This is a genomic window from Xanthobacter aminoxidans (assembly GCF_043193615.1).
GTDB lineage: Bacteria > Pseudomonadota > Alphaproteobacteria > Rhizobiales > Xanthobacteraceae > Xanthobacter > Xanthobacter aminoxidans.
The window spans coordinates 735948-790142 of sequence record NZ_JBAFUS010000001.1; the positions used below are offsets into that span (position 1 = coordinate 735948).

Below are 54195 nucleotides of genomic sequence, written 5' to 3' on the forward strand. Positions count from 1 at the left end.
TGGAAGGCGCGGGTGGGCAAACCTGGATCGGGCCGTAGGAGAGAGAGCCTGGGCGGCCCCTCCCCGCCTTGCCTTTCCTCCGAAACCTGCTATACGCGCCGCTTCCGTCGCACCCGGCCGGGGGCTGAACGGACGGTCTTCTTTTGCCGCGGCCCATCCCACGGGTTTGGCCAAGGCGTCGGAAGACAGGGCGAAAGTCCGTCGTCCCGTGTCCCCGCCTTCCGAGCTTCGCGCCTTTCCGAAAGGCAAGAAGGGCTTGGCGCCGGTGGACGGAAGAGTGAAACCGAAAGGCAGTGAACACATGCCGCTCTACGAGCACGTGTTCCTCGCGCGCCAGGACGTCACGGCGCAGCAGGTCGAGGAACTCACCACCCGGTTCAAGGGTGTCATCGAGGCGAATGGCGGCTCGGTCGGTAAGACCGAGTACTGGGGCGTGAAGTCCCTCACCTATCGCATCAACAAGAACCGCAAGGCCCACTTCACCCTCCTGAACATCGACGCCCCCGCGGCGGCGGTGCAGGAGCTGGAGCGCCAGCAGCGCATCGACGAGGACGTCCTGCGCATCCTCACCCTGCGCGTCGAGGAGCACGAGGAGGGTCCCTCCGCCATGCTCCAGAAGCGTGACCGGGACGACCGTGGCGAGCGCGGAGAGCGTGGCGACCGCGGTGATCGTGGCGACCGCTTCGGCGGCCGCGAGGATCGGCCGCGCCGTCCGCGTCCGACCGATGAAGTGCAGGCCGAGGAGGGCAACTGATGGCTTTCGCATCGTCCGGTGGTGCCGGCGCCGGCGGCGGTCAGCGCCGTCCCTTCTTCCGCCGTCGCAAGACCTGCCCCTTCTCCGGCCCGAACGCGCCGAAGATCGACTACAAGGATGTGCGTCTCCTGCAGCGCTACATCTCCGAGCGCGGCAAGATCGTGCCCTCGCGCATCACGGCGGTTTCCGCCAAGAAGCAGCGCGAGCTCTCCGCCGCCATCAAGCGCGCGCGGTTCCTGGGCCTGCTGCCCTTCGTGATCCGCTGATCGCCTGATCCGCTGATTTTGGGCGCCCCCTTCGGGAGGGCGCCCTTCCTTTAGCGACGCGCTTCGGGGAATGACCCCCGAAGCGTCTGCTGGGGCGGAAAATCCGCCTCTAACCGCACCCGCGGGACAGCTTGTCGAGATGGTGTACCTTCTTCTCACAGGCGTGGCTGCCGGCCTCGCATCCGCCCTTCTTGCCGCCGGAGCCGCGGCGGGATCGGCGCTGGCCGTGCCCCTGTTCTATCTCTCGCCCCTGCCGGTGATGATCGCCGGCCTCGCCTTCTCGCCGCTCTCGGCGCTGGTGGCGCTTGCCGTGGGCGCTGCGGGGCTCGGCCTCGGCTTCGGCGGAACCCTCCTCCTGACGTACATGGTCAGCCTCGGCGGACCGGCCTTCGCCTTGTCCTATGCGGCGATGCTGGCACGGCCGGATCCGGCCGGACGGGACGGGCTGGTGTGGTTCCCGGTGGGCGGGCTGGTGCTGCTCTCCGCCGCCGTCTCGACGCTGGCGGTCATCATCGCCCTGTTCACCGTCGCCGGCGATTACGAGAGCTACCGCAAGGCGGTGATCGCCGCGTTCGAGACGCTGCTCTCGGGCCAGGTGCTGCCGGGGGCGGAGCCGACCGATCCCGCCGCCGTGGGGGCCATCGTGGCGCGCCTGCTGCCGGGCATGGCGGCGGTGATGTCCATGGTCTCGCAGCTCGTCTGCCTCTATCTCGCGGCCCGCGCCGCGCGAATCTCCGGCCGCCTCAGGCGTCCGTGGCCGACCCTGTCGGCCGTCCGCCTGCCGCCCGTCACCTCGCTGGTGCTGGCGGTGGCGATCGCCTTGTCCATGGCCGGGGCGATGGTGGGGCTGTCCGCCTCCGCCGCGGCCGCGACCTTGGTGTGCGCCTATGCGCTGGCGGGCTTCGCCGTGGTCCATGCCGTGACCATCGGCCACTCGGCCCGCTTCCTCATCCTCGCCGGGCTGTGGCTCACCACGGCCGTGCTCGGCTGGCCGGTCATCGCCATGGCGATGCTCGGCTTCGTCGACGCCATGTTCGACTTCCGCTCGCGCATGGGCTCCGGGCAAAGCCCGCCCGCCGCGAACGACCGCTGAAAAATACCGTAAATCCAAAGATCAGAGACAGGAGAACCAAAATGGACGTCATTCTTCTCGAGCGCGTCGCCAAGCTCGGCCAGATGGGCGAAGTGGTGAAGGTGAAGGACGGCTTCGGCCGCAACTACCTGCTGCCGAACGGCAAGGCCCTGCGCGCCACCAAGGCGAACAAGGAGCGGTTCGAGACCATGAAGATCGAGCTCGAGGCCCGCAACCTGGAGCGCCGCAAGGACGCCGAGGCGGTGGCCGAGAAGCTCGCCGGCCAGGCCGTCATCATGATCCGTCAGGCGGGCGAGAGCGGCCAGCTCTACGGCTCGGTCTCCACCCGCGACATCGCCGAGGGCTTCACCGCCAACGGCTTCAGCCTCGACCGCGGCCAGATCGTGATGAACCACCCCATCAAGACCCTGGGCCTGCACGTGGTGCCGGTGAGCCTGCACCCCGAGGTCGAGGTGACCGTGCAGGTCAACGTCGCCCGCAACGCGGAAGAGGCCGAGCGCCAGGCCCGCGGCGAGGACGTGCGCACCGCCCGTGATGAGGACGCCGAGATCGAGGCAGAGCTCGCCATCGAGCGCGCCGCCGTGGCCGCCGAAATCGCCGCCGAGGAAGGCGAGGAAGCCTGATTTTGGCCTGAGGCCTGCGGCGCCTGCACCCCGGCGCCGGTTGCACGCTTTGAACACGGCGTCCCGGCCTCACCGCCGGGGCGCCGTTTTCGTTTGGGGGTTCCGCCCTCGCGTCCCGGACGCATGCAGCGCAGCTGAATGCGAGCCGGGACCCAGCGCATGAGACCGCCGAAGGCGCTTCCTTGCCCAACGCCCTCAGGTTTTGCCCGCTGCGCGGAACCCTTGCGCTGGCCCCCGGATCGGCGCTCCGGCTGCGCCGTCGCTTGTCCGGGGAACAAGGACGGGAGAGCGGCGGGGCGATAAAGCGCGCCGTCCTTGTAACCTGGTGCCGTCATCGCCCGGCGCGTCCGGGCGATCCACGGTTGGACCGGGACGGATGATCGCGCAGCGCACCAGCGGCGGGGTGGATCGCCCGGACGAGCCGGGCGATGACGATAGTGGGGGGGCGGGCCTTCCGTTTCAGCCGAAAAGCAACAGCAGACGCAAAGGCGACGGCGCTCCGGCTGCGCCGTCGCTTGGCCGGGGAACGGCGGATTCCGTCTGCCACAGGAATCCTCTAAACTCCCGCCGTTTCATCGCCGCCGGCCCGACCGGCCCCCATATTTCAATCCTTGGAGCTGCCCGCCATGGCGCGCGCCCGTACCGCCTATCTCAACCGGGCCGATGTGCCCGACCGTGCCGCGCTTCAGGCAGCGCTCGATGCCTTCAAGCTCAAGCTGGTGCTGGATGACGGCTATGTGCCGCTTTTAACCTCCGGCTACCTGCCCTGCACCCTCCAGGGCGAGGATGCCGGCTTCACCCTGCGCTTCCGCGCGGTGGGGGAGGATGGCGGCAAATATCCCGCCCTCGCCCCCGTGCTGGACGCGCGGGACGTGGCCGCCGACATCAAATGGACCGGCGACATCCGCGAGGAGGTGAGCGCCATGGCGGTGCTTGCCGCCCTCGCCGGCTCATTCGGCGCCGTGGTGCACGACCCGGAGAAGGACGCGCTCATCGCGGCGAAGACGCTCCTCGCCCGCGCCAAAGAGGGCGCCGAGGAGCTGTAGGCCTCAGCGGGCGAAGCTTCAGTGCGCGACGCTCTTGGACATCAGGTTGATGACGATGACGCCGGCGATGATGAGCCCGAGGCCGATCAGCGCCGGCAGGTCCAGCTTCTGGCCGTAATAGACCCAGGCGAATCCGGTGACGAGCACGATGCCGACGCCGGACCAGATGGCATAGGCGATGCCCACCGGCAGCGTGCGCAGGGTGAGCGACAGGCAGAAGAAGGCGATGCAATAGCCCACCACCACGATCACCGAGGGGCCGAACTTGGTGAAGCCTTCCGCCTGCTTCAGCGCCGAGGTGGCGATGACCTCGGCAACGATGGCGATGAGAAGATAGACGTAGCTCATGTGACCCTGCCCCCCGCCGCGGTCGCCCGCAGCCCCATGCGCAGAAGAGGCGCCGGCCCCGTCGCTGTCAACGCGGGGAAATTCCGCAGCGCCGGCCGGCCAGCCTTTCCGTTGGAGGTGCCGTCATCGCCCGGCTATCCTCCCTCCTCCTCCCACCCCAGCATGACGGCGCCCGTGACCGAGCCTTTCACCCCCCGCGATCCCGCCTATGAGACCAAGGTGCGCGACAGCTTCGCCCGCCAGCCCTTCATGACCCTCATCGGCGCCACCCTCGGCGCGGTGGCGCCGGGACGGGTGGAGATCGTGCTGCCCCATGCGGAGAAGGTGACGCAGCAGCATGGCTATTTCCACGGCGGCTCCATCGGCGCCATCGCCGACACCGCCGGCGGCTATGCCGCCTACAGCCTGTTCCCGCCGGAGTCGACCGTGCTGACGGTGGAGTACAAGATCAACATTATGGCCCCCGGCAAGGGCGAGCGGCTGGTGGCCGTGGGCGAGGTGACGCGGGCGGGACGCACCCTGACCGTGGCGAAGGTGGAGGTCTATGCCGAGGCCGGCGGCACCCGCACCCATTGCGCCACCGCCACCCAGACCCTCATGTGCCTCGCCGGCCGCAGCGACGATCGCGATGCGGCCCCGACCCGCGCCCCTTCCGGCGACGCGACGGCCTGATGCTGTTCGCCGCCCCCCTGCTGCCGGGCCGCCTCGTGCGGCGCTACAAGCGCTTCCTCGCCGACGTGGTGCTGGACGACGGCACAGAGACCACCGCCCATGTGGCCAATTCCGGTGCCATGCTGGGGCTCGATGCCCCCGGCAGCCGCGTGCTGCTTTCCCGCTCCCTCAACCCCGCCCGCAAGCTGGCCCTGAGCTGGGAGCTGGTGGAGGCGGATTTCGGCGCCGGGCCGGAATGGGTGGGGGTGAACACCATGCACCCCAACCTGCTGGTGGCCGAGGCCATCGCCGCCGGCCAGGTGCCCGCCCTCGCCGGCTACGCCCGGATGCGGCGGGAGGTGAAATACGGCAAGGCGAGCCGGGTCGACATCAAGCTGGAAGACGACGCCCGCCCCGACTGCTTCGTGGAGGTGAAGAACGTCCACCTCATGCGCGCGCCCGGAAAGGCCGAGTTCCCCGACTGCGTGACCGCCCGTGGCGCCAAGCACCTCGATGAACTGGCCGGCGAGGTGGCGGCCGGGCGGCGGGCGGTCATGGTCTATATCAGCCAGATCGGCTCGGCCGGTTCCATCGCCCTCGCCCGCGATCTCGACCCCGGCTATGGGCGCGCCTTCGACCGGGCGCGGGACGCCGGGGTGGAGGCGATCGGCCTCGCCTGCCGGATCACGGCGAACGGTATTAACGTGGAGCGAACCGTGCCCATGCTGGGATGAGGTGTCGATTCGAGAGCTGACACCATTGGACAGGCCCCGAACCCCGGGCGAAAACGTGGTGAAACCCGATTCGGAAACCTGGGGTGAATCGCCGATGGCCGTCCCGTTCAGCCTCTCCCGCCGCGGAACCCTGAAGCTCGCCGCGACCCTCGCCGGCGCCCTTGTGGCGGACTCCCTGCTGCCCGCCATCGCCGCCGACGATCCCGACCTTGCGGAAATTAAAGCCCTGAAACCAGGCACTTACGTCTGGTATCCCGAGCGCTCGCCCGACGGCTTCGTGGCCATCGTGGTGAATTTGTCCGACCAGCTCTGCTTCGTCTACCGAAACGGTGTCCGGATAGGGGCGTCCACGGTCTCGACTGGCAAGGACGGGCACGAAACCCCTACCGGGGTATTTACGATCCTGGGCAAGGACGTGGACCACCATTCCTCGCTTTATAACGACGCATCAATGCCTTACACGGAGCGCCTGACGTGGTCGGGCGTGGCGCTGCACGCGGGCGGCCTCCCCGGATACCCCTCCTCCCACGGCTGCGTGCACCTGCCGCTGGCCTTCTCCAAGCTGGTCTTCGGCATCACCCATCTGGGCACCCCGGTCATCATCGCCGACCGCCATTCGGCGCCAGAAGATGTTTTGCATCCGGGACTTATCATGAGCGAGGGTCTGGAGCAGCAGCTCGCGACCTCCGCCACCGGCGAGGGCGCCCCCCAGGATGCCACCGCCGCCCCGGAGCCCGTCTCCATGGTGGTGAGCCGGGCCGACAGCTCCATCACCGTCCTCAAGGGCGCACAGACCGCAGTGCAGGGTCCCGTGAGCATCCGCGATCCGCAGAACCCCTTGGGAAACCTCGTCTATGTGCTCATGAGCAAGGACGGAGCCGCGCCCCGCTGGAGCGCCGTCTCCTATGAGGGGAACGGCGTCGTGGCCGGCCTGGCGCAGGATGCGCTGGCCCGGATCAGCGTCGATCCCTCCATCAACAAGCAGGTGGCCGCTCTGGTGACGCCGGGCACGACCTTGTTCCTCACCGACCTGCCCGCCCACCCCGGCACCCGGAGCGACGGCGGATTCGTCGTGATGGCACAAAAGGTTACGAGCTGATGCGTCGGCTCGCCGCCGCGGCAATCCTCGCCCTCCTCGGCACCGCCGCGTACGCCCAGAACAACCCCGCAGCCCCGGTGCCGGCCAAGGAGCTGTTCGGCCGCGCCGCCCAGCCCGCCCCCATGGCCGCGCGCAGCATCGGTTTCTATTCCAAGGGCTGCCTCGCCGGCGCCCAGGCGTTGCCCGTCAACGGTCCGAACTGGCAGGTCATGCGCCTGTCCCGCAACCGCAACTGGGGCCATCCGGACCTCGTCGCCTTCCTGGAACGCTTCTCGGCGAAGGTGCCGCAAGTGTCTGGCTGGCAAGGCATTCTCGTCGGCGACATGGCCCAGCCGCGCGGCGGCCCCATGCTCACCGGCCATGCCTCCCACCAGATCGGCCTCGACGCCGACATCTGGCTGACGCCCAGCCCCGGCCGCGAACTCACCCGCGAGGAGCGCGAAAAGCTGTCCGCCTCCATGATGGTCCGCGCCGACCGCAAGGACATCGATCCCGCCAACTGGCGGCCGGACACCTGGAAGGTGATCCGCGCCGCCGCCGTCGAGCCGCGGGTGGAGCGCATTTTCGTCAATGCCGCCATCAAGAAGGCGCTGTGCCGGGAGGCGACGGGCGACCGGTCCTTCCTCGCCAAGGTGCGGCCCTATTGGGGGCACGACTACCACATGCACATCCGCCTCACCTGCCCGGCCTCCAGCCCCGACTGCCGGCCGCAGGAGGCCCCGCCGACGGGGGATGGCTGCGGATCGGAGCTGGATTGGTGGTTCACCGACGCCGTGCTGCACCCCAAGCCGGAGAAGGAACCCTCCAAGCCCAAGCCGCCCCTCACCCTCGCCGATCTGCCCGACGCCTGCGCCGCCGTGCTCGACGCGCGCTGACGGCCTCGCGCGAACGTGCTTGGCCGGGGAGCCGGCCTCCGGCTGGTGCCGCTCCGTTCCCCGGCGCATCATACCGGCGCAGGCCGAAACGGCCGCAGCATCATGGGAGGGCGCAATGCTGAAACGTCTTGGTGTTGGTGCAATCGTCCTGTTTGCGGGCCTGAGCCCGGCGGCGGCAGAGAAATGGGATCTTTCGACCATGACCTGCCAGCAGTTCCTGCAGGCGGACAAGGATACGATCACCATCATCCTTACGTGGCTCGATGCCTACTACAAGGACGACGACGCGCCGCCGGTGATCGACACGGACAAGTTCGTGAAGAATGCCGAAAAACTTGCCGGATTCTGCGCGTCCTCGCCGAGCCTCGGTCTCATCACTGCGGCCGACAAGGTGTTCGACTGATCCCGGAACCCGCCGCCTTAGTCCCGTCTTGAAGAGCTGTCCGCAATTCCGGCCGCCCCGGCCCACGGGACGGCGAGAGGGAGGTTCATGTGTCCGATCTGTCTGATCTGTTTCCCGGATTTGCCTCGCACTACGTGGATACGAAGGCCGGCCGCATCTTCCTGCGGCAGGGGGGAACGGGTGCTCCCCTGCTCCTGCTCCACGGTTTCCCCCAGAGCCACGTGATGTGGCATCGCGTGGCACCCAAGCTCGCCGAGCAGCACACCCTCATCATTCCCGATTTGCCCGGCTACGGCTGGAGCGCGGCGCCGGAGGGCGGAGCCGATCATTTTCCCTATTCCAAGCGCGCCATGGCAGCCGCCATGGTGGAGGTGATGGAAAGCCTCGGCTTCGCCCATTTCTCCGTCATGGGCCATGACCGCGGCGCGCGGGCCGCCTACCGGCTGGGGCTGGACCATCCGGGCCGTCTCGACCGGCTGGTGCTGCTCGACATCGTGCCCACCTACGTGATGTGGCATCGTATGGACCGGGCGCGGGCGCTGCAGGTCTATCACTGGGCGATGCTGGCCCAGCCGAAGCCCCTTCCCGAGAAGCTGGTGGGTGGCAATCCCGCATGGTTCCTCGACTGGACCATGGCGAGCTGGACGGCGCACAAGGACCTTTCGGCCTTCGATCCGCGCGCCATGGCGGCCTATCGCGCAGCGATTTCCTCGCCCGACCGGCTGCACGCCCTGTGCGAGGATTACCGGGCCGGGGCCACCATCGACCTCGCCCATGACGAGGCGGACATCGCCGCCGGCCGAACCCTCTCCTGCCCGACGCTCGCGCTGTGGGGCGCCGCCGGCATCCCGAGCCGGGGCGCCAGCCCGCTGGAGGCCTGGAAGGCGTTTGCCCCGCAGGTGGAAGGACAGGCCATCGAGGCCGGCCACTTCGTGGCGGAGGAAGCCCCGAAGGCGATGCTCGATGTGGCCATGCCGTTCCTGGCGCAGGGACGGCCGTAGACCGACTACCGGCGTTCCTGGAAGAACGCCCGCAGCACCTCGGCCGCCTGCCGCTCGGCGATGCCGCCATAGACTTCCGGCGCGTGGTGGCAGGTGGGCTGGGAGAAAAAGCGGGGGCCGTGCTCCACGGCGCCCCCCTTGGGGTCGGGTGCGCCGAAATAGAGCCGGCGGATGCGCGCGAAGGACAGCGCCGCCGCGCACATGGCGCAGGGTTCCAGCGTCACGTAGAGGTCGCAGTTCATCAGACGTTCGGTCTTGAGCTGCGCGCCCGCCGCGCGGACCACCAGCATTTCCGCATGGGCGGTGGGATCGTTCAGCTCGCGCGTGCGGTTGCCGTTGCGGGCGACAACCTCCGACCCGCGCACGAGAACCGCGCCGACCGGAACCTCGCCCCGCTCGGCTGCCGCGCGCGCTTCGTTGAGCGCCATCTGCATGAAGGTTCCCGACATGGTGCCTTTAACCGCCCCTGATCTCGCCCAGCCCATCGCCGCGCTCGCCGCGCAGCCTGCGCTGTGCTAACTCCCCCTCATGCCGCGCACATCACCGCCCCGCAAGGACAAGAACCGCGTTCCGCGCCAGAAGCGCGAACTCCCCGCCGCCCCTCAGAAGGAGGCAGAGCGCGTCGCCAAGGTCGTCGCCCGCGCCGGCCTCGGCTCGCGCCGCGAGATCGAGGAATGGATCGAGGCCGGCCGCGTGGCGGTCAACGGCGAGGTGCTCACCAGCCCTGCCGTCACCGTCACGCCCGCTGACGCCATCACCATCGACGGGGAGCCTCTCCCCGAGCGGGAGCGCACCCGCCTCTTCCTTTACCACAAGCCCAAGGGCGTCGTGACCACCAACCGCGACCCGGAAGGCCGCACGACGCTGTTCGAGATCCTGCCCAAGGGCCTGCCGCGCCTCGTCAGCGTGGGCCGGCTGGACCTCAATTCCGAGGGCCTGCTGCTGCTCACCAATGACGGCGGCCTCGCGCGCGTGCTGGAATTGCCCGAGACCGGATGGCTCCGCCGCTACCGCGTGCGCGCCAACGGCGAGATCGATCAGGCCAAGCTCGACACGCTCATCAAGGGCATCACCGTGGATGGCGTGGAGTACGGCCCCATCGAGGCTGAGCTCGACCGTGTGCAGGGCGCCAATGCCTGGATCACGGTCTCGCTCCGCGAGGGCAAGAACCGCGAGATCCGCAACGTGCTCGGCGCGCTCGGCCTCGCGGTGAACCGACTGATCCGCGTCTCCTACGGTCCGTTCCAGCTGGGCGAGATCCCCGAGGGCAGCGTCGAGGAAGTGCGCACCCGCGTGCTGCGCGACCAGATCGGAGCTGACCTTGCCACTGCCGCCGGCGCGGATTTCACCGGTCTGTTGGTGGAGCGGGAGATTGAAGAAATCCCCGTGCGTCCCGCCTACCGTCCCGCGGGACGCCGGCAGGCCGAGGCCGACAAGGCCGGCGGGCTGAAAGTGCCATCTCGCCGCGCCAGCCGCGAGCGGGAGGAGTTCGACGCGCCGGTTGAGGATGTCATCCGCCCCGCCGCGCCGCGCGTGCGCCGCCGCGCCAGCGAGGAGCACGGCACCGAGCGCGTGGGCACCGTCGCCGACCGCAAGGGCCGCTCCGTGAAGGTCGAGCGTGTCCGCGCGCCGAAGGACGAGGCGCCGCGCCGCGCCCGTCCGGCGGCAGGCGAAGGCGAGGGCCGCCCCTTCCGTCGCAGCCGGGACGAAGGAGCCGCCGAGCGGCCGCGCCGCGAGGGTCGCCCCTCCTTCCGCGATGACGCGCCGCGTGGACGCGGCCCGCGCGAGGAGAAGGAAGATTTCCGCCGCCGCCCCACCCGCTCCGGCGGCGGCGACGAGCGGCCGCGCCGCTATGAGGATGACGGCGGCTTCAAGCGCTCCGGCCCCCGCCGCGAAGGCGATCGCCCCCAGGGTGACCGTCCGTTTCGCTCCCGCCCCGAGGGACGTGGCGGCGATTTCGGTGACAGGCCGACCCGCAGCCGCAGCTTCGGTGGCGACCGGCCCGAGGGCGAGCGCCTGGCCCGCGCCCGGCCCCGGCCGGAAGGACGCGGCGGCGACTACGGCGACAAGCCCGCCCGCGGCCGCAGTTTCGGCGGAGAGCGGACAGAGGGCGAGCGTCCCGCCCGTGCCCGGCCCCGCCCGGAGGGACGCGGCGACTATGCCGACAAGCCCGCTCGCGGCCGCAGCTTCAGCGGCGAGCGGACAGAGGGCGAGCGCCCCGCCCGTGCCCGGCCCCGGCCGGAAGGTCGCGGCGATTTCGGGGACAGGCCGCCGCGCGAGCGCAGCTATGGCGACAAGCCGGCCGGCCGCACCCGTTCGTTCGAGGATCGTCCGGGCGGCGGAAAGCCGGCGGGCCGACCGGGGAGCAAGCCCGGCGGCTTCGGCGCGAAGGGTCCCGGCAAGGGATTTGGGAAGCCCGGCGGTCGTCCTGCGGGTGGCAAACCCGCTGGCAAGCCCGGCGCGGGGCGCTCCGGCCCCGGCAAGCCCGGCGGTCCGCGCGGCAAGCGCTGACGGGAACGTCTGACCCATGCGCATCGTGGGTGGCCGCCTCAAGGGACGGGCTCTGAAAGGCCCGTCCTCCAGCCTCACGCGCCCCACCTCCGACCGGCTGCGCGAGAGCCTGTTCAACATGCTCGCCCACGCCTATGGCGATCCGTGCGACGGCGCGCGCGTGCTCGACCTGTTCGCCGGCACCGGGGCGCTCGGAATCGAGGCCGTGTCGCGCGGCGCGCGCTTCGCTTTGTTCGTGGAGGAGGCCGCGGAGGCGCGGGGGCTCATCCGCGACAATGTGGAGGCCCTCGGCCTCACCGGCGTCACCAAGGTGTTCCGCCGCGACGCCATCCGGCTCGGCGAAATGGGGCCGGGCGAGCCCTACGGCCTCGTTTTCTGCGATCCGCCCTATGGAAAGGGCCTCGCCGAACAGGCGATCGCCGCGGCGGTTGATGGCGGCTGGCTCACCGCGGATGCACTGCTTATCATCGAGGAGCGCACCGGCCTGTTCGTGACGCCGGACGGCTTCCGCGAGATCGAGCGGCGCGCCTATGACGAGAGCGAGCTGACGTTTATCGAGCGGGCCTGAGCCCCTCCCCTCACCGCTCACTGCGGACGATCACCTCCATCAGCTCCGCCACCTTGCGACGCTGGTCCTCCGCATCGCCCGAGCGGATGGCATGCTCGACGCAATGCCCCACATGATCCTTCAGCACCTCCTCCTCCACCCGCCGCAAGGCGGCGCGGACGGCGGAGAGCTGGGTGATGATGTCGATGCAATAGCGGTCCTCCTCCACCATGCGGGAGAGGCCGCGCACCTGGCCCTCGATGCGGCTCAGGCGCTTCTGGACTTGCTCTTTGGTCGGGCTGCGCATGGCTTGCCATATACCCCCTATGGGTATATTGGACAAGAGAGGATACCCCCAGGGGGTTTATTGACGCCTTGAACATGAGCCAGCGCAAGGCCACCTGCCCCGATGCGGCCTAACGCTGGCAGCCGGATTTGCGGAGCCGCCATGGCACAGGACCACTCGTCACACGACCATTCCTCGCACGGCGGCGATTGCTGCGGTGGCAAGGCACCGCCCCCTCTCGACTTGTCGGCGGTGGCCAAGCCGGCCTTGCCAGAGACGGTGAAGGATCCTGTCTGCGGCATGGACGTGAAGACCGACCCGGCGGCCGGCAAGCCCACGACCGAGCATGAGGGGCGCACCTATTTCTTCTGCTGCAACGGCTGCAAGACCAAGTTCGAGGCGGCGCCGGAGACCTATCTCGCGCCGGTGAAAGACCCGGTGTGCGGCATGATGGTGTCGCCCGGCACGGCCAAATACTCGGCCCGGCACGAGAAGAAGCCCTATTTCTTCTGCTCGTCCTCCTGCGAGACCAAGTTCAAGGCCGACCCCGTACGCTACGTGGGCGGCAGCGCGCCGCCGCCGCCCGCCGAAGTCCCGGCCGGCACCATCTACACCTGCCCCATGGACCCGGAGATCCGGCAGATCGGCCCCGGCATCTGCCCCATCTGCGGCATGGCGCTGGAGCCGGAGGTCGTCACCCTCGACGAGGGGCCGAACCACGAGTTGGTGGACATGACCCGCCGTTTCTGGATCGGCCTCGCCCTCACCCTGCCCGTCTTCGTGCTGGAAATGGGGAGCCACCTTTTCGGCTGGTCGCCGCTGCCGCAACAGATCTCGAACTACGTCCAGTTCGCCCTCGCCACGCCCGTGGTGCTCTGGGTGGGATGGCCGTTCCTCCAGCGCGGCTGGCTGTCGCTGAAGACGCGGCATCTCAACATGTTCACCCTCATCGCCATGGGCACGGGGGTGGCCTATCTCTATTCGCTGGTCGGCACCTTCGCGCCCGGCCTGTTCCCGCATGATTTCCACGCCCATGGCGGCGGCGTGCCCGTCTATTTCGAGGCGGCGGCGGTCATCACCGTGCTCGTGGCCCTCGGTCAGGTGCTGGAGCTGCGCGCCCGCGAGCAGACCTCCAGTGCCATCAAGGCCCTCCTCTCCCTCGCCCCCAAGACCGCCCTGCGCATCTGCGCCGACGGCACGGACGAGACCATCGACCTCGGCCTCGTCGCGCCCGGCGACCTGCTCCGCGTGCGCCCCGGCGAAAAGGTGCCGGTGGACGGCACGGTGGCGGATGGCCGCGCCGTGGTGGACGAAAGCCTCGTCACGGGCGAGTCGCTCCCCGTCAGCCGGGAGCCCGGCGAGAAGGTCATCGGCGGCACGGTCAACGCCTCCGGCGTCTTCACCATGAAGGCGGAGAAGGTCGGCCGCGAAACCCTCCTCTCACAGATCGTGCAGATGGTGGCGCAAGCGCAGCGGTCGCGCGCGCCGATCCAGCGGCTGGCGGATCAGGTCTCCGGCTGGTTCGTGCCGCTGGTGTTCGCCGCCGCCGTCGTCGCCTTTGCGGTGTGGATGGCGGTCGGCCCCGAGCCCCGGCTGACCTTCGCGCTGATGGCTGCGGTGAGTGTGCTCATCATCGCCTGCCCCTGCGCCCTCGGCCTCGCCACCCCCATGTCGGTGATGGTCGGCGTCGGCCGCGGCGCCCAGCTCGGCGTGCTGGTGCGCAACGCCGAGGCGCTGGAGCGCATGGAGAAGGTGGACGTGGTGGTGGTGGACAAGACCGGCACCCTTACCGTCGGCAAGCCCAAGGTCATCGCCGTGCGTGCCTTCAACGGCCGCAGCGAGGATGAAGTGCTGCGCCTCGCCGCCGCGCTGGAGCGGGCGAGCGAGCATCCCCTCGGCGCTGCCATCGTGCATGAGGCTGCGGCGCGCGAGCTGGTCACATCCGAACCGTCCGGTGTTGACAGCCCGGCGGGCAAGGGCATCGTCGGACAGGTGGAAGGCCACACGATCGCCGTGGGCCATGCCGCCTTCATGAGCGAAATCAGTGTCCACACCGACCATCAGACAGCCATGGCCGAGAGCTTCCGCCGCGAGGGGGCGACGGCGGTGTTCGTGGCCATCGATGGCAAGGCCGCCGGCCTCGTGGCCATCGCCGATCCGGTGAAGGACACGACCGAGGCCGCGCTGAAGCGGCTGCAGCAGGACGGCGTGCGCGTGGTCATGCTCACCGGCGACAACCGCACCACGGCCCTCGCCGTGGCCAAGCGCCTCGGTATCGTCGAGGTGGAGGCAGAAGTTCTGCCTGCCCGCAAGGCCGAGGTGGTCGAGCGCCTGCGCAAGGAGGGACACGTGGTGGCCATGGCCGGCGACGGGGTGAACGACGCCCCGGCTCTTGCCGTCGCGGACGTGGGCATCGCCATGGGCACGGGCACCGATATCGCCATGGAGAGCGCGGGCATTACCCTGCTCAAGGGCGACCTGGCCGGCATCGCCCACGCCCGCGCCCTGTCGCGCGCCACCATGGCGAACATCCGGCGCAACCTGCTGTTCGCCTTCCTCTACAATGCGGCGGGCGTGCCCATTGCGGCCGGCGTGCTTTATCCCAGCCTCGGCCTGCTCCTGTCGCCCATGGTGGCGGCTGCGGCCATGGCGCTCTCGTCCGTCAGCGTCATCGCCAACGCCCTGCTGCTGCGGGCCTTCACGCCGCGCTGAGCAAGGGCGCGGCTTTACAGGCTCCGCCCCCGGACGGAAGATCGATCTGGGGGACGACCATGGGGCTTTCGGCAGGGGGCATTTCTGAGCGGATCGGCCGGGCCGGCGCCGTGGCGCGCGGCTTCGGTTCCGCTCTTCTTGGCCTCGCCCTGCCGCCCACCTGCATCGCCTGCGGCAGCATCACCGGCGCAGCGGGGGGATTGTGCGGGCCGTGCTGGGGCAAGCTCTCCTTCATTAGCCGGCCCTATTGCGAGCGGACCGGCGCGCCGTTCAGCCATGATCCAGACCGCGTGTTCGGCGATGGCTGGCTCTCGGCCGAGGCGCTCGCCGATCCTCCGGCCTATGATCGCGCCCGTGCGGCCGTCACCTTCGATGACGTCGCCCGCGGCCTCGTGCACAAGCTGAAATATGCCGACCGCCTTGATCTCGCAGCGCCCATGGCGCGGCTGATGCTGCAGGCCGGCACCGATCTTACGGGCTCAGCCGAGATCATCGTGCCGGTGCCGCTCCATCCGATCCGGCTGTGGCGGCGCAAGTTCAATCAGGCGGCCCTCCTCGCCCGGCATGTGGCGGCTGCCACGGCCCTGCCCGTCGAGGCCGGCGCGCTGGTGCGGCGCCGCCGGACGCCGTCGCAGACCGCGCTGGGGCGCAACGCGCGGCGGGCGAATGTTGCTGGCGCTTTTGCAGTGCCGCATGGCGCGACGCATCGCATCGAGGGCCGTCGCGTGCTTCTGGTCGATGACGTGTACACGACCGGCGCGACGCTCGACGCCTGTGCGCAGGTGCTCCGCCGCGCCGGTGCCGCCGGTGTCGATGCGCTCACGTTTGCGCGGGTTGTCGAATTCGGCTGACCCCTTATGATGCGACGCTTTCGTGACGGCGCGCCCCCGCGCCGTCCCACCTGTCGTGACATCATGAAGCCCATCGAAATCTATACCAAGAGCTGGTGCCCCTATTGCCATTCCGCCAAGGAATTGCTGCGGCGCAAAGGCTTGACCTTCACCGAGATCGACGTGACCACCGACGCCGAAGGCCAGCAGGAGATGATCCGCCGCGCCAATGGCCGCACGTCCGTACCGCAGATCTTCATTGGCGAGACCCACGTGGGCGGCTGCGACGACCTCTACGCTCTGGAGGACGCCGGCCGGCTGGACGCCCTCGCAGCCTGACCCCTGCACGGGGCGTGCGACCGGCGCGCCCCGTGCATTCCCGCCGGGAAGAGCCTATCTGTCGAAGATCGCGCCGCGCCGGGCGCGAAACGGCGATCCAGGCTCCGGCGGCAGCGAAAGAGCAAGCCCCATGACCACCTCGGAACCGACCCCGGCCAAATCCGCGCCCGAAGCGCGCACCGGCAAGACCCTCCGCGTGGGCCTGATCCAGCTGCGAAGCGGCCGCGAACCGGCGGCAAACCTCGATGCCGCGGCCGCACTCATCCGCGAGGCGGCCCGGGACGGCGCGCGCTATGTCCAGACGCCGGAAGTGACCAACATCATGGAGCTGGATCGCAAGGTCCTGTTCGAGAAGCTCCAGGAAGAAGGCAACGACGCCACCCTCGCCGCCCTGCGCCAGCTGGCGCGCGAACTGGGCATCACGCTCCATATCGGCTCCCTCGCCCTGAAGGTTTCCGATGCGAAGGCCGTGAACCGCGGCTTCGTCATCGACCCCGACGGCGAGATCACCGGCCGCTACGACAAGATCCACATGTTCGACGTGGACCTCGGCAATGGCGAGAGCTACCGCGAGTCGAACGCCTACCGGCCGGGCGAGCGTGCCGTGCTGACCGATGTGGACGGTATCCGCCTCGGCATGACCATCTGCTACGACCTGCGCTTCCCCTCGCTCTATCGGGCGCTCGCCGAAGGCGGCGCCAAGGTGCTCACTGTGCCGTCGGCCTTCACCCGGCCCACCGGGGAGGCCCACTGGCACATTCTGCTGCGCGCCCGCGCCATCGAGAACGGCGCCTATGTCCTGGCCGCCGCACAGGGTGGACGGCACGAGAATGGCCGCGACACCTATGGTCATTCGTTGGTGGTCGACCCCTGGGGCCGCGTCATCGCCGAGGGCGGGACCGACCCCGGCGTCATCCTCGCCGAGATCGACATGGCGGAAGTCGCCGCGGCACGGGCGCGCGTGCCGTCTCTCACCAACGGCCGCCGGTTCGAGATCGCCGAGCCGGGGCAGATCGGCCACCTCCACGTGGTGCGTGCCTCCTCATGATCCGCTACACACTCAAGTGCGACGACGGCCACGAATTCGAGAGCTGGTTCCCCTCCTCCACCAGCTACGACACCCAGCGTGCACGCGGCCTCGTCACCTGCCCCACCTGCAATTCAGCCAAGGTCGAGAAGGCCGTGATGGCCCCCTCCGTGGCGCGCACCGACAAGGGGATGCCGGACAGGGAGCCTGTGGGCGCACCCGCAAGCGGGCCCGACGCTGGTGCGGCTGCCGAAGCGCCTTCCGCCGAGGCGACGCCCGTGGCGATGATGGCGCGGCCCGACAGCGAGTTGCGCACGCTGATCCGCCAGCTGCGCGACCATATCGTCGCCAACTCGGATGATGTCGGTGACAGCTTCGCCGACCTCGCCCGCAAAATGCATGACGGAGAGATCGAGCATCGCCCCATCCGTGGCGAGGCGACTGTGGAAGAGGTGAAGGCCCTGCGCGAGGATGAGGTGGAGGTGTTCCCCCTGCCCGTGCTGCCGGAAGATCGGAACTGAGGCCTAGACCTCGCGCTCCGCCACCATGAAATAGTTCACCGAGAGATCCTCGGTCAGGCGGAAATCCCCGGAGAAGGGCTCGTAGGCGAGGCCCACCTTCTCCCGAGCGGCAAAGCCGGCTGAAGCGAGCGTCGCCTCCAGCTCTTCCGGCGTCACGAACTTCTCCCAGCGATGGGTACCGGGCGCCAGCCAGCGCAGGACGTATTCGGCACCGACGATGGCGAGGGCGAAGCTCTTGGGCGTGCGGTTCAAGGTGGAGAGCGCCAGCACGCCGCCGTCCGCCACCAGACGCCCGGCGGTGCGCACGAACAGGCCGACATCGGCCACATGCTCCACCACCTCCAGCGCCACCACCACATCGAAGCGGGCGCCGCGCTCGGCCAGTGCCTCGGCGGTCTCGGCCTCGTAGGTCACGGTGAGGCCCGATTGCGCGGCGTGGGCGCGCGCGATGTCCACATTGCCGGGAGCCGGGTCGATGCCCGTCACATCGGCGCCCATGCGGGACAAGGGCTCGCTGAGCAGGCCCCCGCCGCAGCCGATGTCGAGGAGGGAGAGGCCCTTCAGCGGGCGCAGCGCACGGGCATCACGGGAGAAATGCCGCACCAGCGTGTCACGCAGGAAGGCGAGGCGCGCCGGATTCATGGCGTGCAAGGGCGCCATCTTGCCCTTCACGTCCCACCATTGGGCGCCGAGCGCCTCGAAGCGGGAGACCTCTTCCGGATCGACCGTGGCGTTCATCTGCGGCATCACGGCCTCCTCGTCGGCGGGCAACATTCCCCACACTTAGGCGCCGCATCCGGCGCGGGCAAGGCCGCGCCGGCGGCCCTGTCAGCGCACCATGCCGACGATGTCCTTCACGTCGCGGATGGTCTGGTCGGCGATCACCCGGGCACGGTCGGCGCCGTCGATGAGAATGGCATCGATCGCAGTCGGATCGGCCATCAGACGCTGCATCTCGGTGCCGATGGGGCCGAGCTTCGCCACGGCCAGATCCACCAGCGCGGCCTTGAAGGCCGAGAACTGGGCGTTGCCGTAATCCGCCAGCACCTGCGCCTTGGTGGTGTCGGACAGGGCCGCGAAGATGCCGACGAGGTTGTCCGCTTCCGGGCGCCCCTTCAGCCCCTCTTCCTCCGAGGGCAACGGCTCCGGATCGGTCTTCGCCCTGCGCACCTTGCCGGCGATGGCGTCGGCATCGTCGGTGAGGTTGATGCGGGAGAAGTCCGAGGCCTCCGACTTCGACATCTTCTTGGAGCCGTCGCGCAGGCTCATCACCCGCGTCGCCGGGCCGGCGATGAGCGGCTCGGTGATGGGGAAGTAGCCCTCGCCATGGCCATTGGAGGCGATGGAGGGGGCGAAGTCCGTGTTGAACTTCTGGGCGATGTCGCGCGTCAGTTCCAGGTGCTGCTTCTGGTCGTCGCCGACCGGCACGTGGGTGGCGCGATAGAGCAGGATGTCGGCAGCCATCAGGGTCGGATAGGCGAAGAGGCCCACGGAGGCGTTCTCGCGGTCCTTGCCGGCCTTCTCCTTGAACTGCGTCATGCGGTTCAGCCAGCCCATGCGGGCGACGCAGTTGAACACCCAGGCGAGTTCGGCGTGGCCGGACACCTGGCTCTGGTTGAAGACGATGTGGGCCTTGGGATCGATGCCGCAGGCGATGAAGGCAGCCGTCACCTCGCGGGTGTGGCGCTTCAGCTCTTCCGGGTCCTGCCAGACGGTGATGGCGTGGAGGTCGACCACGCAATAGATGCACTCGTGGCTCTTCTGCAGTTCCACGAAGCGCTTGATGGCGCCGAGATAATTGCCGAGATGCAGGTTGCCCGTGGGCTGCACGCCGGAAAATACGCGTTCTGCGACCGCCGCCATGGCGAACTCCCCAAAGAGCGGCGCGCCGCTCGACCTGAACACGGGCAACGGCCCGCAAAAGTGAATGCGGCGCGTCATGCCACCTGGGGCGGCACGGCGCAAGGGCACGGCCCGCAACGCTGCTGCCCGGCTCAGATGCGGCCCGTCCAGGCCTTCGAGACGGCCGTCTTCACCACGAGCGCACCGGCGCCGTAGATGACACCGCCGCTGGAGACGAGCCCGACCAGCCGCAGGATGCCCGCCAGCGTCCCCTCCGGCACGGGCCACGTTGCTGCGAGCGCGCCGACCCCGGCCCCCATGGCGAGGCTCGCCGCCGCGAGGCCGGCGGCCGAGAGCAGCGTCGGCGTCGAGAAGCGCAACGCGCCGCGGGCGATGAGGATGCCCCCCAAGGCCAGAATCGATGCCGCAGCGGACAGCGCCACAGCCCCCGCCGCGATCAAGGGGCCGCCGACCGTTCCGAGCCCGGCAGCGGCGACCATGCACAGCAGCAGCGAGCCGAGCGCGATTCGCTCCGCCGCCTTGATCTGTCCGGACGTGGAGGCGGCGGCCGAGAGGATGCGCTCCAGCCCCTGCGCCGGCAGCGAGAACGAGAGGACGGCCAGCAGCACGGCCGTCAAGCGGGCGTCTTCGCTGTCGAAGCTCCCCCGCTGGAAGAGTGTGACGACGATGGGCTCGGCCAGGACCGCAAGCCCGACCGCCGCCGGCAAAGCGAAGGCAAGCGCCGCCAGCACCGCCCGGCCGGCATCGTCCGCAGCCTCGGCTCTCCCGCGCCGGAGCAAGGCCGGCACGAGGACCGCCCCCGCGCTCGCACCGACGAGGCCCAGGGGGAGGTCCATCAGCCGCTGGGCATAGTTCAGGGCGGCGGCGGCGCCAGGGCTGGCGGACACGGCTGCGACCACGATGATGAAGCGAAGCTGGCTCAGCCCGGCAAACAGCAAGGCGGGCGACGCCGCCCGAAGCACACCGAGCGCCGCCCGGAGATCGCGAGCCGTCAGAACGCGGAACAGCGGCTGCGCCGAACAGCCCCTTGCAGCCAACCTCATGATGGCAAATTGAGCGCAGCCCGCCCCCACCTGCGCTGCCGCGATGGCGAAGGCGGCGGTGTCGCTTTCCATCAGCCCCTTGGCGAGCAAAACGCCGATGACCGCGAGCACCGTGACATTGGCCGCTGCGGGAGCCAATGCCGGCAGCAGCACGCGATGGGCGGCATTGGCGATGCCGCCGAAAATCGCTGCGAGCCCGGCTAGCGGGATATAGAGAACCACCACCCGACCGCAGAGAATGGCGACATCCGCCCGCTGCCCGCCCGCCTCGAAGCCCGGCGCCATCAGGCCGATCACCTGCGGCATGAAGAGTGCGACGATAGCCGCGAACGCGAGGAGGAGACCGCAGAGCAGCAGCAGGGTCGCGCCCGCGAGCCGGCCAGCCGCTTCATCGCCCGTTCCCGCGGCTTCGTTCGTCGTCCGGGCGAGCGCCGGAATGAAGGCGAGGTTGAAGGCGCCCTCGGCCAGCAGCCGGCGCGCCAGCAATGGCAGCGCCATGGCCGCCGCCAGCGCATCTGCCACCGGCCCGACGCCGAGCACGGCGGCCGTGGCCGCATCCCGCGCAAAGCCCATAACGCGGGACGCGAGGGTTGCCGCCGAGACGATGGAGGTTCGGGCGAGGAGGGACATGAGCCCTGCCTATGCCTCGCTAGGCCGGTTGTGTCGATGGGCTCTGCGCAGAACGTGCCCTCCAAGCCCTGCCCAGGGCGCAAGCCGCGACGGAGAATGCCCGTCACAAACGAAAAACGCCCGCTTGCGCGGGCGTCTTCCGGTCGATCATGCGTCTCAGGCCTGGGGCTGAGGCTCGATGGAGCCGCCGGCACCGCCGGGGCGGGGGCGCTTGGTGGTGGGGATGGCCGAGCCGCGCGGGTTGGACGGCTCGAGCACGCTCTCCCGGTTCGGCGTCTTACCGTCGAGGAGGTCCACGATCTCGTCGCCCGAGAGCGTCTCGTATTCGAGCAGGCCGCGGGCCAGAGCTTCGAGGTCGTCGTACTTCTCGGTGAGGATGCGCTTCGCCTCGGTATAGCCCTCGTCCACGAGCCGCCGGACCTCCTTGTCGATGGTCTGGGCCGTGGCCTCGGACACGTTCTGGTGGCGCTGCATGGACATGCCGAGGAATACGTCCTCGTTGTTCTCGCCGTAGGCCACCTGGCCGAGCAGATCGGAGAAGCCCCAGCGCGTCACCATCATCTTGGCGAGGCGGGTCGCCTGCTCGATGTCGGAGGCGGCACCGGACGTCACCTTGTCGTGGCCGAACACGAGTTCCTCAGCCACGCGGCCGCCCATCATGATGGCGAGACGCGAGGTCATCTGCTCGTAGCTCATGGAGAGCTTGTCGCGCTCCGGAAGCTGCATGACCATGCCGAGTGCCCGGCCGCGCGGGATGATGGTGGCCTTGTGCACCGGGTCGGTCGCCGGAACATTGAGGGCGACGATGGCATGGCCGCCCTCGTGATAGGCGGTGAGCATCTTCTCTTCCTCGGTCATCACGAGGGAGCGACGCTCGGCGCCCATCATCACCTTGTCCTTGGCGTCCTCGAACTCGGCCATGGTGACCATGCGCTTGTTGCGCCGGGCCGCCATCAGCGCCGCCTCGTTGCAGAGGTTCGCGAGGTCCGCGCCGGAGAAGCCGGGCGTGCCGCGGGCGATGGTCTTGAGATTCACGTCGGGGGCGACGGGGATCTTGCGGGCGTGAACCTTCAGAATCTGCTCGCGGCCGACCACGTCCGGGTTCGGGACGATGACCTGACGGTCGAAGCGGCCGGGACGCAGCAGCGCAGGATCGAGCACGTCCGGACGGTTGGTCGCGGCGATGAGGATGATGCCCTCGTTCGCCTCGAAGCCGTCCATCTCCACCAGCAGCTGGTTGAGGGTCTGCTCGCGCTCGTCATTGCCGCCGCCGAGGCCGGCACCGCGGTGGCGACCCACCGCGTCGATCTCGTCGATGAAGATGATGCACGGCGCATTCTTCTTCGCCTGCTCGAACATGTCGCGCACGCGGCTCGCGCCGACGCCCACGAACATTTCCACGAAGTCCGAGCCCGAGATGGTGAAGAACGGCACGTTGGCCTCACCCGCGATGGCGCGGGCGAGCAGCGTCTTGCCGGTGCCGGGGGGGCCGACAAGCAGCACGCCGCGCGGGATGCGGCCGCCGAGGCGCTGGAACTTCTGCGGGTCACGCAGGAATTCCACGATCTCGGTGAGGTCGCTCTTCGCCTCGTCGATGCCGGCCACGTCGTCGAAGGTCACGCGGCCGTGCGCCTCGGTGAGGAGCTTGGCGCGGCTCTTGCCGAAGCCCATGGCCTTGCCGCCGGCGCCCTGCATCTGGCGCGACAGGAAGATCCAAACGCCGATCAGCGCCAGGAACGGCAGCCAGGAGAGCAGCAGGCTCACGAACCACGGCACGTTGTCCGACGGCGCGCGCGCAGTGATCTGCACGCCCTTGCCGTACAGGCGCTGCACGAGCGAGGGGTCGTTCGGCGCGTAGGTCTGGAACGAGCCCGAACGGTCGGAATAGGTGCCGGTGATGTTCGGCCCCTCGATCACGACCTCGCGCACCTTGCCAGCGTCCACGTCGGTGAGGAGCTGCGAGAAGGAGATTTCGTTCGCATTGGTGCGCTGGCCCGGGCTGTTGAACAGCGAGAACAAGGCCAGCAGCAGCAGGACGATGATCACCCAAAGGGCGAAATTACGTAGATTGGCGTTCATTGAACCCTCGTGGGGACAGAAGGTCGGTTCCGCTTCGACGCCTCACCATACGGAAAGGATACCTCCGCACAGCACCGCCGCCGGTGGAACCTCCCGCACCGTCCAGCGCCTAATTTAGGAGCGAGGCCCCGTCTTGCCAAGGAGAGGCACCTTTTCCGCACTTGAATTCGTCGCGATGCCCTCGGTCGGGCGCCGGGGTGGTGCGCTGGATACGAGCACCCGCCCCTTCCGGACGGCCACACTGGCACCTGCCAGGGTGCGGCGAAATGGAGCAGCCGGCAAAGCGAGCGCAGCCAAAAGCGCGGCCAGCAGAACCTCGAGCTTGGCCAATTCGACCGGGCCTTCCCTCCCCTGCGCCGTCACGCAGCGGCCGAGAAGACGCAGGGCGATTTCCTCCGGCAGTTTGGCAAACCGAGCGGCCTCGATGGCGACGCCCGACTTGTCGGCGGTAACAAGTTCCGCCTCCACCCTGTCCGTCATCGCCTCCAGGGCCGAGTCGGCACGGGCGAGCCGGCGGGCGAGGCGGGCGAGGCCGCGCGCGTCGAGGCCCTCCTGCGCCAAAGCGGGAGCGAGTGCCCTCAGGCGTGGACGTGCGAAACGGGCATCGAGATTGGAGGGGTCGCTCGCATAGGCGATGTTGGCGGCATCAAGCGTCGCCACCAGGCGCGCCTTCGGCAGACCGAGGAAGGGGCGCAGAAGGATGAGCTCACCCCGTGCCGTCTCGGCGCTCATTGCCGCGAGGCCGGCAAGGCCCGAGCCCCGCGCCATCCGGAACAGCACGGTCTCGGCTTGGTCGTCGCAGGTATGGGCCAAAGCAAGCGCCGGCGCGCCGACCCGATCCGCCTCGGCCGTGAGCAGCCCATAGCGGGCGTCCCGCGCTGCCTCCTGCAGGCCGCGATCGGGCTTTTCGCCCTGCCAGCGAAGCGTGCGATGAGGCACGTTCAATCGAGCGGCCAAACGCGCCACATCGGCCGCCTCCTCGGCTGCCGCCGGCCTCAATCCATGATCGACCGTCGCCGCAAACAGCCGCGGTCCACCCGGGGACTGCGCCCGCCAGCGGGCGGCGAGATGCAGCAGCGCGGTGGAATCAGGCCCGCCGGAAACAGCGAGGAGAACGGCGGGACGGCCGGCAAAGCTGGAAAAGAGGACATCGAGTTCGCTGTCGGCGACCGCCGAGCGGAAGTCGGGAGACAGGCTTGCGGAATCCGCCGCCATCAGTCTCAGCAACCGACGCGCTTCTGCTCGCGCTCGACGGCCTGCCGGACGGAGGAGGCGGTGCGAGGATATTTCCGGTCCACCTCCTGGAAGGTGGCGCAGGCCGTCTCCTTTTCGCCGAGGCCGGCGAGCGACTGGCCGAGCCGCAGCAGCGCCTCAGGCGCGCGGGCGGAATTCTGGTACTTGGTAGACACCTCGAGGAACGAGGCTGCAGCATCGGAATAGTTCTGCCGCAGGAACAGACTCTCTCCGAGCATGAAGGTCGCGTCGGCGATCAGGCGGTCGTTGGGAGAAGACTGGATGATCTGGCGGAAGGTCTGCTCGGCGCCGGCATAGTCCTGTCGCTGAAGCTGGGATTGGCCGGCATCGTAAAGCTCGCGCACCGTGGCCCCGGCGGACGGCAGCGCGGCCACCTGCTGGCCGGCGGCCGGGCGGATGGGCGCCACGTCCACCGCGCGGGGCGCGGGCGTGGCGCTCGCGGGAGAGCCGAGCGGCTGGGGCGCACCCGGCGCGGCCGGGTCCATGTTGGGATCGAAGGCGTCGGAGCGGCGTACCGGGGCGGCGGGCGCTGCCGCCGGACGGCCGGAGGGAAGCACCGCCGGCGCCTGGACCGGCGCGGCAGCAGGCGCCGCGGACGGTGCGACGGACGGACGGCCGCCGCCGGCCTCCTCCAGCCGGCGCACCTGCGCCTCAAGCTGCTGGTTGCGATACTGCAGTTGCTCGACCTGTCCGGTGAGCTGACGCAGGGTCGATTCCAGCCGCTCCATCCGCTCCATCAGCTCCGGATCCTCGCGCGGAGCTTCCTGCGCGGGCTGGGGCGGCTTGAACAGATTGCCGAACAGGTTCCCGTCGTTCTGAGCAGCCGCGGGCGCTGCCGTGCCGAGGGCCGCAGCAAAGGCAAGGCCGAACAGGACGGCATAGGTGCGAACAAGAACACCGACCGGGCGCAGGCGCATCTTCATGTGACTTTTGCTTGGGGCTGGTGGCGAGAAGCACGTCCGGAACCGTGCCGGTTCGAGCCATGCGACTTTACCCCGCCGATCGCGTCCAAAGTGTGACCCGTCAACGACTTGCCGTGGACCGATCGAGGTTCTGCGGACGCTGGGCGCACGAAGGCCGGCACCCGCGGGCGCCGGCCTTCGCGAGACATTCGGAAGCAGGATCAGGCGCCGCCGCCGTTCAGCACCGTCACCGCGCGGCGGTTCTGAGACCAGCACGAGATGTCGTTGCACACCGCCACCGGGCGCTCCTTGCCATAGGAGATGGTGCGCATCCGGGCCGGGTCGATCCCGCGGGAGGCGAGGTAGTCACGCACGCTCTGGGCGCGCTTGGCCCCCAGCGCGATGTTGTATTCGCGGGTTCCGCGCTCGTCCGCATGACCTTCGATGGTGAAGGTGTAGCGGTTGTACTGCTGGAGCCACTGGGCCTGACGGTCCAGGGTCGCGCGGGCCTGCGGGGTGAGATCGGTCTGGTCGCTCTCGAAGAACACGCGATCGCCGACGGCGACCACGAACTCCTGAGGGGAACCGGGAGGGCCACCCGCGCCGCCGACGCCGGCATTCTGGTTGGGATTGTTGGCGCACGCGGCAAGCGCCAGCGCGAAGCCAAACAGAGCCGCGAACCGGAAGCCGCGAGCAAGGCTGAGGAAACGCATCCGGTAACTCCCTTCTCAACGCTGCACCGGAGGCTTCGGGTCTAAAGCCGTCCGGTTAAGCGAACGTTCCGTACGCGGCCTCTAGGCCGCTCCGAGAGCCGAAAACCGGAGGATGCGGACCACTCCCGCTCGCCATGGTTTCCGGGCCGTTATCATCGCCTTTCGGGCGGGTACGCGCCTCCCTCTCCCGCGTGCAGAAACCAGCACGGCAGGTGAATGAGGTGTTTGCCCGAAAGGCCGGGAGAGGCGACGACGCCCCTCGTCCGACGCGTCCTTCACTGATGCCGGGACGTGGCGTCATCATGGCGCGGAGGTGCAGGGGTGAAGGCAGCGCAACGGCGGTGGCGGGCGTTGCAAAAGAGCCACAACCGAGCCCTTGCTCGGCACCGCCCCTCATCGCTTCGCCTTCAGGAGCGGCCGGATTCCCAGCGGGCGGCCTGCGCCTGCGCCTTCTTGCGGTCTGCCTCGGGCAGCTTGGCCACCACATCGTCCAGCATCGGGTCGCCGAGGCCCCGGCTCTTGGCGAGGAGGTGCCAGGCAGCCGCCTTCGTCTTGTCCTCCGGCACGCCGCGTCCAACCGCGAGCAGCCGCGCATAGCGGTTCTGGGCGATGGCATTGCCGGCCAGCGCCGCCTTGCGGAACATGGCGGCAGCGGCGGCCTCGTCCTTGGGCACGCCTGTGCCGTTGAACTGCATGATGGCGAATTCCACCTGCGCCGTGACGTGACCGAGGCGCGCCGCGGCGCCCATCATGCGGGCGGCCGCGGCGACATCCTTGTCGACGCCATTGCCCTCCTTCAGCAGCACGCCGAGGGCATACTGGGCATCTTCCACATCCTTGGCCGCGGCGATCTCGAACCAGCGCGCGGCCTCCGAAGGCTCCTTGGGGACCTTTCTACCCTGGAGATAGAGCAGGCCGAGATTGTACGCGGCGCCGGCATTCCCCTTCTCCGCCGCCTGACGGAACAGCTGTGCCGCCGCGACCTCGTCCATGGGAACGCCGCGGCCGGCGAGGGTCATGTTGCCGAGCGCGAACAGCGCTCCGGTCGAGCCGGCATCCGCCGCCTTGCGATACCACTCGATCGCCTTTTTGGGGTCAAGGGGAACACCGAGGCCTTCGGAATAAAGCTCGCCAAGCAGGGTCATGGCCGCCGGATCGGTTCCGGCGCGGGCGCGCTTCAGGGCCTCGTTGAAGGCGGAAACGTAATAGCCGCGCTGGTACGCGCCATAGGCGAGATCCCCCGAGCCGCCCGGCGTATCGAGGCTGGGATAGGAGATCTGCAGGCCCAGGAGTGGCATGGGCGCGGGTTCGCGCGGACGCTGGACGGTCTTTGGATCCGGCTTTGCGGACGGCTTGTTGCCGGCCTTCCCATCGGGCTTGGCCGGCTTGGTCGCAGGTTTGGCAGCGGGTTGAGTGGAGGACGCGGCCCCGCCGGGCTGCTGGGCCTGCGCATACGCCAGGGACGGCGCCAGAGCCACCGCGAGGGCGAGCAGCACGGCGCTGCCTGAAACAGCGAACCTTAGCCTGCTGAATGGCGCGCGGACGGCCGACATCATTGCGCGTCGTCACCCGATACAAGGCGCGCCTGCGCAGCCGCCACCACCTTCGGTGCTTCGCCGGCCGACGCCAGCAGCGCCTCCGACAGGGCGATGAAATCAGCTCCGGCTTCGGCCAGCGCCGTCACCTCGTCGAGGGAAGAGGCGACGCCGACGCAGGGTACCTCGAACAGTTCGGCCCACCATTCCACAAGATCGCGCACACGGAAGAACTCGCCCGGCTCCGGCGCAAGCGCGCCGAAGGCGACGTAATCGGCCCCGCTCTCCCCTGCGATCATGGCTTCATGGCGTGTCGCAAGCCCAGCGGCACCCACAATGGCCGCAGGCTTCAGCAGCCTCAGCGCCGAATCGAGCGCCGGTCCGGCCGCAACGTGCACGCCGTCGAGACCGGCGCTGGCGACGAGCCCCTCGGAGCCTTCGAGGAGTACGGCCGCATCATGCCGCTGCGCCGCCCCCGCGATCTCGGCGAGCCGCGCCGCATCGAGCTTCTCGCCGGCAGGGGTGCGCAGCACCACGCAGGCCACGTCGCCCGCGCGCACCGCGGCCTCCACCATGCGCGGGTCGAGCGCAGGCGTGACGGTGAAGACGAGCATGAGGCGGGCGCCGGTGGCGGGCGGAGGATTGGCCATGGGTCTGATCGGTCTGCCAAGAAATCGGCGAATTGGGGGCACGGACGCGGAATGTCGTCGGCTTTCGCCAGACCATAAGAAAAGGGCCGGCGCAAGCCGGCCCTTCCTGAACGTGATGCGCCCGATGCTCAGGCGGCCTTGCGCTCCTCCTCGGCCGACCACTTGCCGAGGGCCGCGAGGGAGTTCATGTGCGCGCGGTGGGCGAAGGCGGCCTGCGCCTTGGCCACGTTCTCCGGCTTGCCGGACCACGCCTTCTGCGGCGCGGCCTGCAGGGCGCGGCCGTAGGAATAGGTGAGCTTCCAGGGCAGGCCGCCCAGCTTCACCATGGCGTCGAGGTGGGCGGTGGCGTCCTCGTCGGACTGGCCGCCGGAGAGGAAGGCGATGCCGGGCACTGCTGTGGGGACGCAGGCCTTCAGCACGCGCACGGTCTTCTCCGCCACCTCGGCCACAGAGGCCTGCACCGGGCTCTTCTTGCCGGGCACGATCATGTTGGGCTTGAGCACCATGCCTTCCAGGCGGACGCGCTGGTAGTACAGCTCCTCGAACACCGTCTTCAGCGCCCATTCGGTGACGCGGTAGCAGGTGTCGATGTCGTGGGCGCCGTCCATGAGCACTTCCGGCTCGACGATCGGGACGATCTTCGCTTCCTGGCACAGCGCCGCATAGCGGGCGAGCGCGTGGGCGTTGGCGCGGAGCGAGGTGTAGGACGGAATGTGCTTGGTGGTGTCGATATCGATCACCGCGCGCCACTTCGCGAAGCGGGCGCCGAGGTCGTAATACTCCTTGAGGCGACCGGCGAGGCCGTCGAGACCCTCGGTGATGGTCTCGCCGGGGCAGAAGGGCTGCGGCTTGGCGCCGGCGTCGACCTTGATGCCGGGGATGGCGCCGGCCTTCTCGATGACGGAGACGAGCGGCGTGCCGTCCTTCGCCTTCTGCCGGATGGTCTCGTCATAGAGGATGACGCCGGAGATGTAGTCCATGCCCTGCGAGCGGAACATCAGCTCGCGGTAGTCGCGACGGTTCTCCTCGGTGGATTCGACCCCGATGGCATCGAACCGCTTCTTGATGGTACCGCCGCTCTCGTCTGCCGCGAGGATGCCCTTGCCGTCGGCCACCATTTTCTGCGCGATCGCGTCGAGCTCCGCCGTCATGTTCTTCACCTGCCTTGTTGCCGCCCCTCGGCGGGCATGGACGCCGGAGCGTGGCACTCCGGCAGATTGATTGTCGTTTGCGCGCCCGAACCGCGGCGCATCTGTCTGCGCGCCTGCAAGTCCCGGAGCCGGCACCGGGTTCCCGACCGATGCCCTACCCGAAAAGCGCCCGCCGCGGAGGGCCGGGCGGGCGCAATCTTCGTCATTTTATCCCGCAGCGCAATATCAGCGCCGCAGGGCCTCCACGCCCGGAAGCGCCTTGCCCTCAAGCCACTCAAGGAAGGCACCGCCGGCCGTCGAGACGTAGGAGAAGCGCTCCGCCGTCCCCGCGTGGTTCAGCGCGGCCACCGTGTCGCCGCCGCCCGCGACCGACAGCAACCGCCCGTTGTGGGTGAGGTCGCCGACATAGCGGGCCACGGCCACCGTCGCCGCATCGAACGGCGTCATCTCGAACGCGCCGAACGGCCCGTTCCAGACCACCGTCTTCGCCCCGTCGAGCTTCTGCTTGACGATACCGACCGTCTCCGGACCGGCGTCGAGCATCATCTCGTCGTCCTTCACGTCATCGACGCTGGTGACGCGGTGCGCGGCATTGGCCTTGAACTCGGTGGCGACCACCGCGTCCACCGGCAGGACGATCTCGCATCCAGCCGCCTCGGCCTTCTTCAGGATGTCCCGCGCGGTGTTGGCCAGGTCGTGCTCGCAGAGCGACTTGCCCACCTTCTTGCCGAGGGCGGCGAGGAAGGTGTTGGCCATGCCACCGCCGATGACGAGGATGTCCACCTTCTTCACGAGGTTGCCGAGCAGTTCGAGTTTGCTGGACACCTTGGAGCCGCCGACCACGGCGAGCACGGGGCGCTGGGGCGCCTCGAGGGCCTTGGTCAGCGCCTCGATCTCGCTCTCCATGGAGCGGCCGGCATAGGCCGGCAGCTTGCGGGCCAGCCCCTCGGTGGAGGCGTGCGCGCGGTGGGCGGTGGAGAAGGCATCGTTGACATAGATGTCGCCGAGGCTCGCGAGGGCTTCGATGAAGTCCGGCGCGTTCTTCTCCTCGCCCGCATGGAAGCGGGTGTTCTCCAGCACGATCACCTCGCCGGAGGCGAGGCGGGAGACGGCGCTCTTCGCCTCGTCGCCGATGCAATCGGAGGCGAACGCGACCTTGCGACCGAGTTCGCCCTCAAGGGCCTTGGCGACGGGGGCGAGCGACTGGCTTTCGTCGCGGCCCTTGGGCCGCCCGAAGTGCGCCAGCAGGACGGCCTTGCCGCCCTTGCCGGTGATGTCCCGAATGGTGGGCAGGATGGCCTTGAGACGGGTGGCGTCGGTGACGCGCCCGCTCTCCATGGGAACGTTGAGGTCGACACGCACGAGGACCCGCTTGTCGGCGAGGTCCACGGCGTCATCGAGGGTGCGGAAGGCGATCATGATGGCGCCCCCTTTTCCCGGTCAGCCCAGCTTGCCCATGGCGACGGCCGTGTCGCTCATGCGGTTCGAGAAGCCCCACTCGTTGTCGTACCACGACAGCACCCGCACCAGCGTGCCTTCCATGACCTTGGTCTGGTCGAGGTGGAAGGTGGAGGAGTTGGGATTGTGGTTGAAGTCAATGGAGACGTTGGGCTGGTCGGTGAAGCCGAGGATGCCCTTCAGCTGCTGCGAGGCAGCCGCGATGATCGCCTCGTTGATCTCTTCCTTGCTGGTCGCGCGCTTGGCGACGAACTTCAGGTCGATCACCGAGACGTTCGGGGTCGGCACGCGGATGGAGGTGCCATCCAGCTTGCCGGCGAGCTCAGGGAGCACGAGGCCCACCGCCTTGGCGGCGCCGGTCGAGGTGGGGATCATGGACATGGCCGCCGCGCGGGCGCGGTAGAGGTCCTTGTGCATGGTATCCAGCGTCGGCTGGTCGCCGGTGTAGGCGTGGATAGTGGTCATGAAGCCCTTCTCGATGCCGACGGCATCGTTGAGGACCTTGGCCACCGGGGCGAGGCAGTTGGTGGTGCAGGAGGCGTTGGAGACGACGAGGTGCTCGTTCGTGAGCTTCTCGTGATTCACGCCATAGACCACGGTGAGGTCCGCGCCATCGGCCGGGGCCGAGACCAGCACGCGCTTGGCACCGGCGGCGAGGTGCGCCGCAGCCTTGTCACGCGAGGTGAAGATGCCGGTGCATTCCAGCGCGATGTCCACGCCTAGCTCCTTGTGGGGCAGCTCGGCGGGGTTACGCACTGCGGTGACCTTGATGGGGCCGCGGCCCACGTCGATGGTATCTCCGGCGACCTTGACCTCGCCGGGGAAGCGGCCGTGCACGCTGTCGAAGCGGAAGAGGTGGGCGTTCGTCTCCACCGGGCCGAGGTCGTTGATCGCCACCACCTCGATGTCGGTGCGGCCCGATTCGATGATGGCGCGCAGCACATTGCGACCGATGCGACCGAAACCGTTGATGGCCACCTTGACGCTCATATTGGGTCCTCCTGAGCCGGCTTGAAGCCCGGCCTCCCTGAATTGCGTTGCGCGCCCGCGGTTCACCCGCGGCGCGGTCCTCTCGCGCCCGCCGTGCGCCGAACCTCAGGCCTGCCGGAGCTGATCGAGCGCGCGCGCCGCGACCTGCTGGGCAGTAATGCCGAAATGGGCGTAAAGCTCCTTTGCGGGCGCGCTGGCGCCGAACGATGTCATTCCCACGAAGGCGGCGTTCGAACCGACGATAGCGTCCCACCCCATGCGGATCGCGGCTTCCACCGCAACCTTGGCCGGAGCGTCCCCGATCACCTTTGCCCGCTCTGCGGCGGGCCTTTCGAGGAACAGTTCGAACGAGGGGATGGAGACGACGCGGGTGGGAACACCCTGCGCCTCCAACAGCTTGGCGGCTTCAACCGCCAAGGACACTTCCGAGCCGGTGGCGAACAGGCTCGCCTGCGCCGGCCCGGACGCAGCGAGGATTTCGTAAGCGCCTTCCGCCGACCGGTTCACGGCCGTGGCGTCGGTGCGCAGGAGCGGCAGGTTCTGGCGCGACAGGATGAGCGCCGAGGGCCTGTCGGTGGACTGTAGCGCAATCTGCCAGCATTCCGCCGTCTCCACCGTGTCGCAGGGGCGCATCACGAGGAGGTTGGGAATGGCGCGCAGCGCCGCGAGGTGTTCCACCGGCTGGTGGGTGGGGCCATCCTCGCCGAGGCCGATGGAATCGTGGGTGAGCACGTGGATCACCCGCTCGCCCATGAGGGCCGCGAGGCGGATGGCCGGGCGGCAGTAGTCCGAGAACACCATGAAGCCGCCGGAGAAGGGGATGAGCCCCTTGTGCAGCGCCATGCCGTTCATGGCGGCAGCCATGCCGTGCTCGCGCACGCCGTAATGGATGAAGGAGCCGGAGAAGTCGTCCGGCGTCACGGACTTCGCGCCCTTGGCCTTGGTGTTGTTGGAGCCGGTGAGGTCGGCCGAGCCGCCCACCATCTCGGGCACCGCCGGGGTGATGAAGTCCAGCACCATCTCGGACGACTTGCGGGTGGCGACCGCGCCGCCGTCCTTCACTGCCTTTTCCTTGACGGCGACGATGGCGCCTTCCAGCGCCGCGGGCAGCGTGCCAGCGACCCGGCGCTCGAATTCGGTACGCTCCTCGGCCGGGCGGGCGGCGAAGCGGGCTTCCCACGCCTCGCGGGCGGCACGGCCTGCGGCACCGGCGGCACGCCAGCCGTTGAGCGCATCCTCGGGCACCACGAAGGCCGGCGCTTCCCAGCCGAGGGCGGCACGGGTAGCGGCGATTTCCTCGGCGCCCAGCGGCGAGCCGTGGACCTTCTCGGAGCCGGCCTTCTTGGGAGAGCCGAAGCCGATGGTGGTGCGGCAAGAGATCAGGGTCGGCCGGTCGGACGCCTTGGCAGCCTCGAGCGCGGCGAGGATGGCTTCGGGATCATGCCCGTCCACGGCTGCGGTCGCCCAGCCGGAGGCGGCGAAGCGAGCGAGCTGGTTGGTGGAGCCGGAGATGGAGGTGGGGCCGTCGATGGAGATCTTGTTGTCGTCCCACATGACGATGAGCTTGGACAGCTTCAGGTGGCCGGCGAGGTCCGCCGCCTCCTGGCTGATGCCCTCCATCAGGTCGCCGTCGGAGGCGAGGACGTAGGTGTAGTGGTCCACCACATCCGAACCGAAGCGGGCGGCGAGCAGGCGCTCGGCCATGGCCATGCCCACGGCGGTGGCGATGCCCTGCCCCAGCGGGCCGGTGGTGGTCTCGATGCCTTCGGTGACGAAATTCTCGGGGTGGCCGGGCGTCAGCGAGCCGAGCTGCCGGAAGCGCTTGATCTCGTCGATCGTCACCTTCTCGTAGCCGGCGAGGTGCAGCACCGAATAGAGCAGCATGGAGCCGTGGCCGGCGGAGAGCACGAAGCGGTCGCGATCCGGCCAGAACGGACGCGAGGGATCGTACTTCAGCACCTTCGTGAACAGCACGGTGGCGATGTCCGCCGCGCCCATGGGCAGGCCCGGATGGCCGCTGTTGGCGGCCTCGACGGCATCGATCGCGAGGAACCGGATGGCATTGGCCAGACGGTCGTGACTCGTGACGCTGTCGCTCGTGCGGCTGGACATGTTCCCGTATCTCCGGTGCCGGCGCTCATGGCAGCCGGCCGGCTAGAGGCAGTAGGGTTTCACGGGCCCGGCGGCCCGGGTCCGTCGGCAATGCTGGCACGACCACCCGGACCCGGGGCCGGCCTTTGAGCCGCCTTGTACCAAGGCTCACTGCGCTGTCAAACCTGCCTGATCTCCTCGCGTCAAGGCGACGGGCATGGAGCCACCCGCGCTGCATCGTCGCGGCGACGCAACATAAGGGATGAGCGCGCGTGCGCCGCGCGGGCCGGCTCGCGCCTCGGTTGCGGGTTGCCTCGTCACGGCGCCGCATTCATGTTGACAGACTGGAAAGAGCGGCGTTCCGCCGCCCGTCCGACTCGGCTAAAGTCTCGTCATGTATGCGCTGAAGCAACGCCCGCCGCTGCAGGACGCCCCCATCGAGGCGGCGACCCGGCGCCTCCACGCCGCGCTCGACGCGCTGACCGACGCCATCGATCGCCGGCGCGACGCCGATCGCCATCAGGAGGCTTTGCTGGCCCAGCTCCACGCCCTCGGCAATGACCGCGCCCGGCTCGCCGCCGAGCTGGACGTGGCCCAGGCGGAGGCCGGCGAAGTGGAAGAGGCGGGGCGCGAGATCATCCGCCGCCTCGACGTGGCCATGAGCACCATTCGCGACGTGCTCGCGACCCACGGCGGCTGAGGCGATGCCGCACGTCTCCGTCACCATCGCAGGCCGGCAATACAGGATGGCCTGCGACGAGGGGCAGGAAGAGCACCTCATCCGCCTCGCCCGGGACATCGACGACCGCATCACGCAATTGCGCGGCGCGTTCGGCGAGATCGGCGACCAGCGCCTCGTCGTCATGGCCGCCATCACCATCGCGGACGAGCTGGCCTCGGCGCGCGGCCGCATCCGGGCGCTGGAAAGCGATATCGAGAGCCAGCGTGACGCCCGCGCCTCCGCTATGGCCCGCATCGAGGCCAGCGAGGAGGAGGTCGCCCGCACCATCGACGCCGTGGCCGAGCGCATCGAGCGCCTCGTGGCGGAACTCGCCCCGAAGGAGCGCGGAACGGTGGGGATGGGCTGAAGCTTCGGGCCGAAGGGACTGGCGCCGCGTCCTTTTCGTCCCTACATTGGGAATGCGGGGCTGCGGGGCTCGTTAGGAGACATTTCCCCGGGGCCTTATCGATCCTTAAGGGAGCTGTCCCTGACCTTGCCTCCGGGCTTGGACATATGGCGCCCACCTACGTTGTAGGTTTCCCGGGATCGACCTCCGACGGCTTTTGTGGCTCCGCACGTCTTCCCTTCATCCACACGCTTCAAACGACATGGCCTGTGAAGATGCGGCCGGCGAAAGTATGGCCGCCGAGAAGAAGCGCCTGCGCCTCCTGGCCCTCGGACGGCGCGCGGCCATGGGGCCTCAGGCCCGCGCCGCTGCATCCGAAGCCGCGGCTCGGCAGGCCTCCGCCGCTCTGGGCGACATCTCCGGCCTGACCGTCTCTCTCTTCTGCACCTTCCGCGATGAGATCGACACCGCCCCGCTTGCGGCTGAGCTGCGCGCCCGGCGCTCCCGGCTCGCCTTGCCTGTCATCCTCGGCCGCGACCGACCGCTGCTGTTCCGACTGTGGCGCGCCGAAGACGCGCTGATCCCCGCAGGAGCCTTCCGCATCCCCGAGCCGCCCGCCCATGCCGAGGAGGTGGTTCCGGACGCGCTGATGGTGCCCCTCGCCGCCTTTGACCGGCGCGGCTTCCGCATCGGCTACGGCGCCGGCTTCTATGATCGTACCCTTGCGCTTCTGCGTGCGCAGCGCCCTGTCCGGGCTCTGGGCTATGCATTTGCGTGCCAGGAGGTCGAACAGGTTCCCGCCGAACCCCATGACGAGCCGGTGGACATGATGATAACGGAAAGGGAATCTTTCAGCGTGACGGCGCGGCCCTGACGCCCGCCCGCTGCCCCTCGATCGTGCTTGCCGGAAAAGTTCATGCGCATTCTGTTTCTTGGCGACGTCGTCGGCCGCTCGGGCCGCGAATGCGTCGTGTCGCACCTGCCGGGCCTCGTCGCCCAATGGTCCCTCGACCTCGTTGTGGTGAACGGCGAGAATGCCGCCGGCGGCTTCGGCATCACCGAGGCGATCTATGATGAGCTGCGCGCCGCCGGCGCCGACGCCATCACGCTCGGCAACCACTCCTTTGACCAGCGCGAAGCCCTCGTCTTCATCGAGCGCGCCCCCGCTTTGGTGCGGCCGCTGAACTATCCGCCCGGCACGCCCGGCCGCGGCGCGGCTCTGGTCGAAGCGCGCAACGGCGCGCGGGTGCTAGTGCTGAATGTCATGGGCCGCATCTTCATGGACCCGCTCGACGATCCCTTCGCCGGCCTCGACCGCGCGCTGGACGGCGCCACGCTGGGCGAGATGGTGGATGCCATCGTGGTGGACGTTCACGCCGAGACCACCAGCGAGAAGCAGGCCATTGGCCATTTCTGTGACGGCCGCGCCTCCCTCGTGGTGGGCACCCACACCCATGTCCCCACCGCCGACTACCGCATTCTCTCCGGCGGCACCGCCTACATGACCGATGCCGGCATGTGCGGCGCCTATGACGGCGTGATCGGCATGGACAAGGAGGAGCCCCTGCGGCGCTTCACCCGCAAGCTCGCCTCCGGCCGGTTCGAGCCGGCGTCCGGCCCTGCGGCGCTTTCGGGCGTCGCCGTTGAGACGGACGACCGGACCGGCCTTGCGGTGAAGGTCGCAGCCGTGCGCCTCGGCGCCGGGCTTGAGCCGTCCCGGCCGACCTTCTGGGACTGACGCCCCCTGCCCTAGCGGCAGGAAAAGCCCGGCAGCGCCATGCTGCACCCGCTTCCTTGCCCTTTTCCCGTCGGCCCGCCTATAAGGCCGGCTCCAGTCAACAGGATCGGTCCGGGCGGCGCCGCTTGCGCGGCGCGCGGGGCGGGTCCGCACAACGGGACGGTGGCCATGGCCGGGCATTCACAATTCAAGAACATCATGCACCGCAAGGGGCGGCAGGACGCGATGCGTTCCAAGCTGTTCTCCAAGCTGGCGCGCGAAATCACGGTCTCGGCCAAGATGGGCCTGCCGGATCCCAACATGAACGCGCGCCTGCGCGCCGCCATCCTCGCGGCCCGCGCCGAGAACATGCCCAAGGACAATATCGACCGCGCCATCAAGAAGGCGGCCGGGGCAGACACCGAGAATTACGACGAGATCCGTTATGAGGGCTACGGCCCGGGTGGCGTCGCCGTGATCGTCGAGGCGCTCACCGACAACCGCAACCGCACCGCCTCGGAAGTGCGCTCCTATTTCACCAAGTCGGGCGGCAACCTCGCCGAGACCGGCGCGGTGTCCTTCATGTTCGACCGGGTGGGGCGCATCGAGTATGCCCCCGGCAAGGCGGATGCCGACACCATGATGGAAGCGGCCATCGAGGCCGGGGCGGACGACGTGACCTCCAGCGAGGACGGTCACGAAGTGATCTGCGCCGCCGAGAGCCTGGCGGAAGTGCAGCGGGCGCTTGAGCAGAAGTTCGGGGAACCGAACAAGGCGGCCCTCGTCTGGCGGCCGCAGAATACCGTGGCGGTGGACGATGAGACCGGCGAGAAGCTGATGCGCCTCGTCGAGACCCTCGAGGACAATGACGACGTGCAGACCGTCACCGCCAATTTCGAGCTGTCCGACGCCCTGCTGGCGAAGCTCAGCGCCTGATCCGGCGCCAGTTTTTAGGAAAATGAGCGCCCGGCAAGGCCGGGCCGCTCGCATTCAGGTACCCTGAGAGGCGGCACAGCCGCCTCTCCTCAGGCCTCAGGCGGCGAACGCCGTGGCCATGGACTTCAGCTCGGCAATGGCGGTGTCGATCTCGCCGCGCTGACGCTCGAGCTGGGCGATCTGCGACAGGCAGCGATCGCGCGACAGGGACAGCTCGCTCTCACCACCCTCATGGGCCGCCACCAGCGCCCGGATCTCCGCCAGGGTAAAGCCGAGGTGCTTGCCCTTCAGGATGACCGCCAGACGCTTGCGATCGGATTCGGAATAGAGCCGGGTCATGCCGTCGCGGCGGGGCGAGATGAGGCCCTTGTCCTCATAGAAGCGCAGGGCGCGCAGGGTGATCCCGAACTCACGGGAGAGGTCGCCGATGGTGAAGACCACGCCCTCGCGGTAGGCCTCAGCAGCCACATGAGCCTGCGAAGGAATGACGGATCCCAGTCCGTGGTCGAAAGTCTTCTCGAACGTGTTGGCGTCCATGCCTCAATTCCCCTTATCGCGATCCTGTCCGTGGCACGGACGGATGGCCTGTGGCGACCTGTCGTGGTTGCAGCGCCCCCCACGCACGCAGCGTGCGCTTCCCCAGGAGCGGAACCGGCTGTCTCGGGCAGGCTGGAATGAACCAGACCGGACCGGAGGTGCCGCTGCGCCACTATGCCTACCGTCGTGATGACGGACTGGGGAGGTTCTGAGGGATACCGTAGGGGAAAGTAACAGTTACAACTCAATTAGATCATATACTTATGAGACCACACCAAATGCGGTAATGGCAAAGGTCACGCTTCGCGAGGTTGCCGCTGCGGAGGGTGCGGCAGACGTATGGGGGACGTTAGGGCGTGCTACCTGACCGAGGTGGAGCCCTGCGCAGCCTGCTCCAGCGACAGGCGCTCCTGTCCACGACAAGCTGGACGACCTCGCGTGGCTGCCTTTCCCCGCGATTTCCACCGCCGCGCCGCAGCGGTGGTAATTAACCGGCGATTTACCTTGATCCGAAATTCTGTGCTGAGGACATCACCGAATCGGGGCATGGTACTTTGACACCTCAAGGTCATCCGTTCGCCCCGCGGGAGGCCGGAATGGAGCGTTTTGAGCGCACGGCCCGGACACGCAAGGGCTTCGAGGGCCATCACGGCTTCGATCCCTATGCGCAGGCCGAACAGCCGGACGTCCCCGCATGGGACGTCTTCGATCTTCCCGCTTCGGCAATCGAAGCTCTCCGGGGGGAAATCGGCATTCTGCGCGAACGTCTGGCGACGGCCGCCCCCAAGCGGGCCGTCACCGAGATGGACCGCGCGATCACGCTTCTCTCTCGCCGCGTCGACGATTTGCGCGAGGCTGGCGCGACCCGTGAGGGATCGGACCAGGCCATCCTCGACGAACTCGCCTCCATTCGTGGCAGCCTTGGCGAGGTGGGGCGCAACGAGCGCTTTTCCGAGCGCTTCAAGGTGGTCGAATCAGGCATCGATGCCCTCGGCCGCAAGATCGATCTTCTGGGCGCCCGTGCCGTGGACCCGGTGGAGGTCGCCCGCCTGCAGAGCCAGATGGGGGAAATGCGCGATCTCGTGCAGCGCCTCGTCACCGGTCCGCAGGGACAGGACGCCATGGCGAAGCTGGCCCAGCGGCTCGGCGCCTGCGCCGAGAGCGTTGCCTTGGCCGGCGAGCAGGCAGCACAGCGCCTGACCGACGCGGCCGGCGATTTCGAGCGGAATGCCGATGCCCTGCTGCGCCGCTTCGCGGACCTGGAAGCCCGCGGCCGCGCCGGCGATTCGGAGGCAACCGAGCGCCTGCGCGCCTCGCTCCTCGAATCGGTCAACGGTGTTCATGCCCGGCTCGATCGCATGTCCGGGCAGATCGCCGATCAGGCGGCGAGCGTCTCGCCCGCGCTCGGCCTTGAAATCTCGCAGCGGCTCGGAGCCATCGCGGCGCGCCTTGCCGCGGCGGAGGAAAGTGGCCGGTCGGGCAGCTCCGTCGTCGATGCGATGGAGCGGCACCTGTCCGGCCTGTCGGACCAGTTGCGCCAGACTCACGACCGGCTCGGCCGCCTCGACGAGATCGAGACCGGCCTGCGGCGCCTGAGCGAGGAAGTCCGCAACGTCCGCGAGGATACTCGCTCGGTCGCCAACGAGGCCGCCGCGGCCGTGGCGGCCAAGGTGTCCGACAATCCGGACGGGGCCGCCGTGCTCGGCTTGAAGCGCGGCCTTGCCGCTCTCGAAGCCCGCCAGGACGAGATGGAGCGCCGGGCCGGCGAGCTCATGGCCGCCGAGCTGGAGCAGCAGCTGGACAGCATTTCCGTTGCCCTCGCCCAGGAGGGAGACGGCACCTACGCCCCCCGGTCCACCGCGGGACGGGCGCCGGCCCAAGAAGCGGCCCAAGACGCAGCCCATGAAGCGGCCTATGAGGAGGCCACCTATCAGGAGGCCGCGTACCAGGACGCGGGGTACTATCAGGAGCCGTCCTACGAGGAGGCGCCCCAACCCCACGCCTCCTACCAGGAGCCGGAATTCCAGCCCGCTCCCGAGATCCGCGCCGAGGATGCCGCCCCCCAGCCGCAGCGCCGCGCCTCGGGTGACGCCACCGAGGCCGACGCCCTCGAAAGCGCCCTTCGCGCAGCCGCGACCGACGTGCCGTGGCCCCGCCCGAACCGCCGCGTCGATTGGGGCACGCCCCCCGCGCACGCAAAGGAAGCGGAGGAGGAGCGTCCGCGCCTCGAAAAGCGCGCCCGCAAGGCGGAGAAGGCCCGCGAACGCCGCCCACACGCGCCGGGCGTGTTCGCCGGCCTGTTCGCGCGGCGCCGTCACATTGCCATGGTGGCCCTGATCGCGGGGGCGACCACTGTTTTCACCGGCCTCAGCGTGGGCATGGCCGTGCGCAACGGACCGGAGATCGTCACCGGGCTGACCGAAGCCCTGCGCCGGCTCGCCGCACCTGCCATCGCCGGGGTGGCTCCGACAGAACTCCCGCCGGCCATCGGCCCGTCCGCCTTGCAGACCGCCGCCCGCGACGGCGATCCCGCCGCTGCGTTCCTCGTGGCCGGCCGCTATGCGGAAGGCCGCGGCACGGACGTCAATCTCGATGCCGCCACCAAATGGCTCGGCTATGCGGTGCAGCGCGGGTCCGCCCCGGCCGCGCTCAGGCTCGGCGCACTCTATGAGTCGGCCGGCAAGGACATGGGCGAGGCGCGGCGGTTCTACACCTGGGCCGCCGAGCAGGGGAACGTGCGCGCCATGCACGCCCTCGCCATGCTCCTGTCCGAGGGCACCCTCCCCGACCTCAACGGCAAGCCCGACTGGGCCGGCGCGCTCAAGTGGTTCCGCACCGCCGCCGATCTCGGCCATCGCGACAGCCAGTACAATCTCGGCGTCATCTATGCCCGCGGGCTCGGCGTGAGCGCCGACGCGGCGGAAGCCTGGAAGTGGCTCGATCTCGCCGCCCGGCAGGGCGACGAGGACAGCGCCCGCAAGCGCGACATCCTGAGCCGCGACGCCGATCCCGCCGTGCTGGCCAAGGCCCAGCAGGCCTCCGCCGCCTTCGTTCCCGCGACGCCGGTCGCCGCCGCCAATACGGTGACCATCAAGCCGGAATGGCAGGAACAGGCGCCCGACGTCGTGGCCAGCGCCACCCCGGCCAAGGCCGCGACGCGGGTCGCAAGCTCTGCCGGCACCGCGCACTGAGGGATGGGATGCCGGTCTGCGGCATCCCCTTTCCCCGGTCCGCCCGCTGGCGCACCTTGGCCCCATGGACCTGAACGCGATTCGCATCCTCGGCCTCGACCCGGGCCTTCGCCGCACGGGCTGGGGCGTCATCGACGTGCTCGGCTCGCGGCTCTCTTTCGTCGCCTGCGGCACGATCCTCCCCCCCGAGGCGGGCGAGATGGCCGAGCGGCTGGCCTTCCTGCATCGCGGCCTGGTGGACGTTCTCCTGCGCTTCGCCCCGGCCGAGGCGGCGGTGGAGGAGACGTTCGTGAACATGAACCCGTCATCGACCCTGAAGCTCGGCCAGGCCCGCGGCGTCGTCATGCTCGCCCCGGCGCAGATGGGGCTGCCCGTTGCCGAATATGCGCCCCTGCTGGTGAAAAAGAGCGTCGTGGGCGCCGGGCGGGCGGAAAAAGCGCAGGTGCGCATGATGATCGGCATTCTCCTGCCGAAGGCGACGCCCGAGACCGACGACGCCTCCGATGCCCTCGCCATCGCCATTACCCATGCGCATCATCGTGGCGCGGCTGCGCGTGCGCGCGCGGCGCTGTAAACTCCCCCGCGACCCCGGGGGATATTCGCCATGATCTATGGACAGCTTGCGCTCGTCACGGCGGCCGTCTTCACCGGCGCCGCCTTCTATATCAATGCGGTGGAGCAGCCGGCGCGGCTCATGCTGCCGGACGGCGCGGCGCTCGCCCAGTGGAAGCCGGCCTATCGGCGCGGCTTCGCCATGCAGGCGACGCTGGCTCTGGCCGGCGCCCTGCTGGGCGCCGCCGCCTTCGCCACGGACAATGATTGGCGCTGGCTCGCCGGCGCGGTGCTGATGCTCGCCAACTGGCCGTTCACGCTGGTCGGCATCATGCCCACCAACCGGGCGCTCATGGGCGCGCGGGAAGAGGAAGCCGGGCCGCACACGCGCCGGCTTATCGCCAACTGGGGGCAACTGCACATGGTCCGCACCGGCCTCGGCGCCCTCGCCACCTTCGTCTTTTTCACCGCAGCCACGGGCTGAAGGGTCGCACATGATCGGGAAGCTCAAGGGCGTGGTGGACGAACTCAACGAGGACCACGCCATCATCGACGTGCATGGCGTGGGCTATCTCGTCCATTGCTCCGGCCGCACCCTCTCCGCCCTGCCCCGGGCGGGCGAGGCGACGGCGCTGTTCATCGAGACCCATGTGCGGGAGGACGCGATCCGCCTGTTCGGCTTCGCCTCGGCGGCGGAGCGGGACTGGTTCCGCCTGCTGCAGGGCGTGCAGGGCATCGGCACCAAGACGGCGCTGGCGGTGCTCTCCACCCTCACCGCCTCGGAGCTGACCCAGGCCATCGCGCTGGGCGACAAGACCACGGTGGCGCGCGCCCCGGGCGTCGGCCCACGGGTGGCCACCCGCATCGTGACCGAGCTGAAGGACAAGATGCCGGGCTTCGGCGCAGGCTCGGTTTCCCTCGCCGACATCGGCGGCGCCCCGGCGGCGGCCCCGGTCGCCGGTGGCGCGGCAGCGGATGCGATGTCCGCCCTCGTCAATCTCGGCTATGGCGCACCCCAGGCCAACGCCGCTATTGCCGCCGCCTTGCGCTCGGCCGGTGAGGACGCCAAGACCGAGACGCTGATCCGCCTCGGGCTGAAGGAGCTGGCCAAGTAGGACGCTCACGGCATCCGCGAGGCGATCTTCAGTTCCTCGCCATCGACCGAGAAGGTGCCGTAGCCTCGGTGATGAATGGTGCGCGGCGCCTTCTGCGCCGGGTCGCGCCACGCCTTCACCACCTCCAGCACGAACAGGTTGAAGCGGTTGACGAGGCGCGTCTCCACCACGCGGCATTCGAGGTTGGCGAAGCACTCCGCCACCAGCGGCGCCTGAACCAGCGCTGCGGGAACGGGCGTGAGCCCGACCGTGGAGAACTTGTCCACCTCTTCGCCGGAGCAGTTGCCCACGGCCACCACCTTCTCCGCCAGCGCCACGGCGGGAATGGCGATGACGCATTCCTTCGTGGCGCGCAGCGCCCTGAAGCTGAAATCGGCGGACGAGACGATGCAGGCGATGAGCGGCGGGGTGAATTCCACCATCATGTGCCAGGACATGGCCATGACGTTGGCCCGCCCCCGCGCCGCCGTCGTGAGCAGGACCACCGGCCCCGGCTCGATCAGCTTGTAGACCTCCGCGAGCGGAAGCTCCTTCATGGCACGGCCCATGGCGACCTCCTGAGGTGGAGGTGGCAGGTTTCCACATGCGGCCCGCGCCCGCATTAATCCAGATCACGCCCGGGAGGTCCGTTCCCCTTCCGTACCCGGCCGGCAGGCACTACAGTCGCGCGAGTCGCTGGTCCCGAGGCGCGCAAGGCTCTCGTCATGAACACCCGCCTCCTCTCGGGCGAAAAGCGCGGCGATGATGCCGCCGATTCCACCCTGCGCCCGCAGCTCCTGTCGGAGTTCGTCGGTCAGGCGCAGGCGCGCGCCAATCTGGAAATCTTCATCAAGGCGGCGCGGGCGCGCGGCGAGGCGCTGGACCACGTTCTGTTCGTGGGGCCGCCCGGCCTCGGCAAGACCACGCTGGCGCAGATCATGTCGCGCGAGATGGGCGTGGGCTTCCGCTCCACCTCCGGGCCTGTCATCGCCAAGGCGGGCGACCTTGCCGCCATCCTCACCAATCTCGAAGAGCGCGACGTGCTCTTCATCGACGAGATCCACCGTCTCTCCCCGGCGGTAGAGGAAATCCTCTATCCGGCCATGGAGGATTACGAGCTGGACCTCGTCATCGGCGAGGGCCCGGCCGCACGCTCGGTGAAGATCTCGCTGCCGAAATTCACGCTGGTGGGCGCCACCACCCGCTCCGGCCTCCTCACCACGCCGCTGCGCGACCGCTTCGGCATTCCCGTGCGCCTCCAGTTCTACACGGTGGAGGAACTGGAGAAGATCGTGGTGCGCGGGGCGCGGGTGATGGGCATCGCCATCGCCCCGGACGGCGCCACCGAGATCGCCCGCCGGGCGCGCGGCACCCCGCGCATCGCCGGCCGGCTTCTGCGGCGCGTGCGCGATTTCGCGCTGGTGGCCGAGGCCGAGCGGATCGATCGCAAGATCGCCGACCGCGCCCTCCTCGCCCTGGAGGTGGACGCCGCCGGCCTCGACGCCATGGACCGGCGCTATCTCACGGTGATCGCCGAATTCTACGGCGGCGGACCGGTGGGCGTGGACACGCTGGCTGCTGCCCTGTCCGAGCCGCGCGATGCCATCGAGGAGATCGTCGAGCCCTTCCTCGTGCAGCAGGGCTTCATCCAGCGCACCCCGCGCGGGCGGATGCTGACCGGCGCCGCCTTCCGCCACCTGGGGCTTGCGGAGCCGCCCTCCGTCAAGCAGATGCCGCTGTTCGACGAAGGCGATTGAGAGGGGCGACTGACGGACGAGTCGACGGCAGCCCGCGCGGAATGTAAAGCACATTGACATGAGCTGGACCCGGAACGGCGAAACGCGCTCCTACCATCACGGCAACCTGCGGGAAGCCCTGATGCAGGCCGCGCTCGACCTCGTGGCTGAGAAAGGTGTCGCCGGCTTCACCTTCGCCGAGGCGGCCCGCCGCGCCGGGGTGAGCCCTGCCGCCCCCTACCGCCATTTCCGCGACCGGGACGAACTCCTCGCAGCCGTTGCCACCGCAGGGTTCGACCGACTGACCGAGACCTTGCAGGCCGCTTGGCAAGGCGGGCGCCCCAAGGCGTCGGAAGCGTTCGAGCGGGTCGGCCGCGCCTATCTCGCCTTCGCCCGCAGCCGGCCGGCAGAATATGTGGCCATGTTTGAATCCGGCCTTTCTCCCGATCGTCACGAAGGTTTGAAGCAGGCGGGAGACAAGGCTTTCGGCGCACTGCGCGAGGCCGCCGAAGTTCTGGTCTCTCACATTCCCGGCCCCGGCCGCCCGCCCGCTCTGATGGTGGCGCTGCACACCTGGTCCCTCGCCCACGGCGTTGCCTCGCTGTTCGGCCGCGCCGATGGCGGACGGCGCAAGCTGCCCATGGACCCGGACGACCTTCTTGAGGCCGGATTCCTCGTCTATCTGAAGGGCCTCGGCGCCCCCTCCGAGTGAGGCGTCGGCAGGCGCCCATTGACAAGAAGCGTCCTGCGACCTATCTATGTAAATGTTATTTACATTAACCGGGAACGACAGCCATGGAGCTCGCTTACAAGCTCGACAGCTACGGTAAACCGGCGTGGATCGCGCTCACGGTACTGGGCTTCATGGCCTGGTGGCCGCTGGGCCTCGCCATCCTCGCCTTCGCCATCGGCAGCGGACGGTTCGGATGCGGCAAGCGCAGCTTCGCCCGCTGGCAGGAACAGGGAGGAGAGACGATGAAGGGCTTCGGATGCTGGACTCGTTCGGCTCCCTCCAGCGGCAATCGCGCCTTCGACGAATATCGCCAGGACACCCTGCGCCGCCTCGAGGAGGAGCAGAAGGAGTTCCGCGATTTCCTTGATCGCCTGCGTCAGGCCAAGGACAAGGCCGAGTTCGACCAGTTCATGGCCGAGCGCCGCCGCCGCGCCGACGAGCCGCAGCCGGACGCCTCCGGCAACGGCTGACCGGCAGGACTGTCGGTCAAGAACGTCGGTACGGTCGCCAACGCCCCCCAGGTTCCGTACCGGCCGAACCGCGCCCTTTGTTCACAAGGGGCGCGGTCTCGTTTATGGGAAGGCGCCATGATCGAGCGTCCGACTCCCTCCCCGTCCGACAAGAACCTCCACCTCGCCGGCCGCCTCATTCCCGGCGGCCATGCGCTGGACGTGCGCGTCTATTACGAGGACACGGATTTCTCCGGCATCGTCTATCACGCCAACTATCTGCGCTTCATGGAGCGCGGCCGTTCCGACTACATGCGGCTTCTGGGCGTAGTGCAGGGCGAGCTCTTCGCGCAGGCCGCGGAGGAAGCGCCCGGCTTCCATTTCGTCGTCCGCGCCATGCAGATCGACTTCCTGAAGCCCGCGCGCATCGACGACGTGCTCCAGATCGTCACCCTGTCCAAGGATGTGGCCGGTGCCTCCATCACCCTGCTTCAGCAGGTGAAACGCGGCGACGAGTTGCTGGTCTCCGCCACCGTGCGGGTGGCCTTCGTCTCCGAGGGCCGCGCCAAGCGCATCCCTGATTCCCTGCGGCAGGCGACCCTCGCGGATGCCCGCGAGGCGGAGGCGCTCGGCGAAATCCGTCGCTGACGCTTGGGAAGGCGCGACTTTCGTTACCGCCACGGCGCTGCGCTAACGCAGCATTAAGCGTGTTCATGCACAGCTTCATCCGGCTGCGGCGCTTTCGCACCGCAGCGCAGACCGGCACGCCCGTCAAAGTTTGGACAGTTTCGCCCGGTCAAAGGGCCGCCAAACTATGAATGCGACGTCCGGCGCTCGAAACCCGCGCGGCCTCAAGCCGGGGCGGGAGCCGGATGCTCCGGGCGGGCACGCCCCCTCCCGAGCGCAGAAGCGGTCCCTCCTCAAGGAGCGCACCGCGGAGCCGAGGATGATTGATGTGACGAGCCGCACCGGCACCGTTTCCCGCCTGACGCCGGCGATCGCCACGGCGGCGGGCCTCCTCCTTCTTGGCACCCTGCCCGCGCTCGCCCAGGATCCGATCGGCAGCACCGTGGCGCCGCCCGCCGCGGACTTTTCCTTCCTCGGCCTGTTCCTGCAGGCCCACATCGTCGTCAAGCTGGTGATGATCGGCCTGATCGTGTCCTCGATCTGGGTCTGGGCCATCATCATCAACAAATGGATGCTGTTCTCCCGCAACAAGCGCGAGATGGACCGCTTCGAGCAGGTGTTCTGGTCCGGCCAGAGCCTCGAAGACCTCTACCGCACCCTCGCGGGCCGCTCCAACCACGGCATGGCCGCCATCTTCGTTGCCGCCATGCGCGAGTGGAAGCGCACCTATGAGGGGGGCGCGCGCTCCCTCGCCGGCCTCAACCAGCGGATCGACAAGGTGATGAACGTCACCATCGCCCGCGAGGTGGAGCGGCTGGAGACGGGGCTGCTGGTGCTGGCGACCGTGGGCTCGGCCGGCCCGTTCGTCGGCCTGTTCGGCACGGTCTGGGGCATCATGACCTCGTTCCAGTCCATCGCCGCATCCAAGAACACATCGCTCGCCGTGGTGGCGCCGGGCATTGCGGAGGCGCTGTTCGCGACCGCGATGGGCCTCATTGCCGCCATCCCCGCGACGATTTTCTACAACAAGTTCATTTCCCAGACCGGGCGTCAGGCCCAGCGGCTGGAGGGTTTCGCGGACGAGTTCTCCGCCATCCTCTCGCGCCAGATCGACGAGCGGGGCTGAACCATGGGCATGTCGGGCGGAGGGGCGGCAGGATGGCAGAGCCGGCGCTCGCGCCGGCGCGCTGCCCCGGTCATGGCCGAAATCAACGTGACGCCCATGGTGGACGTCATGCTGGTGCTGCTCATCATCTTCATGGTGGCGGCGCCGCTGCTGACGGTGGGCGTGCCCATCGACCTGCCGCAGACGCAGGCAAGCGCGGTGAACCAGGACAACAAGGAGCCGATCACCCTCTCGGTGCGGCCCAACGGCCAGATCTATCTCGGCGACAGCGAGATCAAGTACGAGGATCTGGTCTCGAAGTTGCAAGCGGTGACGCAGGCGCGCGGCGGCTTCGAGGAGCGCATCTTCGTCCGCGGCGACAAGAACGCCAATTACGGGCAGATCATGCGGGTCATGGGCCGCCTCTCGGGGGCGGGCTTCAAGAAGGTGGCGCTGGTCACCGAGGTCGAGCAGGGAGGCTGAGCCATCAATCCCATGCGCAGCAGCCTCGCGGCATCGACGGCGCTCCATGTGGGCGTTCTCGTCCTGACCCTGGTGAGTTTCTCCGGGGCGAAGCCGCTTGACCCAACGTTGCAGGACATCCCCGTCGACGTCATCACCTCCTCCGAGTACACCAAGCTCACTCGGGGCGCGCTGACGGGCAAGAAGACCGAGAAGCCGAAGCAGGTGGCCGAGAAGGTCGCCGACCCCACCCCCATCGAGGATCCCAAGCTCAAGGCCAGCGAGAAGCCGCCGGTGGAGGCGACCACCCCTCCCCCGCCGCCGCCTCCCCCGCCGCCGCAGAAGGCCGAGCAGCCGACCCAGCAGAAGGCCGAGCCTGCGCCGCCGCCCAAGGAAACGGCGGAAGTCGCGCTGAAGAACGAGCCGAAGAAGCAGGAGCAGCCGCAGGAACAGGCCAAGGCCGAGGCCGCCCCGCCCCTGCCGCCGCGCAAGCCGGCGCCGCCGCGTGAGCAGCCCAAGCCCATCGAGGCCAATGCGCCCTCGCGCGAGTTCAACACCGACCAAATCAAGGAACTGATCGACAAGCGCACGCCGACCCGGCAGGTGGCGAGCGCGGGGGAGATTTCGAACACCTCCTCCATCGGCGCGCCGAGCGGTCAGGCGGCGACCCTCAGCGTGAACGAGATCGACGCCTTCAAGCGCCGCCTGAAGACATGCTGGGGCACCATGCCGGGCAACCTCACCGCGCCGCCGCCCGTCGACGTGGACATCTTCTTCAACAAGGACGGCACCCTTTCGGCGCAGCCGCGGATCGTTCCCGGACAGGCGAACGCCGGCAACCCGGCCTTCCAGTCGGTGGCGAGCATCGGCATCCGGGCGATCATCCAGTGCCAGCCCTACACGATGTTCCAACCCGAGAAATACGCCTCTTCGTGGAAGACGCTCGGCATCACCCTCAGCGACAAGCTCTTCACCCAATAGCAGGCCGGCGCCCCCGGCGGCACGCGCCGCCGGCCCCTCGGGCGCGGCGTGACCCGAAAGAACGAGGACGAAAATGACGCGGTCCGGACGCCCGGAAGCCTTCCAGCGCCCACACGATGATGGTCACGCCGGCTCCCCGGCGGGCAGGCCCGCGCAGGGCCTTGGCCGTCGCGCCTTCCTGATGACGGGCATGGCCGCCGGCGCCGCGGGGATCCTCCATGGCGGCCTCGGCGCGGCCCAAGCCCAGGCCGCGCGCATCGAGATCACCCCCGGCGCCTTCAAGCCGATCCCCATCGCCATCACCGACCTCCTGGGCGAGCCGGAACTCGGGCGCAACATCTCCGGGGTCATCACCTCGGACCTGCGCCGCTGCGGCCTGTTCGCGCCCATCGATCCGAAGGCGTTCGTCGAGCAGATCACAAATCCCGACACCCCGCGCTTCCAGGACTGGCGCGTCATCAACGCCCAGGCGCTGCTCACCGGCCGTGTGACGCGGCAGGCGGACGGGCGGGTGCAGGTGGTGTTCCGCCTGTGGGACGTGTTCGCCGGCCAGCAGCTGGCCGCCCAGCAGTTCGTGGCGCAGCCGGAGAACTGGCGGCGCATCGCCCATATCGTCGCCGATGCCATCTATGAGAAGATGACCGGCGAGAAGGGCTATTTCGACACCCGCATCGTCTTCGTGGACGAGAGCGGGCCGAAGGAGCGCCGCATCAAGCGCCTCGCCATCATGGACCAGGACGGCGCCAACGTGAGCTATCTCACCCGCGGCGACAGCCTGGTGCTGACCCCGCGCTTCTCGCCCACCAGCCAGGAAATCACCTACATGTCCTACGGGCAGGGTGATCCCAAGGTGTTCCTGCTCAACATCGAGACCGGCCAGCGGGAGATCGTCGGCAATTTCCCCGGCATGAGCTTCGCGCCCCGCTTCGCGCCGGACGGCCAGAAGGTCATCATGAGCCTCCAGCAGGGCGGCAACTCGAACATCTTCGTCATGGACCTGCGCTCGCGCGCCACCACCCGCCTCACCGACACGGCGGCCATTGATACCGCCCCCTGCTATTCGCCCGACGGGCGGCAGATCTGCTTCGAGAGCGACCGTGGCGGTACCTCGCAGATCTATGTGATGAATGCGGACGGCTCCGGCGCCAAGCGCATCTCCTTCGGCAATGCCCGCTACTCGACGCCGGTGTGGTCGCCCAAGGGCGACTGGATCGCCTACACCCGGCAGGCCGAAGGCCGCTTCGCCATCGGCGTCATGCGCACCGATGGCTCGGGAGAGCGTGTGCTGACAGAGGGTTATCACAACGAGGGGCCGACTTTCTGCCCCAACGGCCGCGTGCTCATGTTCTTCCGCGATCCGGGCGGCGCCTCCGGCCCCTCCCTCTATACCGTGGACGTGACGGGCTACAACGAGCAGCGCCTGCCGACCCCGAGCTACGGCTCGGACCCGGCCTGGTCTCCGCTGCGGTCCTGAGCTTAGCTGGCTACCTCCCATTTCTGTTGGGGCGCGGCTGAACGCGCCTTGACGGGGGCAGCCAAGGCAGGCAAACGCAGGTTCAATCGCTTTCCCTGCCCGCTGCCCCGGCGCCGGGCGCGCCGGCTTTCGGCCACACGTCAGGTACTTCATGATCCGCTCGCCCCTCATCACCGTCATGGTCCAGGCTGTCCGCAAGGCTGGGCGCACGCTCGCCCGCGATTTCGGCGAGGTGGAGCAGCTTCAGGTCTCCATGAAAGGCCCCGGAGACTTCGTCTCTGCCGCCGACCGCAAGGCCGAGGACACCCTCTTCGCCGAGCTGTCCCGCGCCCGGCCGAACTACGGCTTCCTCATGGAGGAGCGCGGCGCGGTGGAAGGCACCGACCCCGCCAACACGTGGGTGGTGGACCCCCTCGACGGCACCACCAACTTCCTGCACGGCATCCCGATCTTCTCCATCTCGCTGGCGCTGGTGCGCAACGGCGTGCCGGTGGCGGGCGTCGTCTACAATCCGGTGAGCGACGAGCTCTATGTGGCCGAGAGCGGCCAGGGCGCCTATCTCAACGAGCGGCGCATCCGTGTCGCCGCACGGCGCAAGCTCGCCGAATGCGTCGTGTGCTGCGGCGTGCCCCACATGGGCCGCGGCGACCATGCCCAGTTCAACCGCGAGCTTGAACTCGTCCAGCCGCAGGTCTCGGGCATCCGCCGCACCGGCTCCGCCGCCATCGACCTCGCCTGGACCGCCGCCGGACGCTTCGACGCCTTCTGGGAGCGCAACCTCTCGCCCTGGGACATGGCGGCCGGCATCGTCCTCGTGCGCGAGGCGGGCGGCTATGTCTCCGACATGGACGATGGCGAGAAGATGCTGGAGCGCGGCCACATCATGGCCGGCAACGAACTGATCCGCCGCGACCTGCAGAAGCTGCTGAAGAAGGCCTGAGGCGGGCGGGCTGGAAATGATCGCTCCCAAAAAAGAGCTGGCCGCCCACGGGTGCCAGCTCATTGAGGGACCGCCTCACACGGCCTGCCTTTGACTATGCTTGGCTCGCAGAGCCGGTAGCCGCGCTGAACCAATGTTCAGCCCAGCCTTGGCGCTTGACGGGCTGGAATTCCGTGAATGTGAAGGTCGCAAGTTTGGCGACATGAAACGGCTCGCTGTCGAAGAATGCTTCCAGATCAGCCTTTGATTTTGCGCGCGCGAGCAGAAACCCACCTGTCGGTGGTTCTTTAGGCCCAGAACACAAAAACAGTCCGAGTTCGTAGCCTTTCTGAAGGAAGGCACGATGATGCGGTATTGTTTCTCTTATGTCCTCAAAGGGCACGAGATACTTCGCCTCGACAACGAAGTGCTTCATTTGCAACACTCCCCTTGATAGCGACCGAGCAGGTCTGCGACTTGAGCCGATCGCGCCGACCGTTTAATTTTGATACGAACCGGTCGGTCACATTGTCAAGTGTCAAGGAGGCATGCGATGCCCCGTTCTGGTAAACTTGAGGTTCCCGAGCGCAAGGCGCCGCGGGCGCGAGACAAGATTTTCGCGGTCGCGGCGGATCTGTTCTATCGGGAAGGAATCCGCGCTGTCGGCGTTGAAACCATCGTCAAGAAGGCGGGTGTCACCAAGATCAGTCTCTATCGGAGTTTTCCGTCGAAGGACGATCTCGTCGTCGCCTATCTCGAAGACCGAAGCCGGAGCTTCCTTGAGAACTGGGACGAGATGTTTGCCGCCTACCAAGATGACCCGCACGCTCAGCTCCGAGCCATCATGACCTATCTCTCCGACCGAACGACCTCGGAGGGGTACCGCGGCTGTCCCTTCATAAACTTCTGCGCCGAGTTTCCCGATCCTCAACATCCAGGGCGAAGGGTCGCGACAGCAACCAAGGCCGCGCTTCGAGAGCGCTTCCTGAGCATTGCCCAGGCGCTGGAAGTCCCAAGCCCGCAACAGCTCGCCGATGGCCTCCTGCTCTTGGTCGAAGGCGCTTATGCGATGAGCCAGACCTTCGGCGGCAAAAACGGTCCGGGCCAAGCTCTGGCCTTCGCTGCCGACGCGCTCGTCGCGTCTCAACTGCAGCGGGCATGACGCGCACCTCTGATATAAAAGCGCTGTTGCGGACATGTGGACAATCCGCACCACACGAGGGACGTACTACCGCCGCGCGAACAGCTTCTCCACGTCCTTCAATGAGAGCGTGACGAAGGTTGGCCGGCCGTGGTTGCACTCGCCGGCGTTGGGCGTCTGCTCCATCTCCCGCAGCAGGGCGTTCATCTCCTCCACCCTGAGCCGTCGCCCCGCCCGCACAGAGCCGTGGCAGGCCATGGTGGCGGCGACGTGCAGCAGGCGCCGTTCCAGCGGCAGCGCATCGTCCCATTCGGCGGCGTGCTCGGCGAGGTCCGTGACGAGGCGGGTCACGTCCGCGTCCTTCAGCAGAGCCGGCACCTCGCGCACCAGCACCGCGCCGGGTCCGAAGGGTTCCAGAACAAGCCCCAGAGCGGCGAGGTCGGACGCCCGCTCGGTGAGCCGATCCGCATCTGCGGGATCGAGATCCACCACGGCCGGGATCAGCAGCCCCTGCCGCGCCACGCCGTCCCGCTCCATGGCCGCCTTGAGCTTCTCGTAGACCAGCCGCTCATGGGCCGCGTGCTGGTCGATGAGGACCAGCCCCTCGCGGGTCTGGGCGACGATATAGGTCTCGTGCAGCTGCGCGCGGGCCGCCCCCAGAGGCCGGTCGAGATCGACGGCAGAGACGGGCGCGGCGTCTGCGCGGGCATCGGCCGAAGGCTCGGCGATCTCGAGACGCACCTGCTCCTCGCCCGACCGGAAGGGCTCGGGGCGCGTAGGCGACTGCCGCCAGTCGTAATCGAGCCGTGGCGCCGGGCGGAAGCGGGCGAAGGCGCCGCCGCGCTCCGGCTCCCCAAGGCCCGAAGAGGTGCGGGACGGAAGGCTGGGCGTCTGCGCCAGCGCCACGAGGCGATCCGCCATGCTGGCGGCGGTGGACGGGATGCGGGCGGCCAAGGCATCGGAAAGCGTGCGGACGATGAGCGCCCGCACATTGCCCCCGTCGCGGAAGCGCACCTCGGTCTTGGCGGGATGGACGTTCACGTCCACGTCGCGGGGATCGAGGGTGAAGAACAGCGCCAGCACGGGATAGCGATCGGACGGCAGAAGGTCCGCATAGGCCGCGCGCACCGCCCCCATCAGCAGCTTGTCGCGCACGGGACGGCCGTTCACGAACAGGTACTGGCTCAGCGAATTGGCCTTGGAAAAGGTCGGCAGGCCGGCAAGGCCATCGAGCCGAACGCCTTCCCGGATGCCGGAGACGGCGATGACGTTACGCCCCGCATCGGCGCCCAGCACGTCCGCGAGCCGCTGCGCCCGGCCGGCCTCATCATCCGCTCGCGCGGGAAACGTGACCGGCGCGCGCTCGTCGGTGGCGAGGGTGAAGGCCACGTCCGGGCGGGCCAGCGCCAGACGGCGCACCACGTCCGCCGCGGCTGTCCCCTCCGCGCG

58 protein-coding genes and 1 other RNA gene (2 of these 59 running past the window's edge) are annotated in these 54195 nt (G+C 68.8%); 39 read left to right on the forward strand and 20 right to left on the reverse strand.

Features of this window, described 5'->3' with window-relative positions:
- The 6 genes from V5F74_RS03325 to V5F74_RS03350 all read left to right on the forward strand — a co-directional run.
- Window positions 1–38: the 3' end of a DUF3047 domain-containing protein gene (locus V5F74_RS03325; protein WP_394006265.1), read on the forward strand. Its footprint begins 1054 nt before the window's first position; only the last 38 of its 1092 coding nucleotides appear in the window; its start codon lies beyond the left edge, outside the window; the stop codon is at window positions 36–38.
- A 263-nt stretch (window positions 39–301) separates the two neighbouring features.
- On the forward strand, window positions 302–754 hold the full coding sequence (rpsF, locus tag V5F74_RS03330) for a 30S ribosomal protein S6 (protein WP_024279700.1): 453 nt from the start codon (window positions 302–304) through the stop codon (window positions 752–754).
- Entirely contained in the window at window positions 754–1020 is a 267-nt protein-coding gene (gene rpsR, locus V5F74_RS03335; RefSeq protein ID WP_024279701.1) for a 30S ribosomal protein S18, read from the forward strand. The genes rpsF and rpsR overlap by 1 nt, the downstream gene beginning before the upstream one ends.
- Before the next feature lie 139 nt (window positions 1021–1159).
- A complete protein-coding gene (locus V5F74_RS03340; protein ID WP_250166694.1) occupies window positions 1160–2113 on the forward strand; it encodes a DUF2232 domain-containing protein in 954 nt (317 codons plus the stop codon).
- A 41-nt stretch (window positions 2114–2154) separates the two neighbouring features.
- Window positions 2155–2736, forward strand: a complete 582-nt coding sequence (gene rplI, locus V5F74_RS03345) for a 50S ribosomal protein L9 (RefSeq protein ID WP_024279703.1) — start codon at window positions 2155–2157, stop codon at window positions 2734–2736.
- Window positions 2737–3362: 626 nt separating this feature from the next.
- Window positions 3363–3782 carry a hypothetical protein gene (locus tag V5F74_RS03350; RefSeq protein ID WP_394006268.1) on the forward strand — a complete coding sequence of 140 codons (420 nt, stop codon included), beginning with the start codon at window positions 3363–3365 and terminating at the stop codon, window positions 3780–3782.
- Between the two features lie 18 nt (window positions 3783–3800).
- Here the strand turns inward: V5F74_RS03350 and V5F74_RS03355 are convergent, their stop codons facing one another.
- The gene (locus V5F74_RS03355) at window positions 3801–4130 is read right to left on the reverse strand and encodes a DMT family transporter (RefSeq protein ID WP_029557903.1); all 330 of its coding nucleotides are present in this window, start codon (window positions 4128–4130) and stop codon (window positions 3801–3803) included.
- A gap of 174 nt (window positions 4131–4304) precedes the next feature.
- Here V5F74_RS03355 and V5F74_RS03360 point away from each other — a divergent pair, with 174 nt between their 5' ends.
- From V5F74_RS03360 to V5F74_RS03385, 6 genes are all read left to right on the forward strand, one after another.
- Window positions 4305–4802: a PaaI family thioesterase gene (locus V5F74_RS03360; RefSeq protein WP_394006270.1), complete on the forward strand. Its 498-nt coding sequence runs from the start codon at window positions 4305–4307 to the stop codon at window positions 4800–4802.
- Window positions 4802–5515 (forward strand): DNA/RNA nuclease SfsA, encoded by a 714-nt coding sequence (sfsA, locus tag V5F74_RS03365; protein ID WP_029557901.1) that lies wholly within the window; start codon window positions 4802–4804, stop codon window positions 5513–5515. The genes V5F74_RS03360 and sfsA overlap by 1 nt, the downstream gene beginning before the upstream one ends.
- A gap of 94 nt (window positions 5516–5609) precedes the next feature.
- Entirely contained in the window at window positions 5610–6614 is a 1005-nt protein-coding gene (locus V5F74_RS03370) for a L,D-transpeptidase (protein ID WP_394006272.1), read from the forward strand.
- Window positions 6614–7489 (forward strand): penicillin-insensitive murein endopeptidase, encoded by an 876-nt coding sequence (gene mepA / locus V5F74_RS03375; protein ID WP_029557899.1) that lies wholly within the window; start codon window positions 6614–6616, stop codon window positions 7487–7489. Before V5F74_RS03370 ends, mepA begins: the two co-directional genes overlap by 1 nt.
- 115 nt (window positions 7490–7604) lie before the next feature.
- Window positions 7605–7892 carry an HdeA/HdeB family chaperone gene (locus V5F74_RS03380; RefSeq protein WP_156026371.1) on the forward strand — a complete coding sequence of 96 codons (288 nt, stop codon included), beginning with the start codon at window positions 7605–7607 and terminating at the stop codon, window positions 7890–7892.
- An 89-nt stretch (window positions 7893–7981) separates the two neighbouring features.
- Entirely contained in the window at window positions 7982–8893 is a 912-nt protein-coding gene (locus V5F74_RS03385; RefSeq protein WP_029557897.1) for an alpha/beta fold hydrolase, read from the forward strand.
- 5 nt (window positions 8894–8898) lie between these two features.
- Here the strand turns inward: V5F74_RS03385 and V5F74_RS03390 are convergent, their stop codons facing one another.
- A complete protein-coding gene (locus V5F74_RS03390) occupies window positions 8899–9342 on the reverse strand; it encodes a nucleoside deaminase (RefSeq protein WP_024279712.1) in 444 nt (147 codons plus the stop codon).
- Window positions 9343–9421: 79 nt separating this feature from the next.
- Between V5F74_RS03390 and V5F74_RS03395 the strand changes: the two genes are divergently transcribed.
- Window positions 9422–11404 (forward strand): pseudouridine synthase, encoded by a 1983-nt coding sequence (locus V5F74_RS03395; RefSeq protein ID WP_029557896.1) that lies wholly within the window; start codon window positions 9422–9424, stop codon window positions 11402–11404.
- A gap of 16 nt (window positions 11405–11420) precedes the next feature.
- Window positions 11421–11972: a 16S rRNA (guanine(966)-N(2))-methyltransferase RsmD gene (gene rsmD, locus V5F74_RS03400; protein WP_029557895.1), complete on the forward strand. Its 552-nt coding sequence runs from the start codon at window positions 11421–11423 to the stop codon at window positions 11970–11972.
- 10 nt (window positions 11973–11982) lie between these two features.
- Here rsmD and V5F74_RS03405 read toward each other — a convergent pair whose 3' ends face one another.
- Window positions 11983–12258 carry a metal-sensitive transcriptional regulator gene (locus V5F74_RS03405; protein ID WP_024279715.1) on the reverse strand — a complete coding sequence of 92 codons (276 nt, stop codon included), beginning with the start codon at window positions 12256–12258 and terminating at the stop codon, window positions 11983–11985.
- A gap of 141 nt (window positions 12259–12399) precedes the next feature.
- On the opposite strand from V5F74_RS03405, the gene V5F74_RS03410 reads away from it, so the two are divergent.
- The 5 genes from V5F74_RS03410 to V5F74_RS03430 all read left to right on the forward strand — a co-directional run bounded on the left by V5F74_RS03410 (window position 12400) and on the right by V5F74_RS03430 (window position 17666).
- Window positions 12400–14949 carry a heavy metal translocating P-type ATPase gene (locus V5F74_RS03410; protein ID WP_394006276.1) on the forward strand — a complete coding sequence of 850 codons (2550 nt, stop codon included), beginning with the start codon at window positions 12400–12402 and terminating at the stop codon, window positions 14947–14949.
- A gap of 59 nt (window positions 14950–15008) precedes the next feature.
- Window positions 15009–15800: a ComF family protein gene (locus V5F74_RS03415; protein WP_394006278.1), complete on the forward strand. Its 792-nt coding sequence runs from the start codon at window positions 15009–15011 to the stop codon at window positions 15798–15800.
- A 63-nt stretch (window positions 15801–15863) separates the two neighbouring features.
- On the forward strand, window positions 15864–16118 hold the full coding sequence (gene grxC, locus V5F74_RS03420; RefSeq protein ID WP_024279718.1) for a glutaredoxin 3: 255 nt from the start codon (window positions 15864–15866) through the stop codon (window positions 16116–16118).
- A 130-nt stretch (window positions 16119–16248) separates the two neighbouring features.
- Window positions 16249–17166, forward strand: coding sequence for a carbon-nitrogen hydrolase family protein (locus tag V5F74_RS03425; RefSeq protein WP_250166704.1), 918 nt, complete (start codon window positions 16249–16251; stop codon window positions 17164–17166).
- The gene (locus V5F74_RS03430; protein ID WP_024279720.1) at window positions 17163–17666 is read left to right on the forward strand and encodes a DUF1178 family protein; all 504 of its coding nucleotides are present in this window, start codon (window positions 17163–17165) and stop codon (window positions 17664–17666) included. Before V5F74_RS03425 ends, V5F74_RS03430 begins: the two co-directional genes overlap by 4 nt.
- Before the next feature lie 3 nt (window positions 17667–17669).
- Here V5F74_RS03430 and ubiG read toward each other — a convergent pair whose 3' ends face one another.
- From ubiG to tkt, 13 genes are all read right to left on the reverse strand, one after another.
- On the reverse strand, window positions 17670–18413 hold the full coding sequence (gene ubiG / locus V5F74_RS03435; protein ID WP_394006281.1) for a bifunctional 2-polyprenyl-6-hydroxyphenol methylase/3-demethylubiquinol 3-O-methyltransferase UbiG: 744 nt from the start codon (window positions 18411–18413) through the stop codon (window positions 17670–17672).
- An 81-nt stretch (window positions 18414–18494) separates the two neighbouring features.
- Window positions 18495–19529 (reverse strand): tryptophan--tRNA ligase, encoded by a 1035-nt coding sequence (gene trpS, locus V5F74_RS03440; RefSeq protein ID WP_029557889.1) that lies wholly within the window; start codon window positions 19527–19529, stop codon window positions 18495–18497.
- Window positions 19530–19660: 131 nt separating this feature from the next.
- Window positions 19661–21202, reverse strand: coding sequence for a murein biosynthesis integral membrane protein MurJ (murJ, locus tag V5F74_RS03445; RefSeq protein WP_394006283.1), 1542 nt, complete (start codon window positions 21200–21202; stop codon window positions 19661–19663).
- Between the two features lie 156 nt (window positions 21203–21358).
- On the reverse strand, window positions 21359–23281 hold the full coding sequence (gene ftsH / locus V5F74_RS03450; protein WP_029557887.1) for an ATP-dependent zinc metalloprotease FtsH: 1923 nt from the start codon (window positions 23279–23281) through the stop codon (window positions 21359–21361).
- Window positions 23282–23395: 114 nt separating this feature from the next.
- A complete protein-coding gene (gene tilS, locus V5F74_RS03455; RefSeq protein ID WP_394006286.1) occupies window positions 23396–24508 on the reverse strand; it encodes a tRNA lysidine(34) synthetase TilS in 1113 nt (370 codons plus the stop codon).
- A complete protein-coding gene (gene ybgF / locus V5F74_RS03460) occupies window positions 24502–25458 on the reverse strand; it encodes a tol-pal system protein YbgF (protein WP_394006287.1) in 957 nt (318 codons plus the stop codon). Before ybgF ends, tilS begins: the two co-directional genes overlap by 7 nt.
- Before the next feature lie 200 nt (window positions 25459–25658).
- Complete coding sequence (gene pal, locus V5F74_RS03465) at window positions 25659–26150, reverse strand: peptidoglycan-associated lipoprotein Pal (RefSeq protein ID WP_024279727.1); 492 nt, start codon at window positions 26148–26150, stop codon at window positions 25659–25661.
- A gap of 407 nt (window positions 26151–26557) precedes the next feature.
- Window positions 26558–27448, reverse strand: coding sequence for a tetratricopeptide repeat protein (locus V5F74_RS03470; protein ID WP_197023008.1), 891 nt, complete (start codon window positions 27446–27448; stop codon window positions 26558–26560).
- 254 nt (window positions 27449–27702) lie between these two features.
- Window positions 27703–28335, reverse strand: a complete 633-nt coding sequence (locus V5F74_RS03475; protein ID WP_029557883.1) for a thiamine phosphate synthase — start codon at window positions 28333–28335, stop codon at window positions 27703–27705.
- Between the two features lie 128 nt (window positions 28336–28463).
- Window positions 28464–29486, reverse strand: coding sequence for a class I fructose-bisphosphate aldolase (locus V5F74_RS03480; protein ID WP_029557882.1), 1023 nt, complete (start codon window positions 29484–29486; stop codon window positions 28464–28466).
- 225 nt (window positions 29487–29711) lie between these two features.
- Window positions 29712–30905, reverse strand: a complete 1194-nt coding sequence (locus V5F74_RS03485) for a phosphoglycerate kinase (RefSeq protein WP_029557881.1) — start codon at window positions 30903–30905, stop codon at window positions 29712–29714.
- 21 nt (window positions 30906–30926) lie between these two features.
- Window positions 30927–31934, reverse strand: a complete 1008-nt coding sequence (gene gap, locus V5F74_RS03490; protein WP_024279732.1) for a type I glyceraldehyde-3-phosphate dehydrogenase — start codon at window positions 31932–31934, stop codon at window positions 30927–30929.
- A gap of 105 nt (window positions 31935–32039) precedes the next feature.
- Window positions 32040–34046 carry a transketolase gene (tkt, locus tag V5F74_RS03495; RefSeq protein WP_029557880.1) on the reverse strand — a complete coding sequence of 669 codons (2007 nt, stop codon included), beginning with the start codon at window positions 34044–34046 and terminating at the stop codon, window positions 32040–32042.
- A 373-nt stretch (window positions 34047–34419) separates the two neighbouring features.
- On the opposite strand from tkt, the gene V5F74_RS03500 reads away from it, so the two are divergent.
- From V5F74_RS03500 to V5F74_RS03525, 6 genes are all read left to right on the forward strand, one after another.
- Window positions 34420–34725, forward strand: coding sequence for a DUF4164 domain-containing protein (locus V5F74_RS03500; protein ID WP_051460620.1), 306 nt, complete (start codon window positions 34420–34422; stop codon window positions 34723–34725).
- 4 nt (window positions 34726–34729) lie between these two features.
- Entirely contained in the window at window positions 34730–35113 is a 384-nt protein-coding gene (locus V5F74_RS03505) for a cell division protein ZapA (RefSeq protein WP_024279734.1), read from the forward strand.
- Window positions 35114–35167: 54 nt separating this feature from the next.
- Window positions 35168–35322: non-coding RNA, 6S RNA (gene ssrS / locus V5F74_RS03510), on the forward strand.
- A 62-nt stretch (window positions 35323–35384) separates the two neighbouring features.
- Window positions 35385–35966 carry a 5-formyltetrahydrofolate cyclo-ligase gene (locus V5F74_RS03515; RefSeq protein ID WP_394006293.1) on the forward strand — a complete coding sequence of 194 codons (582 nt, stop codon included), beginning with the start codon at window positions 35385–35387 and terminating at the stop codon, window positions 35964–35966.
- A gap of 42 nt (window positions 35967–36008) precedes the next feature.
- A complete protein-coding gene (locus V5F74_RS03520; protein ID WP_029557877.1) occupies window positions 36009–36830 on the forward strand; it encodes a TIGR00282 family metallophosphoesterase in 822 nt (273 codons plus the stop codon).
- Between the two features lie 168 nt (window positions 36831–36998).
- Window positions 36999–37745 (forward strand): YebC/PmpR family DNA-binding transcriptional regulator, encoded by a 747-nt coding sequence (locus V5F74_RS03525; RefSeq protein WP_024279737.1) that lies wholly within the window; start codon window positions 36999–37001, stop codon window positions 37743–37745.
- Window positions 37746–37841: 96 nt separating this feature from the next.
- On the opposite strand, the gene V5F74_RS03530 is transcribed toward V5F74_RS03525, so the two are convergent.
- Window positions 37842–38282 (reverse strand): MerR family transcriptional regulator, encoded by a 441-nt coding sequence (locus tag V5F74_RS03530; protein ID WP_394006295.1) that lies wholly within the window; start codon window positions 38280–38282, stop codon window positions 37842–37844.
- 596 nt (window positions 38283–38878) lie between these two features.
- Here V5F74_RS03530 and V5F74_RS03535 point away from each other — a divergent pair.
- From V5F74_RS03535 to ruvA, 4 genes are all read left to right on the forward strand, one after another.
- Window positions 38879–41473 carry a hypothetical protein gene (locus V5F74_RS03535; protein WP_394006297.1) on the forward strand — a complete coding sequence of 865 codons (2595 nt, stop codon included), beginning with the start codon at window positions 38879–38881 and terminating at the stop codon, window positions 41471–41473.
- Between the two features lie 64 nt (window positions 41474–41537).
- Window positions 41538–42047: a crossover junction endodeoxyribonuclease RuvC gene (ruvC, locus tag V5F74_RS03540; protein WP_024279740.1), complete on the forward strand. Its 510-nt coding sequence runs from the start codon at window positions 41538–41540 to the stop codon at window positions 42045–42047.
- 30 nt (window positions 42048–42077) lie between these two features.
- Entirely contained in the window at window positions 42078–42509 is a 432-nt protein-coding gene (locus V5F74_RS03545) for a DUF1772 domain-containing protein (protein ID WP_081762672.1), read from the forward strand.
- 10 nt (window positions 42510–42519) lie between these two features.
- Window positions 42520–43140 (forward strand): Holliday junction branch migration protein RuvA, encoded by a 621-nt coding sequence (gene ruvA, locus V5F74_RS03550; protein ID WP_024279742.1) that lies wholly within the window; start codon window positions 42520–42522, stop codon window positions 43138–43140.
- Between the two features lie 5 nt (window positions 43141–43145).
- On the opposite strand, the gene V5F74_RS03555 is transcribed toward ruvA, so the two are convergent.
- Entirely contained in the window at window positions 43146–43676 is a 531-nt protein-coding gene (locus V5F74_RS03555; protein ID WP_029557873.1) for a flavin reductase family protein, read from the reverse strand.
- A gap of 168 nt (window positions 43677–43844) precedes the next feature.
- On the opposite strand from V5F74_RS03555, the gene ruvB reads away from it, so the two are divergent.
- From ruvB to V5F74_RS03600, 9 genes are all read left to right on the forward strand, one after another.
- Window positions 43845–44876: a Holliday junction branch migration DNA helicase RuvB gene (gene ruvB, locus V5F74_RS03560; protein WP_029557872.1), complete on the forward strand. Its 1032-nt coding sequence runs from the start codon at window positions 43845–43847 to the stop codon at window positions 44874–44876.
- 58 nt (window positions 44877–44934) lie between these two features.
- Entirely contained in the window at window positions 44935–45567 is a 633-nt protein-coding gene (locus V5F74_RS03565) for a TetR/AcrR family transcriptional regulator (protein WP_024279745.1), read from the forward strand.
- A gap of 83 nt (window positions 45568–45650) precedes the next feature.
- The gene (locus V5F74_RS03570) at window positions 45651–46058 is read left to right on the forward strand and encodes a DUF2852 domain-containing protein (protein WP_024279746.1); all 408 of its coding nucleotides are present in this window, start codon (window positions 45651–45653) and stop codon (window positions 46056–46058) included.
- A gap of 117 nt (window positions 46059–46175) precedes the next feature.
- Entirely contained in the window at window positions 46176–46685 is a 510-nt protein-coding gene (gene ybgC / locus V5F74_RS03575; RefSeq protein WP_029557870.1) for a tol-pal system-associated acyl-CoA thioesterase, read from the forward strand.
- A gap of 298 nt (window positions 46686–46983) precedes the next feature.
- A complete protein-coding gene (gene tolQ, locus V5F74_RS03580) occupies window positions 46984–47790 on the forward strand; it encodes a protein TolQ (protein ID WP_394006302.1) in 807 nt (268 codons plus the stop codon).
- 3 nt (window positions 47791–47793) lie between these two features.
- Window positions 47794–48252 (forward strand): protein TolR, encoded by a 459-nt coding sequence (gene tolR / locus V5F74_RS03585; RefSeq protein WP_029557868.1) that lies wholly within the window; start codon window positions 47794–47796, stop codon window positions 48250–48252.
- 12 nt (window positions 48253–48264) lie between these two features.
- The gene (locus tag V5F74_RS03590; RefSeq protein WP_394006304.1) at window positions 48265–49212 is read left to right on the forward strand and encodes a cell envelope biogenesis protein TolA; all 948 of its coding nucleotides are present in this window, start codon (window positions 48265–48267) and stop codon (window positions 49210–49212) included.
- Between the two features lie 181 nt (window positions 49213–49393).
- Entirely contained in the window at window positions 49394–50686 is a 1293-nt protein-coding gene (gene tolB / locus V5F74_RS03595) for a Tol-Pal system beta propeller repeat protein TolB (RefSeq protein WP_029557867.1), read from the forward strand.
- Between the two features lie 151 nt (window positions 50687–50837).
- On the forward strand, window positions 50838–51626 hold the full coding sequence (locus V5F74_RS03600) for an inositol monophosphatase family protein (RefSeq protein ID WP_024279752.1): 789 nt from the start codon (window positions 50838–50840) through the stop codon (window positions 51624–51626).
- 94 nt (window positions 51627–51720) lie between these two features.
- On the opposite strand, the gene V5F74_RS03605 is transcribed toward V5F74_RS03600, so the two are convergent.
- Complete coding sequence (locus V5F74_RS03605) at window positions 51721–52041, reverse strand: YciI family protein (RefSeq protein WP_081837660.1); 321 nt, start codon at window positions 52039–52041, stop codon at window positions 51721–51723.
- Between the two features lie 117 nt (window positions 52042–52158).
- On the opposite strand from V5F74_RS03605, the gene V5F74_RS03610 reads away from it, so the two are divergent.
- The gene (locus V5F74_RS03610) at window positions 52159–52767 is read left to right on the forward strand and encodes a TetR/AcrR family transcriptional regulator (RefSeq protein WP_029557866.1); all 609 of its coding nucleotides are present in this window, start codon (window positions 52159–52161) and stop codon (window positions 52765–52767) included.
- 66 nt (window positions 52768–52833) lie between these two features.
- Here the strand turns inward: V5F74_RS03610 and mutL are convergent, their stop codons facing one another.
- Window positions 52834–54195: the 3' portion of a DNA mismatch repair endonuclease MutL gene (mutL, locus tag V5F74_RS03615; protein ID WP_394006306.1), read on the reverse strand. Its footprint extends 486 nt past the window's final position; 1362 of the gene's 1848 nt are visible here — the last part of the coding sequence; its start codon lies beyond the right edge, outside the window — the gene reads right to left on this strand; the stop codon is at window positions 52834–52836.

Excerpts from the sequence above, each read along its gene's own strand:
- ruvA (WP_024279742.1), top strand. The coding sequence starts at position 42,520 with ATGATCGGGAAGCTCAAGGGCGTGGTGGACGAACTCAACGAGGACCAC.
- V5F74_RS03500 (WP_051460620.1), top strand. The coding sequence starts at position 34,420 with ATGTATGCGCTGAAGCAACGCCCGCCGCTGCAGGACGCCCCCATCGAG.
- V5F74_RS03350 (WP_394006268.1), top strand. The coding sequence starts at position 3,363 with ATGGCGCGCGCCCGTACCGCCTATCTCAACCGGGCCGATGTGCCCGAC.
- V5F74_RS03555 (WP_029557873.1), bottom strand. The coding sequence starts at position 43,676 with ATGAAGGAGCTTCCGCTCGCGGAGGTCTACAAGCTGATCGAGCCGGGG.
- V5F74_RS03505 (WP_024279734.1), top strand. The coding sequence starts at position 34,730 with ATGCCGCACGTCTCCGTCACCATCGCAGGCCGGCAATACAGGATGGCC.
- V5F74_RS03470 (WP_197023008.1), bottom strand. The coding sequence starts at position 27,448 with ATGCCACTCCTGGGCCTGCAGATCTCCTATCCCAGCCTCGATACGCCG.
- V5F74_RS03340 (WP_250166694.1), top strand. The coding sequence starts at position 1,160 with ATGGTGTACCTTCTTCTCACAGGCGTGGCTGCCGGCCTCGCATCCGCC.
- V5F74_RS03425 (WP_250166704.1), top strand. The coding sequence starts at position 16,249 with ATGACCACCTCGGAACCGACCCCGGCCAAATCCGCGCCCGAAGCGCGC.
- tolR (WP_029557868.1), top strand. The coding sequence starts at position 47,794 with ATGGGCATGTCGGGCGGAGGGGCGGCAGGATGGCAGAGCCGGCGCTCG.
- rpsR (WP_024279701.1), top strand. The coding sequence starts at position 754 with ATGGCTTTCGCATCGTCCGGTGGTGCCGGCGCCGGCGGCGGTCAGCGC.
- tolQ (WP_394006302.1), top strand. The coding sequence starts at position 46,984 with ATGATTGATGTGACGAGCCGCACCGGCACCGTTTCCCGCCTGACGCCG.
- ubiG (WP_394006281.1), bottom strand. The coding sequence starts at position 18,413 with ATGCCGCAGATGAACGCCACGGTCGATCCGGAAGAGGTCTCCCGCTTC.
- V5F74_RS03370 (WP_394006272.1), top strand. The coding sequence starts at position 5,610 with ATGGCCGTCCCGTTCAGCCTCTCCCGCCGCGGAACCCTGAAGCTCGCC.
- ybgF (WP_394006287.1), bottom strand. The coding sequence starts at position 25,458 with ATGAAGATGCGCCTGCGCCCGGTCGGTGTTCTTGTTCGCACCTATGCC.
- V5F74_RS03380 (WP_156026371.1), top strand. The coding sequence starts at position 7,605 with ATGCTGAAACGTCTTGGTGTTGGTGCAATCGTCCTGTTTGCGGGCCTG.
- V5F74_RS03545 (WP_081762672.1), top strand. The coding sequence starts at position 42,078 with ATGATCTATGGACAGCTTGCGCTCGTCACGGCGGCCGTCTTCACCGGC.
- trpS (WP_029557889.1), bottom strand. The coding sequence starts at position 19,529 with ATGGCGGCGGTCGCAGAACGCGTATTTTCCGGCGTGCAGCCCACGGGC.
- V5F74_RS03515 (WP_394006293.1), top strand. The coding sequence starts at position 35,385 with ATGGCCGCCGAGAAGAAGCGCCTGCGCCTCCTGGCCCTCGGACGGCGC.
- ybgC (WP_029557870.1), top strand. The coding sequence starts at position 46,176 with ATGATCGAGCGTCCGACTCCCTCCCCGTCCGACAAGAACCTCCACCTC.
- V5F74_RS03590 (WP_394006304.1), top strand. The coding sequence starts at position 48,265 with ATGCGCAGCAGCCTCGCGGCATCGACGGCGCTCCATGTGGGCGTTCTC.
- V5F74_RS03390 (WP_024279712.1), bottom strand. The coding sequence starts at position 9,342 with ATGTCGGGAACCTTCATGCAGATGGCGCTCAACGAAGCGCGCGCGGCA.
- V5F74_RS03600 (WP_024279752.1), top strand. The coding sequence starts at position 50,838 with ATGATCCGCTCGCCCCTCATCACCGTCATGGTCCAGGCTGTCCGCAAG.
- V5F74_RS03430 (WP_024279720.1), top strand. The coding sequence starts at position 17,163 with ATGATCCGCTACACACTCAAGTGCGACGACGGCCACGAATTCGAGAGC.
- ruvB (WP_029557872.1), top strand. The coding sequence starts at position 43,845 with ATGAACACCCGCCTCCTCTCGGGCGAAAAGCGCGGCGATGATGCCGCC.
- V5F74_RS03605 (WP_081837660.1), bottom strand. The coding sequence starts at position 52,041 with ATGAAGCACTTCGTTGTCGAGGCGAAGTATCTCGTGCCCTTTGAGGAC.
- V5F74_RS03610 (WP_029557866.1), top strand. The coding sequence starts at position 52,159 with ATGCCCCGTTCTGGTAAACTTGAGGTTCCCGAGCGCAAGGCGCCGCGG.
- V5F74_RS03475 (WP_029557883.1), bottom strand. The coding sequence starts at position 28,335 with ATGGCCAATCCTCCGCCCGCCACCGGCGCCCGCCTCATGCTCGTCTTC.
- V5F74_RS03395 (WP_029557896.1), top strand. The coding sequence starts at position 9,422 with ATGCCGCGCACATCACCGCCCCGCAAGGACAAGAACCGCGTTCCGCGC.
- grxC (WP_024279718.1), top strand. The coding sequence starts at position 15,864 with ATGAAGCCCATCGAAATCTATACCAAGAGCTGGTGCCCCTATTGCCAT.
- pal (WP_024279727.1), bottom strand. The coding sequence starts at position 26,150 with ATGCGTTTCCTCAGCCTTGCTCGCGGCTTCCGGTTCGCGGCTCTGTTT.
- mepA (WP_029557899.1), top strand. The coding sequence starts at position 6,614 with ATGCGTCGGCTCGCCGCCGCGGCAATCCTCGCCCTCCTCGGCACCGCC.
- murJ (WP_394006283.1), bottom strand. The coding sequence starts at position 21,202 with ATGTCCCTCCTCGCCCGAACCTCCATCGTCTCGGCGGCAACCCTCGCG.
- rsmD (WP_029557895.1), top strand. The coding sequence starts at position 11,421 with ATGCGCATCGTGGGTGGCCGCCTCAAGGGACGGGCTCTGAAAGGCCCG.
- tolB (WP_029557867.1), top strand. The coding sequence starts at position 49,394 with ATGACGGGCATGGCCGCCGGCGCCGCGGGGATCCTCCATGGCGGCCTC.
- V5F74_RS03405 (WP_024279715.1), bottom strand. The coding sequence starts at position 12,258 with ATGCGCAGCCCGACCAAAGAGCAAGTCCAGAAGCGCCTGAGCCGCATC.
- V5F74_RS03415 (WP_394006278.1), top strand. The coding sequence starts at position 15,009 with ATGGGGCTTTCGGCAGGGGGCATTTCTGAGCGGATCGGCCGGGCCGGC.
- tkt (WP_029557880.1), bottom strand. The coding sequence starts at position 34,046 with ATGTCCAGCCGCACGAGCGACAGCGTCACGAGTCACGACCGTCTGGCC.
- sfsA (WP_029557901.1), top strand. The coding sequence starts at position 4,802 with ATGCTGTTCGCCGCCCCCCTGCTGCCGGGCCGCCTCGTGCGGCGCTAC.
- gap (WP_024279732.1), bottom strand. The coding sequence starts at position 31,934 with ATGAGCGTCAAGGTGGCCATCAACGGTTTCGGTCGCATCGGTCGCAAT.
- V5F74_RS03525 (WP_024279737.1), top strand. The coding sequence starts at position 36,999 with ATGGCCGGGCATTCACAATTCAAGAACATCATGCACCGCAAGGGGCGG.
- V5F74_RS03565 (WP_024279745.1), top strand. The coding sequence starts at position 44,935 with ATGAGCTGGACCCGGAACGGCGAAACGCGCTCCTACCATCACGGCAAC.
- V5F74_RS03410 (WP_394006276.1), top strand. The coding sequence starts at position 12,400 with ATGGCACAGGACCACTCGTCACACGACCATTCCTCGCACGGCGGCGAT.
- ftsH (WP_029557887.1), bottom strand. The coding sequence starts at position 23,281 with ATGAACGCCAATCTACGTAATTTCGCCCTTTGGGTGATCATCGTCCTG.
- V5F74_RS03480 (WP_029557882.1), bottom strand. The coding sequence starts at position 29,486 with ATGACGGCGGAGCTCGACGCGATCGCGCAGAAAATGGTGGCCGACGGC.
- rplI (WP_024279703.1), top strand. The coding sequence starts at position 2,155 with ATGGACGTCATTCTTCTCGAGCGCGTCGCCAAGCTCGGCCAGATGGGC.
- V5F74_RS03570 (WP_024279746.1), top strand. The coding sequence starts at position 45,651 with ATGGAGCTCGCTTACAAGCTCGACAGCTACGGTAAACCGGCGTGGATC.
- ruvC (WP_024279740.1), top strand. The coding sequence starts at position 41,538 with ATGGACCTGAACGCGATTCGCATCCTCGGCCTCGACCCGGGCCTTCGC.
- V5F74_RS03535 (WP_394006297.1), top strand. The coding sequence starts at position 38,879 with ATGGAGCGTTTTGAGCGCACGGCCCGGACACGCAAGGGCTTCGAGGGC.
- rpsF (WP_024279700.1), top strand. The coding sequence starts at position 302 with ATGCCGCTCTACGAGCACGTGTTCCTCGCGCGCCAGGACGTCACGGCG.
- V5F74_RS03355 (WP_029557903.1), bottom strand. The coding sequence starts at position 4,130 with ATGAGCTACGTCTATCTTCTCATCGCCATCGTTGCCGAGGTCATCGCC.
- V5F74_RS03520 (WP_029557877.1), top strand. The coding sequence starts at position 36,009 with ATGCGCATTCTGTTTCTTGGCGACGTCGTCGGCCGCTCGGGCCGCGAA.
- V5F74_RS03530 (WP_394006295.1), bottom strand. The coding sequence starts at position 38,282 with ATGGACGCCAACACGTTCGAGAAGACTTTCGACCACGGACTGGGATCC.
- V5F74_RS03485 (WP_029557881.1), bottom strand. The coding sequence starts at position 30,905 with ATGATCGCCTTCCGCACCCTCGATGACGCCGTGGACCTCGCCGACAAG.